Origin of the sequence: Trichocoleus sp. FACHB-6, from assembly GCF_014695815.1 — a bacterium.
GTDB lineage: Bacteria > Cyanobacteriota > Cyanobacteriia > Cyanobacteriales > FACHB-T130 > Funiculus > Funiculus sociatus.
The window spans coordinates 1-57,671 of the sequence record NZ_JACJOY010000088.1 but is presented as its reverse complement, the minus strand read 5'-3'; the positions used below and the strand labels follow the sequence as shown (position 1 = coordinate 57,671).

At 43.6% G+C, this 57,671-nt stretch carries 36 protein-coding genes (1 of these 36 running past the window's edge); 26 read left to right on the top strand and 10 right to left on the bottom strand.

The window, feature by feature from the left end:
• The 9 genes from H6F66_RS16825 to H6F66_RS16785 all read left to right on the top strand — a co-directional run.
• A protein-coding gene (locus tag H6F66_RS16825; protein WP_190423370.1) for an acyl carrier protein crosses the window boundary here: on the top strand, positions 1 to 160 show its 3' portion. It extends 155 nt beyond the left edge of the window; the window shows 160 of its 315 coding nt (coding positions 156-315); its start codon lies off the left edge, out of view; its stop codon occupies positions 158 to 160.
• Between the two features lie 102 nt (positions 161 to 262).
• Positions 263 to 1,639 (top strand): hypothetical protein, encoded by a 1,377-nt coding sequence (locus H6F66_RS16820; RefSeq protein WP_190423368.1) that lies wholly within the window; start codon positions 263 to 265, stop codon positions 1,637 to 1,639.
• A 117-nt stretch (positions 1,640 to 1,756) separates the two neighbouring features.
• Entirely contained in the window at positions 1,757 to 7,714 is a 5,958-nt protein-coding gene (locus H6F66_RS16815; protein WP_190423366.1) for a type I polyketide synthase, read from the top strand.
• Between the two features lie 107 nt (positions 7,715 to 7,821).
• Positions 7,822 to 10,116, top strand: coding sequence for an SBBP repeat-containing protein (locus H6F66_RS29400; protein ID WP_190423364.1), 2,295 nt, complete (start codon positions 7,822 to 7,824; stop codon positions 10,114 to 10,116).
• Positions 10,117 to 10,305: 189 nt separating this feature from the next.
• Positions 10,306 to 11,559: a glycosyltransferase gene (locus tag H6F66_RS16805; protein WP_190423362.1), complete on the top strand. Its 1,254-nt coding sequence runs from the start codon at positions 10,306 to 10,308 to the stop codon at positions 11,557 to 11,559.
• Between the two features lie 260 nt (positions 11,560 to 11,819).
• Positions 11,820 to 12,593: a class I SAM-dependent methyltransferase gene (locus H6F66_RS16800; RefSeq protein ID WP_199295455.1), complete on the top strand. Its 774-nt coding sequence runs from the start codon at positions 11,820 to 11,822 to the stop codon at positions 12,591 to 12,593.
• Positions 12,583 to 12,867, top strand: coding sequence for a hypothetical protein (locus H6F66_RS16795; RefSeq protein ID WP_190423416.1), 285 nt, complete (start codon positions 12,583 to 12,585; stop codon positions 12,865 to 12,867). The genes H6F66_RS16800 and H6F66_RS16795 overlap by 11 nt, the downstream gene beginning before the upstream one ends.
• A 146-nt stretch (positions 12,868 to 13,013) precedes the next feature.
• Complete coding sequence (fabZ, locus tag H6F66_RS16790; RefSeq protein ID WP_190423358.1) at positions 13,014 to 13,514, top strand: 3-hydroxyacyl-ACP dehydratase FabZ; 501 nt, start codon at positions 13,014 to 13,016, stop codon at positions 13,512 to 13,514.
• A gap of 182 nt (positions 13,515 to 13,696) precedes the next feature.
• Complete coding sequence (locus tag H6F66_RS16785; RefSeq protein ID WP_190423356.1) at positions 13,697 to 13,852, top strand: hypothetical protein; 156 nt, start codon at positions 13,697 to 13,699, stop codon at positions 13,850 to 13,852.
• Positions 13,853 to 13,953: 101 nt separating this feature from the next.
• Here H6F66_RS16785 and H6F66_RS16780 read toward each other — a convergent pair whose 3' ends face one another.
• Positions 13,954 to 15,966: an SBBP repeat-containing protein gene (locus H6F66_RS16780; RefSeq protein WP_190423354.1), complete on the bottom strand. Its 2,013-nt coding sequence runs from the start codon at positions 15,964 to 15,966 to the stop codon at positions 13,954 to 13,956.
• Positions 15,967 to 17,142: 1,176 nt separating this feature from the next.
• Here H6F66_RS16780 and H6F66_RS16775 point away from each other — a divergent pair.
• Together H6F66_RS16775 and H6F66_RS16770 are read left to right on the top strand one after the other, a co-directional pair.
• On the top strand, positions 17,143 to 18,420 hold the full coding sequence (locus H6F66_RS16775; RefSeq protein ID WP_190423353.1) for a class I SAM-dependent methyltransferase: 1,278 nt from the start codon (positions 17,143 to 17,145) through the stop codon (positions 18,418 to 18,420).
• Between the two features lie 73 nt (positions 18,421 to 18,493).
• Positions 18,494 to 25,708 (top strand): ATP-binding protein, encoded by a 7,215-nt coding sequence (locus tag H6F66_RS16770; protein ID WP_190423351.1) that lies wholly within the window; start codon positions 18,494 to 18,496, stop codon positions 25,706 to 25,708.
• Between the two features lie 164 nt (positions 25,709 to 25,872).
• Here H6F66_RS16770 and H6F66_RS16765 read toward each other — a convergent pair whose 3' ends face one another.
• Both H6F66_RS16765 and H6F66_RS16760 read right to left on the bottom strand, forming a co-directional pair.
• Positions 25,873 to 27,795 carry an AAA-like domain-containing protein gene (locus H6F66_RS16765; RefSeq protein WP_190423349.1) on the bottom strand — a complete coding sequence of 641 codons (1,923 nt, stop codon included), beginning with the start codon at positions 27,793 to 27,795 and terminating at the stop codon, positions 25,873 to 25,875.
• Positions 27,782 to 29,152 carry an AAA-like domain-containing protein gene (locus tag H6F66_RS16760; protein WP_190423347.1) on the bottom strand — a complete coding sequence of 457 codons (1,371 nt, stop codon included), beginning with the start codon at positions 29,150 to 29,152 and terminating at the stop codon, positions 27,782 to 27,784. The genes H6F66_RS16765 and H6F66_RS16760 overlap by 14 nt, the downstream gene beginning before the upstream one ends.
• A 235-nt stretch (positions 29,153 to 29,387) precedes the next feature.
• Between H6F66_RS16760 and H6F66_RS16755 the strand changes: the two genes are divergently transcribed.
• The 4 genes from H6F66_RS16755 (at position 29,388) to H6F66_RS16740 (ending at position 32,574) form a co-directional block, all read left to right on the top strand.
• Positions 29,388 to 29,579, top strand: coding sequence for a hypothetical protein (locus H6F66_RS16755; protein ID WP_190423345.1), 192 nt, complete (start codon positions 29,388 to 29,390; stop codon positions 29,577 to 29,579).
• A gap of 141 nt (positions 29,580 to 29,720) precedes the next feature.
• A complete protein-coding gene (locus tag H6F66_RS16750; RefSeq protein ID WP_199295454.1) occupies positions 29,721 to 30,173 on the top strand; it encodes a hypothetical protein in 453 nt (150 codons plus the stop codon).
• Between the two features lie 142 nt (positions 30,174 to 30,315).
• Positions 30,316 to 30,753: a hypothetical protein gene (locus tag H6F66_RS16745; RefSeq protein ID WP_190423343.1), complete on the top strand. Its 438-nt coding sequence runs from the start codon at positions 30,316 to 30,318 to the stop codon at positions 30,751 to 30,753.
• Positions 30,754 to 30,852: 99 nt separating this feature from the next.
• On the top strand, positions 30,853 to 32,574 hold the full coding sequence (locus H6F66_RS16740; RefSeq protein WP_190423341.1) for a M23 family metallopeptidase: 1,722 nt from the start codon (positions 30,853 to 30,855) through the stop codon (positions 32,572 to 32,574).
• Between the two features lie 252 nt (positions 32,575 to 32,826).
• Here the strand turns inward: H6F66_RS16740 and H6F66_RS16730 are convergent, their stop codons facing one another.
• Entirely contained in the window at positions 32,827 to 36,633 is a 3,807-nt protein-coding gene (locus H6F66_RS16730; protein WP_190423339.1) for an NB-ARC domain-containing protein, read from the bottom strand.
• A gap of 399 nt (positions 36,634 to 37,032) precedes the next feature.
• Between H6F66_RS16730 and H6F66_RS16725 the strand changes: the two genes are divergently transcribed.
• The 9 genes from H6F66_RS16725 to H6F66_RS16685 all read left to right on the top strand — a co-directional run bounded on the left by H6F66_RS16725 (position 37,033) and on the right by H6F66_RS16685 (position 46,970).
• Positions 37,033 to 38,217 (top strand): BMP family ABC transporter substrate-binding protein, encoded by a 1,185-nt coding sequence (locus tag H6F66_RS16725; RefSeq protein ID WP_190423337.1) that lies wholly within the window; start codon positions 37,033 to 37,035, stop codon positions 38,215 to 38,217.
• 167 nt (positions 38,218 to 38,384) lie between these two features.
• Positions 38,385 to 39,494: an ABC transporter permease gene (locus tag H6F66_RS16720; protein WP_190423335.1), complete on the top strand. Its 1,110-nt coding sequence runs from the start codon at positions 38,385 to 38,387 to the stop codon at positions 39,492 to 39,494.
• A gap of 57 nt (positions 39,495 to 39,551) precedes the next feature.
• Complete coding sequence (locus H6F66_RS16715) at positions 39,552 to 40,472, top strand: ABC transporter permease (RefSeq protein ID WP_190423333.1); 921 nt, start codon at positions 39,552 to 39,554, stop codon at positions 40,470 to 40,472.
• Between the two features lie 64 nt (positions 40,473 to 40,536).
• A complete protein-coding gene (locus H6F66_RS16710) occupies positions 40,537 to 40,917 on the top strand; it encodes a glutamyl-tRNA amidotransferase (protein ID WP_190423332.1) in 381 nt (126 codons plus the stop codon).
• 163 nt (positions 40,918 to 41,080) lie between these two features.
• Positions 41,081 to 41,764, top strand: a complete 684-nt coding sequence (locus H6F66_RS16705) for an isochorismatase family cysteine hydrolase (RefSeq protein ID WP_190423329.1) — start codon at positions 41,081 to 41,083, stop codon at positions 41,762 to 41,764.
• A 52-nt stretch (positions 41,765 to 41,816) separates the two neighbouring features.
• Positions 41,817 to 43,385, top strand: a complete 1,569-nt coding sequence (locus H6F66_RS16700; protein ID WP_190423319.1) for an ABC transporter ATP-binding protein — start codon at positions 41,817 to 41,819, stop codon at positions 43,383 to 43,385.
• Positions 43,386 to 43,456: 71 nt separating this feature from the next.
• Positions 43,457 to 43,816: a cupin domain-containing protein gene (locus H6F66_RS16695; protein WP_190423317.1), complete on the top strand. Its 360-nt coding sequence runs from the start codon at positions 43,457 to 43,459 to the stop codon at positions 43,814 to 43,816.
• A 188-nt stretch (positions 43,817 to 44,004) separates the two neighbouring features.
• Positions 44,005 to 44,706 (top strand): isochorismatase family cysteine hydrolase, encoded by a 702-nt coding sequence (locus tag H6F66_RS16690; protein ID WP_190423315.1) that lies wholly within the window; start codon positions 44,005 to 44,007, stop codon positions 44,704 to 44,706.
• Positions 44,707 to 44,975: 269 nt separating this feature from the next.
• Entirely contained in the window at positions 44,976 to 46,970 is a 1,995-nt protein-coding gene (locus H6F66_RS16685; RefSeq protein ID WP_190423313.1) for an iron uptake porin, read from the top strand.
• 100 nt (positions 46,971 to 47,070) lie between these two features.
• Here the strand turns inward: H6F66_RS16685 and H6F66_RS16680 are convergent, their stop codons facing one another.
• The 6 genes from H6F66_RS16680 to codB all read right to left on the bottom strand — a co-directional run bounded on the left by H6F66_RS16680 (position 47,071) and on the right by codB (position 54,443).
• Positions 47,071 to 48,039 carry an ABC transporter permease gene (locus H6F66_RS16680; RefSeq protein WP_190423311.1) on the bottom strand — a complete coding sequence of 323 codons (969 nt, stop codon included), beginning with the start codon at positions 48,037 to 48,039 and terminating at the stop codon, positions 47,071 to 47,073.
• Positions 48,040 to 48,080: 41 nt separating this feature from the next.
• Complete coding sequence (locus H6F66_RS16675; protein ID WP_347269396.1) at positions 48,081 to 49,157, bottom strand: ABC transporter permease; 1,077 nt, start codon at positions 49,155 to 49,157, stop codon at positions 48,081 to 48,083.
• A gap of 19 nt (positions 49,158 to 49,176) precedes the next feature.
• On the bottom strand, positions 49,177 to 50,667 hold the full coding sequence (locus tag H6F66_RS16670) for an ABC transporter ATP-binding protein (protein ID WP_242019318.1): 1,491 nt from the start codon (positions 50,665 to 50,667) through the stop codon (positions 49,177 to 49,179).
• Between the two features lie 102 nt (positions 50,668 to 50,769).
• The gene (locus H6F66_RS16665) at positions 50,770 to 51,882 is read right to left on the bottom strand and encodes a BMP family protein (protein WP_242019317.1); all 1,113 of its coding nucleotides are present in this window, start codon (positions 51,880 to 51,882) and stop codon (positions 50,770 to 50,772) included.
• A gap of 202 nt (positions 51,883 to 52,084) precedes the next feature.
• Positions 52,085 to 53,044, bottom strand: coding sequence for an isopenicillin N synthase family oxygenase (locus tag H6F66_RS16660; RefSeq protein WP_199295453.1), 960 nt, complete (start codon positions 53,042 to 53,044; stop codon positions 52,085 to 52,087).
• A gap of 109 nt (positions 53,045 to 53,153) precedes the next feature.
• On the bottom strand, positions 53,154 to 54,443 hold the full coding sequence (codB, locus tag H6F66_RS16655; RefSeq protein ID WP_190423310.1) for a cytosine permease: 1,290 nt from the start codon (positions 54,441 to 54,443) through the stop codon (positions 53,154 to 53,156).
• Positions 54,444 to 54,710: 267 nt separating this feature from the next.
• On the opposite strand from codB, the gene H6F66_RS16650 reads away from it, so the two are divergent.
• Both H6F66_RS16650 and H6F66_RS16645 read left to right on the top strand, forming a co-directional pair.
• Positions 54,711 to 55,778, top strand: coding sequence for a BMP family protein (locus H6F66_RS16650; protein ID WP_190423308.1), 1,068 nt, complete (start codon positions 54,711 to 54,713; stop codon positions 55,776 to 55,778).
• A 159-nt stretch (positions 55,779 to 55,937) separates the two neighbouring features.
• A complete protein-coding gene (locus tag H6F66_RS16645; RefSeq protein WP_190423306.1) occupies positions 55,938 to 57,449 on the top strand; it encodes an ABC transporter ATP-binding protein in 1,512 nt (503 codons plus the stop codon).
• The last annotated feature ends 222 nt before the right edge of the window (positions 57,450 to 57,671 follow it).

Here is a 57,671-nt window from a genome sequence, read left to right as displayed (position 1 = left end):
CTTTGACCAATACGGTCTAGACTCCTCAGCAGCAGTTGGTATGACCGGGGACATGGAAGATTGGATGGGAAGAAAACTCGATCCAACCCTACTGTACGATTACCCCACCATTCAGGGTTTGGCTAGGCATTTGGCTGAGGAATTAAAAATCAAAGTGTAAGGCTGGGGACTGGGGGCTGGAAACTGGGAACTGGAAATAAGAAATTCCTAGTGGAAGAAGAATCAACATTTGCACTCTTACGCTTTCAGGAAAAGGTTAATTATGGTAGATACAGCAACACCAGCTTTAAAATTTGAATCTTCGACTCTATCGGAGGAAAAGGTAAAGAAGCATATCAAAATCACCGAAATCAACTATCGTCGGAACACTGATTCCGACTACACTGAGAAAATCGAGGAATTAGACAAAAACTTTAACTACAGCAGCAACAGCGATTATTATTGGAGTCAGCCGGAGCTTTCAATGCTTTACGGCACCCCACTTTATGAACAAGCCTCCGACTCCCAAAAGAAAGCTCTAAATCACGTTTATTGGGCAACGCAGTATAACCAAACTGCTGCTACCGAAGCTAATGCCGTACTTTACAATCAGGTGACTGCTGGGGTTTTTGCTCAGATGAGTGATTACAAAACACTCTGCCAAGAACTAGACCTAGAGACAGAACAGGAACGTCATCACATTCATGCCTTTCACACAATTGGTTATAAAACGAAAAAAGCCCTGCTAGGGAAGACAGCATTTAGTGCGCCTAAGCAAGGAAAGTCAAACCAATTGAACAAAAATCAACCACAACTTTTCAGCTTTAACTTGCAAAGTTCGCCGATGTCGGCGTTTCAGGACACCGCCTTTCGCTTTATCACCAATAAGGTGATGCTCAAGAACCAAGCACAGTATTATTCCCACTATTTGAGAGAATTGGAGCAAAAAGGCGAGTTTATTCCAGCACAAACGACTGGCTTGTTGGGGCAAATAGCACCAAAACCGATGTTACAGTTTTTTACCTTAAACTGTGGCAGTTCGCCCTTCTTGGCTTGCGTGTTCTACGTCACGCGGTTTTTAGCCAATATGTTGCTCAAGAACTATGAATACCGCTATGTCCAATACTACAGAGACTTAGAGAGGCAAGGCGAGTTTATCCCAGCCCCGACAGCTGTCTCCTATAACCATCTGATGGATGAATCTTTCCACACTACAACGAGCGAACTAATCGCTCAAGATTTGTATAAGGATTTCTCGAAGCCAACAGCATATGAGAAATTCATCGCTAATGTAACCATCTATCGGGCGCAAAGTGTCGGTTTGAGCGGTCTTTCTGGTGGACTACCGGGGATATTTAGAACTGATGCTTCTTTCATGCTCTCGTTTTACAAGCTGCTTCAGTCTCCTGTATTTAATATGTCCTCCCAAGAAGCACTCCAGTGGGTTGAGAAGTGTTTGTGTCAAGAACACGAGGGTTTCTATATAAATCTCAAGTATCACCAACGCCTGCTGATAGATTTGCGTAGGTTTTTTGAGGAGATGGATTACCTTTGGCCTGTCAACCGTGAAATGCGCCTGATGGCTACAGGAGGCTCGATTGAGCGGGCTATCAAAACTAATATTAAGGCTTTTGACGAGTTATCCCGATCTGTCGCCTAAGTCTGTCGCCTAAGAAAGTGCGGTGTAGGTTGGGTGTTCGGTACTCAACCATTCGTGTCCTGTCAACTGGATAAATGGTTGGGTTTCCCGACAGTAATTCCAACCTAAAAATTGACCATGAGAGGCTTTGCAGTGGAACCTATAGCAATTATTGGTCTTGGTTGCCGTTTTCCGGGAGCTAACGATCCGGAAGCTTTCTGGCAACTATTGAGTAACGGTGTGGATGCGATCGCGCAAGTGCCAAAAGAGCGATGGGATATTGACGCATTCTATGACCCAGAACCAGGTAAGCCGGGAAAAATGAGTACCCGCTGGGGTGGCTTCTTGGAACAAGTGGATCAATTTGAACCCAGCTTCTTCGGGATTGCTCCCCGCGAGGTGGAGCGAATGGACCCCCAGCAAAGGCTGGCGTTGGAAGTAGCTTGGGAAGCCCTGGAAAATGCCGCAATCGTGCCATCAAAGCTCAGTGGCACTCAAACAGGGGTTTTCATGGCAATCGGCAACTATGACTATTGCAGATTGCTAACCAAAGATTTAAACCTGGTCAACGCTTACGATGGCACTGGCAACACCCTCTCTATTACCGCCAATCGCCTATCGTACATTCTGAATCTGCGCGGGCCAAGTGTGGTAATTGAAACTGCCTGTTCTTCTTCTCTGGTTGCATTACATTATGCTTGCCGAAGTTTGGAGAGTGGAGAGTCTAATTTGTGCTTGGTAGGTGGAGTCAGTTTGATGCTGTCTCCGGAGCCATTTATTACCTACTCCCATGCGCGGATGATGGCGGCGGACGGTCGCTGTAAAACTTTTGATGCCAGTGCGGATGGTTATGTCCGGGGAGAAGGATGCGGTGTTGTAGTCCTCAAGCGTCTTTCGGATGCTCTCCGAGATGGAGACAACATTAAAGCAGTTATCAAAGGTTCAGCTGTTAACCAAGATGGCCTAAGCAATGGACTCACAGCACCGAATGGCCCTTCTCAGCAAGCGGTGATCCGTCAAGCTTTGGAAAATGCTCATGTGCAAGCAACGCAGATTAGCTATGTTGAAGCTCATGGTACTGGCACATCTTTAGGAGATCCCATCGAATTTAAATCTCTCAAAGCTGTGCTAATGCAGAATCGCGAGCCAGATCAACCTTGTTGGATTGGCTCGGTTAAAACTAATATTGGTCATTTGGAAGCTGCTTCTGGGATGGCTAGTGTCATCAAGGTGGTACTTTCGCTGCAACATAAAGAAATTCCACCGCACTTGCATCTCAAGCAGCTGAATCCTTATATTTCTTTGGAAGGGACGACCTTTGCTATTCCTGCTGAGTCTCAAGCTTGGGATGTTGGTACACAGAGACGCTTAGCTGGGATTAGTGCGTTTGGTTTCGGTGGGACGAATTGCCATGCAATTTTGGAGGAAGCACCGCAGAACCTTACCCCGCCTCCTGCTACGGCTCCCATCTGGGCAAGTTTAGAGGGGTTGGGGGTGACGTGCGATCAGCTAACGGATGATATTACAACTCTCGAACGTCCTCTGCATCTTCTTACCCTTTCGGCAAAGACTGAGAACGCTTTGGGGGAATTGGCACAACGTTATGCAAATTTCTTCGCGACGCATCCTGAAGCATCGTTGGAGGATGTTTGCTTTACTGCAAATACAGCGCGATCGCATTTTGACCATCGTTTTGTTGTCACAGCTGAATCTACTGTGCAGTTGCAAGAGCAGTTAACAGCTTTTGCAACTGGTAAAGAAACTGTCGGACTGGTCAGCAACCCGGTAAAAAGCAATAAGCGCCCGAAAATAGCATTTTTATTTACAGGTCAAGGTTCGCAGTATGTGGGGATGGGACGCGAACTCTACGCAACGCAACCTATTTTCCGCCAAGCACTTGATTGTTGCGATCGCATTCTGCGTCCTGATTTAGAACAACCCTTACTATCAGTTCTATATCCCGAATCAGGGATGAATTCCCCTCTAAATGAAACCGCATACACGCAACCTGCATTATTTGCACTGGAATATGCACTCTTCCAGTTATGGAAATCTTGGGGTCTAACTCCGGATGTTGTCATGGGTCATAGTGTAGGGGAATATGTCGCCGCCTGTGTTGCGGGGGTATTCAGCCTGGAAGATGGTCTAAAATTGATTGCCGAACGCGCCCGTTTGATGCAGGCTTTGCCCGCAGGTGGTGAGATGGTGGCGGTGTTTGCTTCGGAAACCAAAGTGCAAGCAGTCATCCAACCATATATCCAAGAGGTAGCGATCGCTGCCATTAATGGCCCAAAGAGTATTGTTATTTCTGGTCAGGCTGAAGCTGTCGGACAAGCGATCGCATCTTTGCAAGCTGAAGGCATCAAGACGAAAAAGTTGACTGTTTCCCATGCCTTCCACTCTCCCTTGATGTCGCCAATGCTGGCAGATTTTGAGCGAGTTGCCGCAGAGATCGCATATTCTTCGCCCAAAATCAAGTTAGTTTCCAATGTTACTGGGGAACTAGCAACAGATGCGATCGCCACCCCTGAGTATTGGTGTCGTCATGTGCTTGAGCCAGTCCGATTTGGCAAGAGCATGGAAACCCTTTATCACAAGGGTTATAAGGTATTTGTCGAGATCGGGCCGAAGCCGATTTTGTTGGGGATGGGACGCTACTGCTTGCCAGATGCAGAGACATTTGCATCTTTACCAAGTTTGCGTCCAGAGCGTTCAGATTGGGAGCAAATCCTCCAGAGTTTAGCAGAACTATATGTGCGTGGAGTAGCTGTAGACTGGTCTGGCTTTGACCAAGATTACCCCCGTCGCCGTCTGCAACTACCAACGTATCCATTCCAGCGACAGCGGTATTGGGTAGAGTTCTCTGAAAATGGTCACTCAAACGAAAAGCCTCTCACCCCAATGGTTAAGCTTCTGAACCAGGGGGATACTCAACAGCTAATTCAGCAGTTAGAAACCATAGGGAAACTTTCAGAAGATGAGTTGAAATTATTGCCGAAGCTGCTGGAATTATTAGTTAAGCAAAATAAACAGCCGCTAACAGCAGCATCCATCAAAGATGGGCTTTATGAGATAGAGTGGCAACTTAAACCACGTCAGTTGACGGAAAACCAAACGATTCAGCCCGCTGAGTCCAGCTCCCCTCCCCTCGCAGGGGAGAGGTCTAGCCGTTGGCTGATTTTTGCAGACTTGGGGGGTGTAGGGGGAAATTTAGCGATTTTGCGCGATCGCTGCAACTGTATTCTGGTCTATCCGGGAGACACCTATCAAACCACAGAACCCGGAACCTACACGATCAACCCTTCCAATCCAGCCGACTTTGAGCGATTATTCCAAGAAATAGGAAATCTACCTTTACAGGGAATCCTCCACCTGTGGAGTTTAGAGGCGGGATTGGCAGATAAGTTAACAATTCCCTCTCTAGAGAATGCACAAACTCTAGGCGTTGCTAGTGTACTAAATTTACTGCAAACTCTGACTGGGAAAGAAAATCAATTCTCAATTTCCAATTCCCAACCCAAGTTGTGGTTAGTAACGCGGGGTGCAGTACCAGTTGGTGGTTCGCTTTCGGGAGTTGCTCAAGCACCCTTATGGGGATTGGGCAAAGTCGTGGCTCTGGAACACCGGGAATTGTGGGGTGGAATGCTCGATTTAGCCCCTAAAGCAACTGAAGATGAAGCAGCGAAACTGTTAGCAGAAATTGAGAATGCACAAGGGGAAGACCATCTCGCCTTCCGGGATGGACAGCGTTATGTCGCCCGTTTGGTGCAAAAGCAACTACCAGAATCTCAAGGCGTGGCGTTAAATGCTGATAGCACTTATCTGATTACTGGGGGTTTGGGAGCCTTGGGGCTGAAAGTTGCCCAGTGGATGCTGGAACAGGGCGCTAAACACCTGGTACTAACTGGACGCAGTGCAGTTTCCAGTCAGGCGCGGGAAGTTATTACCCAGATGGAGCAAGCAGGAGCCAAGATTTTAGTTGCTCAGGCAGATGTCTGCAATGGGGGGGATATGCTCAGAGTGCTTGAGGAAGTTAAAACCTCAATGCCACCCCTACGCGGGGTTATTCATGCTGCTGGGGTTTCTCGATATGAAGCGATCGCAGACATGGATTTAAACGCCCTTAACTCTGTGTTGCGTCCGAAGTTAGTAGGAACTTGGATTCTGCATCAACTTACCCAAAAAATCAAGCTGGACTTTTTCGTTAGCTTCTCCTCAATATCTGCGGTGTGGGGTTCTAAAGGACAAGCCCACTATGCAGCGGCGAACCATTTCCTAGATATGTTGGCACATTATCGTCTTGGACTTGGGCTACCAGCTTTAAGTGTAAATTGGGGCCCTTGGGCTGGCGGCGGTATGGCGCTAGAAGAATTCCAGACATTCTTGACGCGGATGGGAGTGGAAGCATTGCAACCACAGCAAGCACTTTCCGCCTTGGGATATCTTCTAGGAGCAGGTTGCGTTCAGACAACAGTGGCGAATGTCGATTGGACTTTATTCAAAGACCTTTATGAAGCCAGAGGGAAGCGATCGCTATTAGAACTGCTTGAGGTGCGATCGCCCGAAACGCCACAACAGTCAGTGCAACGATCGGAGATTCTACAACGATTGGAGACAACTCCTGTAAGCGATCGCCACTCTCTGTTAATAACTCACCTCCAAAGTGAAGTTGCAAAAGTGCTGCGCTTACCTCAATTGCCAGATCCGCAGCAAGGTCTATTTGATCTAGGAATGGACTCTCTCATGGCAGTTGAGGTTGTCAGTTTGATTCGCTCTCAATTACAAATCGAATTACCTGTCAGGGAGTTTCTAGAAGCATCAAACATTACCCTGCTGGCAGCGCTATTGCTGAAGCAACTGACACCAGATATTTCTACAGTAGATGTGACAGTAAATGTCTTAAATCTCTACGATGAAGCTGTCTTAGATGAGGCAATTAATCCCAACACAGCAAATGAGCAGACGGAAGCAGCTTCGATTCTCTTAACTGGTGCCAGTGGATTTTTAGGAGCCTTTTTGCTTAAAGAACTCCTCGAACAGACTAACGCAAACATCTATTGCTTAGTACGGGCTGCCGATGCTGAAGTAGGCAAGCTGAAAATCCAAAACAATCTGAAATCTTACGACCTATGGAAGGAGAAGTACAATTCGAGAATTATTTCAATCGCCGGAAATTTATCTCAGCCACGGTTGGGGCTTTCAACAGAACAATTTGAAAATCTTGCCCGCACAATTGATATTATTTATCACAATGCGGCAACTTTGAATTTTGTTTATCCTTATTCAGCATTAAAGCCAACTAATGTTTTGGGTACGCAAGAAATCCTCAGGTTAGCTTGTCAATTTAAAGTCAAGCCCCTGCATTATGTTTCGACTGATGCCGTTTTTGATTCATCTGGTTATTACGGAAAGGAGGTGCAAGAGTCAGAGCCAACTATTCATATTGAGGGAATAGACCTTGGTTATACCCAAACAAAATGGGTAGCGGAAAAGTTAGTTACCATAGCACGCGATCGCGGACTTCCAGTTTCTATCTACAGACCGCCTTTAATTGCCGGAGACAGCAAAACAGGAATTTGGAATACAGATGATTTTACCTGCCGATTTCTTAAAGGTTGTATCCAAATGGGTAGTATGCCAAATATGAACTGTGGCATAACTATTGTGCCTGTGGATTATGTCAGCCAAGCGGTTGTCTATCTATCAAGGCAGAAAGAATCACTCGGAAAAGCTTTTCACTTAAATAATCCTAACTTTTCGAGTTGGGATGAAGTAGCAAATTGGATCGATGATTTGGGCTATCCAGTGCGACAGATTTCCTATGAAGAATGGGAAGCAGAGTTAATAGAAACAGTTGGTTCTAAAGACAATGCTTTAAGCGGTCTTTTACCTTTCTTTCTGCGGAGGTGGTCTGATGAACAACTGACCTTTGCCGGGCTAGGACAACGAAGAGTCAAACTCAACTGTCAAGATACAGTAACCAAGCTTGCAGATTCTGCGATCGCTTGTCCTCGCGTAGACTCTAAACTGCTGAAAACCTATTTCTCATACTTCAGTCGTAGTGGATTCCTAAATGCACCGAAAGTGCGGGCATGAGTACCAGTTGATTGATAAGCTGTTCATTTAGTTTGAATGTTTGCTGTGAGGGGAATTACTAATCATTAGCAATTAATGATTAGAAACTAATATCGGAGGAGTAACTTGTGGACAAGCAGAAGTTTTACGATCAGATTTTAGCTGAAGGAATCAAACCAGGCGGGAGTATTAGCAAAAAGGTTAAAGACCTGTTTTCGGGTAAGTCTGGAGTGGATATCCCGGAGTCTAAGAAGAACCCTAAAAAGAACCTTCCCGAAGGATTCCGAGAAAGTGAAATCTCCAGGGTTAGCAATGAAGTCACTATCCCAGAATTTACGATTCAAGTTTACACACCTGGCAGCGACCTTGCCGCAGCGACCGCAAAAAATCAAGTCATTTATGCTCGCGATGGCAACGATACCCTGATTGGGCTTGACCCTTTTAATAATAAAGCCGGTCAAGTCCAAATTGATATTTTAATCGGCGACTTGCCAATAATACAGCCGCCCAATCCGCGTGATTGGACAGACAGATTTGTTCTTGGTGATTCAAAACAGCCTTACTACGTAGATGGCGGTTTCAAGGACTTTGCTCTAATTTTAGACTTCAACCCCAGCCAGGATATCATTCAACTACACGGTTCTCGACAAGACTACCTACTGGCAGAATCGGGTCTGGGAACAGAGATATACTATCAGCCGAAAAAAGGTACATCTGAATTTATTGGCTTTTTGCCTTTTGTTTACGATCTGAGTTTAAAGGGTGGCTATTTCCGGTATGAGGGAAAAGGGAACACCCCACCTAATAAGCCAGTAGTAAAGCAGGCTGAGCAATTGGGAACCTCCCGTTTTGACATCACTGCTAGTGTAGTTGCGGATGCCTTTGGTAATGTGTACACCGCAGGAGGAACCAGTGGTTCTTTGGGAGGAGCCAATGCTGGGGAGCGCGATGCCTTATTGGTCAAGTATGACAGCGATGGCAACCAGACGTTTATTAAACAGTTTGGTTCTTCCCGTGCTGACACTGTTTATGGTATGGCTACTGATAGCCAAGGCAATGTTTACTTAACAGGAATTACCGCAGGCAATTTGGCGGAACCCAAGCAAGGAACGTCTACTGATGCCTGGGTAGCCAAGTATGACCGCAGTGGCAAACGGTTATGGATTGACCAGTTCGGAACTGACATTATTAATCAGTCCTTTGATGTCGATGTTGACGACGATGGCAATGTCTATGTAGCGGGAATAACTGTTAAGTCAGGCGAACCAGGAGGAACGCTTCCGGCTACGGACGATTACTGGGTAACAAAGTATGACACCAATGGCAAGCGCCAGTGGTTTAAGGAGTTTGATAGTACTAGCGCTAATCCCAGCGATCTTGATTTTGACGAAGCTTACGGCGTTGCAGTCACTGGCGATGGCAATGTCTACGCTTCAGGATGGACTCTCGGCAACTTGGCGGGAAAGAATGCTGGGCTTTATGATGCCTGGGTAGGCAAATATGACACCAATGGGAACCAAGAGTGGGTTAAACAGTTTGGGACTTCGACTTATGAATTCTCCTGGGATGTGGATACCGATACTCAGGGCAATGCCTACGCTGTAGGATGGACCCTGGGAGACTTGGGGGGAAAGAATGCTGGGCTTTATGATGCTTGGTTAGTCAAGTATGACAGCGATGGAAACCAGAAGTGGCTTAAGCAGTTTGGTACGAGTGGTGATGATGAAGCCTTTGGCGTGGAGACTGACTTAGCTGGCAATATCTACGTTGTAGGATATACCGATAAGAGCTTGAAAGGAACCAATGCCGGGTCTTTTGATGCCTGGGTGGTCAAGTACGACACCAATGGAAACCGGAAGTGGACTCAACAGTTTGGCACTCCTAATCTCGATCAGGCTCTCGGTGTTAGCATTGACGACATTACTGGTAGCCTCTACGTTACAGGCGCTACTGAGAGTTCTTTTGGGGATAGCCCTGCTGGAAGTGTCGATAGCTGGGTAGCCAAACTGGATGCAAACTCCGGAAGCCTGCAAAGCTTTACAGGTACTGCTAACAATAAACCAAGTGGAAAGAATGTTACTGGCACTAATGGCGACGATCGGATTATTAGTGCCAAAGGTCGGGATATTATCACTGGTCTAGATGGCAGCGATATTTTTGTCTACAACAGCTACAAAGACGGGGGCGACACTATAACTGATTTTTCAGCCAATGAGGATTTCATCGACCTTAGTCCCATCTTCGCCAGCCCAAATTACAGAAGCACAGAGCCATTTGATGACTACGTGCAGCTGGTTCAACTGGGTTCTAGTACGGCGGTTCAAATCAACCCAGTCGGCGATGCTCGCGATACTTTCCGGACGCTAGTCACGCTGGAGAACTTTACTGCCAGTAACTTAAGCGCCGACAATTTTATTGTGTGACATCCGCCAGTGGTTTTTGTGCGATCGCACGAAAGCCACTGGCTCCTCTGAGAGGTTTACTTCCTGAATGTGTGACTAAAAACAATTATTGTACAAATGGATTTGATATAAGCTGTCTTCTCTGAATACAAAATTAATTCTCTTTTGTAGATTTCTGCTTGTTTTGAATAAACATGAGGATTGAATTTAATGGACTTCTCTAAAATGTACACTCTAGCTTTTCTTGTAACCGGCTTTCCTCCTGACGTGAGTGGTGTTTCTCACTTCAACTGGGAACGCGCTTTATGGTTCGCTAGGCAAGAGATGTATCGTGTGGTTGTATTTGCACCCGATTGGCAAAATGCGCCAGATACCCCATTAGCGCCATTAAATTTAAAAGGAAAGCTGATTATTGAACGTTATCCGTCAAAGCCTTGGCTACCTTATAAATTGACCCATGTTCCCAAGTTTAGCGCCGCACAGGAAATCAGAAAAAAGCTAGCTTACTACCAACCTGATTTGATTATAATAACGGATGTAGAACGCTTTTTCTTATTAAGCACATGGCAGTTACCAGGTAGACGCTATGCCAGAAAGTATCATATTCCGTACATAGCCGAATATCATACCGATCTGTACAATTTTTCAGCAGCTTATCCGCGTTGGCAATGGTTGCGAAATGCTGCACGAAGTTCTCAGTTAGCAAGTTATTTATATCGTCAAATCGATACGACAGTATGCGCTAGTACATCTGCAAGCAAAAGCTGTCAAGAATTGGGAATTCCCAAGGTTAATACAATTCCCTTTCTAGGAATTGATATTTCCACGTATAGCCCCAGTCGTCGGAACCGGAAATGGTTAGAACCGTGGTTAAGCGCTAAAGAGAAAGACAACAAAGTTTTGCTATTTCTGGGCCGTCTTGGCTTCGAGAAACGAGCCGATTTACTAATTGAAGCTTTTGCAAAATTAAAACGCCAATGCCCTAATTATTCTCTGATAATTGCTGGTGATGGGCCTGATAATGTCGTTAACCAATTAAAACGTCTTGCCCAACAAGTTCCCGATATCCACTTTACAGGGTTTCTGCTGGGAGAAACAAAGGCTAATGTATTAGCTTCATGTGATGTATTTTGCAGCCCTTCACCTTACGAAACTTTTGGGCGAACAATCGTGGAAGCAATGGCTTCAGGTATTCCCGTTGTCACTGTTAATAGCGGCGCAGTGTCAGAGTACATATTCGATGGTGTCAATGGGTATCTCGTCCCAGCTAATGATGTTGAAGGATTAGCTAATGGCATTCACCGAGTATTATCCATGAATAACACAGAAGTTATTCAACACGCCTCGCGAGATGCGAAGCAGTTTTCTCTCGACCAAGGATGTCAAAATCTTAGCAATTACTATCAGAAACTATTAGGGGTGAGTAAGGATTATAAAAATTTGAAAAGTCTAAGTAGGATGTGAGGGAACTTAAATACTTTTTCAACTTTTAAGAACATTTGTTAGGTGAAACTGACATGATTGAGTTTAACTCAAGTCCTAACTATCTTGAAAATTCTGCCTTGTCCGTATTTTATAAGCCAAGAAAAAACAAACAGCGCCTTGACTGTTTGATCTGCAATCATCGCATTGATCCGAATGACGAATCTGCGTTTGTAACGTTTTCTTGTAACGTCAAAGCTTTTGGAGATGAGATATTCAAGGTTTGGCGATGCCCAGGTTGCATGACGATTCATTGTTTAGATGTCGTTGATATCGCACACTACTATGCAAAGTACCCTTTTGCCCAAACCGTACTAAAATTACCATTGCGCTTATCCTATGGGAATCTATGCCGACAACTGACAAAGCAGGGGTTTTCTAAAGCTCATTCGCTGCTCGATTATGGCTGCGCCAACGGTATGTTTGTACAGTATCTGCGACAAAAGGGCTTTGCAAATTGCCACGGATATGACCCTTATGCGCCAAAGGAAGGATTTGGCGATCGCGCAACTCTCCAGCGAGGCCCTTTCGATTACATTTTGCTCCAAGATGTAATCGAACACGTTGAAGATCCCAAAGCACTATTGTGCGAGTTGGATGCCCTTCTCGCCCCTGGCGGTCATATTCTGATTGGCACGCCAAACGCAGCAAATATCGACCTAACCCAGCCCAATGTTTCCGATTACTATAATCCGGTTCATGTTCCCTATCACCTTCATCTTTATACTCGCAAATCTATTGAATCCTTGGGGTGTCACCAAGGGTGGGAGCCTGTAGATTTCTTTGACCAACCTTATCACGATACACGCTGGTTCGGCACAAACTCTCGTGCTTGGAATGAGTATCAACGCCTCTTTGACGGCACGATCAACGTTATTTTTGAACCAATAAAACTATGGAAAGCGCTGACTTCTTACAAATTCATGTTCTACGCAATTTTTGGCTATTGGCTTAGTTTCAAAACTGAGATGGCGATCGCGTTCCGCAAAACTGGAGGTGATACTAATGTCACTTGAATTAAAACAAGTAGTAGTCACAGGACTGGGAGCAATTACTCTTGTGGGAAACCCAGTAAAAGAATACTGGAAAAAACTGCCTGGGGGGTACAGCAGCATTGGTTTGATTACTTTGACAGATGCAATTCCTCCCACAATAAATCTAAATCTAAAGAATCCCTATTCATCTGGCGATATTGATTATCTTCCGCAGCTTTGCCCAACTCAACGGGTAGAAGTTTTTCTTTGTAATTCCTTTAGTTTCGCAGTTCACAATGTTACCTTAGCACTTTAGATTCTTTAATGCTAACAAGCATTAAAGAATCTAAAAAAAGTTTTGTAAGCATCTTGCTGATTACATTTTTAAAAATTAAATCCGTTACTTAGCTTATCGACTGATTTATAACTCATTCCAATCAAATTCCCAATCAAAATTTACTCATGACAACTGTACTCGACGTTAATTCAACCAATTCTTCTGCCCCTAATCCAGTTGCTTTGACGACTAACCCAATTCTCACAGTCGAAGAACTTCAGAAAATATTGCCCCACCGCTACCCCTTTTTACTTGTAGACAAAATTATTGAATATGTTCCAGGGGAACGAATTGTGGGAATTAAAAACGTCACCTTCAACGAACCTCATTTTCAAGGACATTTTCCAGGTAAACCGATTATGCCTGGGGTACTGATTGTAGAAGCGATGGCCCAAGTTGGCGGCGTGGTGCTGACCCAGATGCTAGAGTCGAAAAGCGGACTATTTGTATTTGCTGGTATTGATAAAGTCCGGTTCCGCCGTCAAGTTATACCAGGCGATCAGCTGGTAATGACAGTCGAATTGTTGTGGATAAAACAGCGACGTTTCGGTAAGATGCAAGCGCGTGCTGAAGTTGATGGCAAGTTGGCTACTGAAGGCGAACTGACATTTTCTCTAGTGGATTAACAACAGTGGAAACACAACCCCTCAGAGCTTTCCTAAGTAGTATTAAGTTACTAGCCAGCTCGTTTCCATCTTTGGGAGTTGTGTATGAACGACCAGATAATTAACGAACAAACTAACATCCTTCCTGAGTCTTCATTATGGGAGGAAATTCCCGATGAAACTGCCGCCACCTATACCTGGGTATGGTATTTCCATTGCTGATAAAAGCTGCGGTTAATACCATGATGGATTATTTCACCACTGGTGTGATGACTAACTTTTTTGGGAGCCTGGTTGATAATTTGTTTGGTATTGGGAATTCAGAACGCGATCGCTCTCCTACCCCTGCTGTCGAGTAACAAATTGTTTGTCGTCATTGCCATAATTAATGTCGCTTTTACGGCTTAGCCATGATATATGGGAAGACGACAAGTATGTTACTCGACAACCTTGCTGGTAATTACTCAATCGATATTCTAGACTTGCTCGGACTTATTTTACGCCCTCGCAGCATAGCACCGACACATGAGACAGCAGCAAACATCAATAAACCAATTCCAGAAGATGCTTCAGGCACAGGGGTAGGTTCCATAACGTAAGGGTTACGAATAAGATTTTCTAACCCAGATCCATCCCTCCCGATACCTGTGGAAGAAAGAAACTCCTCAAAAAAGTTTGTCAGATAGTCTATCTGCTGCCGAGTGATTTGGGGTGAACCTGCGTTACTAGCAAGCAAGTTTAGCGATGGAAAGGCATTAACAGGCTGTGGAGTACCGTTAAAGTTTTGCAGGTTTCCCGACGTTTTGTCGATCTTAGCCACCCAACCATCAAAAGATCCAGCATTAGTACCCCCAAAAGAACCCTGAGTAATACCTGTAGCGTAGAGGTTCCCAGCGTTATCAGTGCTAATACCGTAGCCTTGATCAAATTCGGGGGTTCCATACTGTTGAATCCACACTTGATTACCATCAGTGTCAAACCGAGACACCCAGGCATCAAAAGACCCAGCATTGGTTCCTCCCAAGTTGCCGTTGGTATATCCTGTCAGGAAGATATTGTCGTCATTGTCGATGTTTAGGCGGAAAGTTTGATCGTCACCAGCAGAGCCAAATTGTTTAATCCACAGCTGGTTTCCGTCGCTGTCATACTTAGCTAAGAAGGGATCGTAAGACCCGGCACTCTCTGCCGCTAAGTCACCCAGAGTCCATCCACCAGCGTAAACATTGCCCTGAGAGTCGGTGTCTACACCCCAAATCCAGTCAAAATCAGCAGTCCCAAACTGTTTAGTCCACTCAACGTTACCATCATTGTCTAGCTTGGCTAAGGCCGCATCATAAAGTCCGGCATTGGTTCCCCCAAAATCGCCTAGAGTCCATCCACCAGCGTAAACACTGCCATCGTTGCTGACAGCAACGGCGTAAGGTTCGTCAAAAGCGAGACTTCCAAACTCTGTAAACCACTGGCGACTGCCATTGGTGTCATACTTAGTCACCCAGAAATCATCTGTAACAAAATCTGGAGATGACCTAACAGTTATTCCCGATAGGTAGACATTGCTATCTTCGTCAATATCGAGGCTAAAGACGGAATTAATTAGCTCACGTCCAAACTGCTGAATCCACTGCTGGTTTCCATTGCTGTCAAACTTAGCTACGAAGGCATCAGCACCTTCTGCTTGCTTGGGTCCCCCCAAATTACCTTCAGTCGTTCCGCCTACGTATATGTTGCCTTCAGCGTCAACTTTGATACCATAAATTGTATCAAAATTGGCAGAGCCAAACTGTATAGTCTGCAATTGATTACCATTGCTGTCATACTTCACTATTACCGGATCGCGAGACTCTCCGTTATTGGCTCCTCCTAGAGAACCAGTGGTTCCTCCCGCTACATACACATTGCCGGAAGTATCGGTGGCTGTGACAGGAGTTACATCAAAACCCGGAGTCCCCAATTGCTTACCCTGTGGAAGGACTGGTCCTGGTGGTGGGGTGGAACCTCGGAATTGGAAATAGTTACCTCCTAGATTCAAATTAGAACTACCAAGCAAAAAGCCGACGACATCAAGTCCAGTTTGCTGTTGCTTGAGTAGCGCCGACCCAATCCCCAGATCTACCAGCTGGTAGTCGTTTGCGGTGCCGAATAACTGAACGAAATCCTGCCCAGAGTTGAAGTCAATAACTAAACCAAAGTCGTTTACACCTAAGGGGACATCTGGGTCGCCGTTGGCATAGTAGGGCCGGCTCCAATCCCCAAGAATAAATGTGTCGCTCCACGAACGAAAAGTGGGATCTTCTATTGCTAGATCGCCAATAAAAAAATCAATCTGTGGTTGATTGAGATTAGGTGTAAGAGGTTGATAACCAAGTAGAGTATCGTTTCCAGCGCGGCTATAGATGAGTTGGTTTAGTTTAAAACCTACGGCAACGTCGCTGTTAGGTGTGTATGTTTGAAGGGTAAAGAACGATTCAGCCACTTTATTTGATCTCCTCAAACGCAATTGAATAGGACTTCAACGAATCGAAACAGGCGCTTTTGTGCTGAAGTTGAGGTTTACTAGCAACTGCAAGAGTCTTCGTAAAAACTCCAACTGCCTGCTAATTGACACTAAAAGCTGCTGCAAGTCGGTTTTGGCTTGCATCACTCTGCTTTCAGGGCGCATGGAGATGTCAGGAACGCACAGTACGTTCCCCAACTCCAGCGCAGCTGAAAGAGAATTGTAATTTTGTAAATAAAATACCAAGCAACCTAGTAAGATTACTTAGGTGCTTAATCTTGTAAGCCGCTGTAACTCTTTATCTCAGCGCATCTTGGCATTACCACTATGAATATGTCCATAGTTCCCCGGTATCTTTACCGAAAAAACATATTCAGAACTTCCGTGCCATTAGTGTAAATATCTATCCTAATCGGCTGTAAACCAGATCACATCTAATAACTTTTACGAATACTACTTAAGATAGAGGTAATTTTCTATTTACAAAAACTTTATCGAAATGGCAGGCAATGGGGGACTAGGGGCTGGGGAGTGCCTACGGATCGATCCTCATGGTTGAAATAAGGAAAAAATCTGTTGGCTTTAGAGGAATTTTGGGAAAATATTTGCCAGCGAATTTGTTAAAGGCTTGATGGGATTGACTTTCAGGGTTTGAGGCTCTAAACATCCCTTCCGATAGGCTAAAGCGTTCTAGCGTCAATACTTCTGGGATAAGGCAAACCTAACCCAATACGGTTCACGAAGAAGTTAAAAATCCAAAACCTACAATTGTCAATTGGGGTGCCCAGGGTATCCAGCCTGAGCTCACCCCAATTTCCCAGTTTGTCTTCACGATAATCGCGATAATATGCGGAACTTGAGGGAGCAGAAACCAGACGGGAAATTTTGGATTTGTATCACCCGCGCCATAATCTCTAACAAGTTGGGGTTATGAAAACGATTAAACCAAGCTGAACAGCGGACACCACGTTATGCGATCGCTTTGACAAGCTCACTCAACGACTAACACCTTACTCTCGTAACCTGGATCTGGAAGACACAGGGTATCCGCGCCCGATAAATTATATATAAGTGTGCATTGTAAGTAATACCATTCCTAAATCATGGCTATAATCGCTCAATAGCTGCAATATAATTACGAATTACTCAATATCAATGCCTTACCCTACTCTTCCTTCCAGTATCCGCGAAATCTTGCTTGAAGTGTTGTCTACACTACCCCTGCAATTGTGCATTGATTGCTGGGGTACAGAGCAACTATCATCCACAGGCACTAATAACCATCTTTCTAAATTCACATTGCAGATTCATCATCCTGGCGTAATCAGGATTCTCATTCTCACTCAAGATATTTTGGTGTTAGGTGAAGCCTATCTTCAGGGCTTTGTAGACTTTTCAGGTGACATCAATGACCTACTGCGATTAGAGAATATTTCCTACTCCCACATCAAACGCAGCAAATTAATAAAGTCTTGGACTGAAGCCCTGACTTTACCCCAGTTACCTGTATCGCTTCAAGAAAATTCACCTTGGCAAAAACTAAAATTTGGCACTAAGGAACGTGACCAAGCAGTTGTTCAACACCACTATGATGTCGGCAATGATTTTTACCGCCTCTGGCTCGATCCTTTGCTTATTTACTCATGTGCTTATTTTGAAAGCGAACAGATGAGCCTCAAAGAAGCTCAGGAAGCTAAACTTGATAGAATTTGTCGTAAGCTGCGGCTGAAATCAGGAGAGTATTTACTAGATATTGGCTGTGGCTGGGGTGCTTTGCTACGCTGGGCTATAAGCCATTACGGAGTGAAAGGTTATGGCATTACTCTAAGCAAAGAACAACTGGATTTTAATCAGAAAATAATTGAAAAAGAAGGTTTGGGCGAACAGATGCAAGTTGAGCTTTTAGACTATCGGGACTTACCCAAGAAGCCAACTTTCGACAAAATTGTTTCTATTGGTATGGTTGAACACGTAGGAGTTAATAACTATCCAATATATTTTCAGAATACTTTATCTGCTTTGAAGCCTGGAGGTTTGTTTCTCAACCACGGCATGACAGCGATGGAACAATCGGATGGTTCTAGTCTTAACGATCGTTTTATTGCACGTTACATTTTTCCGGATGGAAAATTGTCCAATCTGTCTACTAATTTAGCAGCCGCAGAGGAGAGGGGATGGGAAATTGTCGATGTTGAAACTTGGCGATCGCACTACGGCAAAACTTTCAGATGTTGGGCTGCTAACCTAGAGGTAGCAATGGAGCAAGCGATCGCTTTAATCGGAGAACCGAAAGCGCGATTATGGCGGCTTTATCTGACTGGTTTTGCCCAATCCTTTGAACAGAACTATCTGGCAGTCTATCAAATGTTACTGCGACGGCAGGCTGATAAAGAATGGAATCTGCCTCTTACTCGTAAGGATTGGTTATGTTAAGTGCTTTGATAAAGCTACGGGGTTGCATCTAACCTAAATATTGGTTAATTTAAGCTTCTATAAATTTAAGATTATGCTTACCATTCCTGGCTACAAAGATTTAATAAAAATTCACGAAAGTTCAAAAACAGTTGTATACCGGGGATATAGCGATCGCGATCAACAACCGATTATCGCTAAATTTCTTCGGAAAGAGTATCCCGATTTAACGGATGTTGCCAAATTCACACATCAATATGAAATTACAAAAAATCTGAATTTACCAGGAATAGTTCAACCAATAAAATTACAAAAGCACAAAAATTTTTTGGTCTTAATATTTGAAGATTTTGGCGGAGAAAGCCTAAAAGATAATATTACATCTCAGAGAATAGAACTACTGGATTTCCTGCAAATAGCTATTCAACTTTCAGAAACAATTGGCCAAATCCATAAACATAAAATTATACACAAAGATATTAAACCTCAAAATATTATAATTAACCCTAAAACTGGGCTAGTAAAAATTACTGACTTTAGCATCTCATCGCTCTTGTCTGTCGAAAACCAAACAATTAGTAATCCCAATTTGCTCGAAGGGACTCTTGCCTATATGTCACCAGAGCAAACTGGGAGAATGAATCGCTCAATTGATTACCGCACAGACTTTTATTCTTTAGGTGTCACCTTTTATGAAATGCTGACGGGTCAGTTACCTTTCCAATCTAGCGACCCGATGGAATTGATCCACTGCCACATTGCTAAACAACCAGAAATACCCCATGCTCGGAATCAAGACATTCCGCAAGCACTATCAGCGCTGGTAATGAAGCTATTATCTAAAACTGCTGAAGACCGCTATCAAAGTGCTTTTGGAATAAAAGCTGACCTGGAATGTTGTCTAAATCAGCTAAATAATACTGGAAGAATTGAAAATTTTTCGCTAAGTAAATATGATATTTCAGATAAATTTCAAATTTCCCAAAAACTCTACGGTCGGGAAGCTGAAATTGCGGTGCTAATGAATGCTTTTGAAAGAGTTAGTCTAGGCACAACTGAAATTGTGCTAGTTTCCGGCTTTTCTGGTATTGGTAAATCCGCATTGGTGAATGAAATTCATAAACCAATCGTGCGGCAAAGAGGTTACTTTATTAGTGGCAAATTTGACCAGTTTAAGCGAAACGTTCCTTATGATTCTTTAATTCAAGCTTTCCAGAAATTAATGAGGCAGCTATTAACAGAAACTGAGGAACAGATATTTGTCTGGAAAAGGAAACTTTTAACAGCTCTCAGCTCCAACGGACAGGTAATCATTGAAGTTATTCCCGAAGTGGAACTTATTATTGGCAAACAGCCTCCTGTTCCCGAACTAGAACCCGCAGAATCACGGAATCGATTTAACTTAGTTTTTCAAAAATTTATTAGTGTCTTTACCACTAAAGAACATCCGCTAGTTCTATTTCTGGATGATTTACAATGGGCTGATTCTGCTTCTTTGAAGTTGCTTCAGCTACTGATGACTACTCCGAATAGCCAATATCTATTAATGATTGGTGCTTATCGAGATAATGAAGTCAATGCAACTCATCCTTTGATGCTGGCTTTGAATGAAATCAAGGCTTACGGAACTGTTATAAATAATATTGCCCTTGAACCTTTAAGTATAAAAGATGTCAATCAATTAGTTGCTGATACTCTTCATTGCCCAATAGAAAAAACACCACTTTTAGCAGAATTAATATTTCATAAAACTCACGGTAATCCCTTTTTCTTAACCCAGTTTTTAAAGTCCCTTTATGAAGAAAACTTAGTAACTTTTAACTCAGAGAGTAGTTGTTGGCAGTGGAATCTAGAGCAGATTCAGACAATGCAGATCACAGATAATGTGGTCGAATTAATGGTTAAGAAAATTCAAAAACTTGACCCGAATACACAAAATGTGATGAAGCTGGCAGCTTGTATCGGTAATGAGTTTAATTTAAAAATACTTTCTATTGTCAATGAAAAGCCACAGATAGAAACCTCCGATACTCTCGAAGAAGCGGTAAAAGAAGGACTAATTTTACCAATAGGTGATGCCTATAAATATATTCAATCTTATGTAGATGATGCTGATGGTACTAATACTAATCAGGAGATAGTAGTTTCCTACAGATTTTTACACGATCGCGTACAGCAAGCCGTTTATTCTTTAATACCAGAAGCAGATAAACAACAAGTTCATCTCAAAGTTGGACAGTTGATTATTATAAATGCTAGTGCTTCAGAGTTAGAAGACAAAATTTTTGATATTGTTAATCAATTAAATCTAGGTAAAAACTTAATTACTTCTCAAGAAGAAAAATATTTTTTAGCAAAATTAAATCTCACTGCTGGTACTAAAGCAAAATTATCTAGTGCATTTGAACCAGCTTTAAAATACATTACTGCTGGTATGGAGCTGCTAGTAGAACATAGCTGGGAAACCCAATATGAGCTAGCTCTATCTCTTCACATGGAGCGTGCCGACTGTGAATATCTGAATGGAAATATTGAAGATTCTGAAAAGTTTTTTGAAGTAATTCTAAATAAAGCAACGTCAAAAATAGAAAAAGCTAACGTATATATTAGTAAAGTTATTATTAAAACCGCGCTGGTCAAGCCGCAAGAAGCTGTTAAAATTAGCAAAGAAGGTTTGAGACTATTTGGCATTGACATTCCCGATGATGAAACAGAATTAAAAAGTTTAATAGATCGGGAAAACCGAATTTTACAACTAAATATTGAAGACAAAAAAGTTACGGAATTAATTAACGCCCCGGAGATGACTGAACCAGAGCAAATCATTTTAACAAAATTGCTCACAAACACGATTATGCCTGCTCGCTTTGTAAATAAAGATTTAGCGTATGCAGTAATCTTAAAAACCGTAAATATATCTTTAACCTATGGCAATTCAAATGTAACATCTTTTGCCTATATGTCTTATGGATTAGCACTGGCAGGGATTGATGAATTTGAAACTGCTTATGAATTTGGCTCTCTAGCTTTAAAGCTTAACGATAAGTTTAATAACTTAGCTTTGAAGCCACGGCTTTATTCAGTATTTAGTAACTATATTAATCATTGGAAAAATCATTTAAAAACTGATTATAAATATCTGAAGTATGGGTTTGAGACTGCAATTGAAGTAGGCGATTTTCAATGGGCTACTTATCTGGTTTTTTACTTAGTAGTAAAGCTTTTCATGAAAGGAGACGCTTTAGATAGTTTATATCAAGAATATCAAAAATATAATGAATTCTTAAAGCAGAAATCTGGAGCTTTTTATGATTTTTTGAAGTTGACGCAAGAAATTATATGTATATTACAGGGTGAGACGATAGAGGATGAGAGTTTTGAACGCGAGAAGCATATAAACGAAATAAAAAAGCTTGCCGGAATTCAGATTACTTATTGTATTTTTGAGTCCCAGAGACTCTATTTATCTGAAAATTATGCCGATGCCGTGGTAATGGCAAGAGAAGCTGAAAAATTGGTGCCAACTGTGTTTGCATCAATTTTAGTGCCAGAACATTATTTTTACTACACTTTAATTCAAGCAAATCTCTATCCGGCTTTGTCGGATACGGACAAAGAGCCAGCAATGGAAAATATGTTGGCTAATACAGAAACGATGAGAAAGTGGGCTGAGTCGTGTCCGCAAAACTTTCTTCATAAATACTTACTGATGTCAGCTGAGTTGGCTCGAATTACTGACAAACCTCAAGAGGCTATGAATTTATATGAAAGGGCAATCAAATCAGCACAAGAAAATGACTACATTCAAAATGAAGCTATTGCTAATGAATTAGCGGCGAAGTTCTATTTGGCGAAAGGATTTGATTTGATTGCCAAAGCCTACTTTACAGAAACACGTTATGGATATCTAAAATGGGGCGCGATCGCTAAAGCAAAAGCTTTAGAAGAAAAGTATTCCCAGTTCTATTCTGCCACTTCTATAACAAACACCAAAGAAGCTAAAACTAGCAGTGTAGCCTCTACTAGCGGGGAAGCGGGAGCGTTAGATTTAACAACGATTGTTAAAGCTTCTCAAGCCTTGGCTGGTGAGATTGTTCTGAGCAAGTTGCTAGAAAAATTAATGAAAATTGTCATAGAAAATGCAGGAGCGCAGAAAGGCTTTCTCATTTTAGAAGAATCTGGCAATTTAGTTATTGCTGCTGAAGGAGCAGTTGATCAAAGTGAGATAAGTGTTCTGCAATATACTCCCATAGAATCTAGCCAAAAAGTTTCAACCGCGATTGCTAATTATGTCAAGAGAACCAAAGAAAATTTGGTCTTAAACGATGCCGTTAATGAAGGTTTATTTAAGTCAGATATTTATGTATTACAACATCAACCTAAATCTATATTATGTACTCCGATTATTAAACAAACGCAACTGCTCGGTCTGCTTTATCTAGAAAACAATTTAACGACAAATGCCTTCACTCCAAAAAGGCTGGAAGTTTTAGAAATTTTGTCTTCTCAAATCGCGATTTCTTTGGAAAATGCCAAATTATATGATGAGATGACCGCATTAAATGCGGATCTCAAGCAAGAAATCAGCGAACGCAAGCAAGCAGAAGCGCAGTTAAGCGATAGTGAAGAACGGTTTCGGATTATTGCCGAAACAACTCCAATCCCGTTAATCATCACCCGCATAACCGATGGTTTAGTTCTTTACGCAAACGATGTTTGTAGTTCCAGTTTGGGTGTATCAACTAAAGAGTTAATTGGTCGCAAGGCTCCTGACTTTCAATATTACCCCACCGAGCGACAAAAAATTGTAAAAATGCTTGCTCAGAATGGCTACGTTCACAACTACGAATTACTCGCAAAGAAGCTAGACGGAACGCTGTTTTGGATTAATCTATCTATTCAACCAATTACATTTAATGGCGAACGAGCGATGCTCAGTGCGTTCTTTGACATTAACGAGCGCAAGCGGATGGAAGAACTTAAAGACGAATTTTTAGCTAATACTTCTCATGAACTTCGTACCCCACTTAATGGCATTATTGGTATTGCCGAGTCTCTGATTGATGGTGCAACTGGAAAACTACCTGAAAAAACCATTTCCAACTTAGCAATGGTGGTATCAAGTGGTAGAAGATTGTCTAACTTAGTCAACGACATCCTCGATTTTGCCAAACTGAAACACGGGAATTTAGCGCTGCAAATCAAGCCAGTAGCAATGCACGCGATCGCTAACGTCGTGCTTACCCTCAGCCAGCCTCTCATCGGCACAAAACCTTTGCAACTGCGAAACTCAATCGATTCCTTAACTCCCCCCGTTGATGCTGATGAAGATCGCTTGCAACAGATACTCTCCAATTTGGTTGGAAATGCGATTAAATTTACAGATACTGGTGTAGTCGAAGTGTCGGCTAAGTTAATAGAATCTAGCATAGAAAGTGAAGAGTTAAATCTAAACTCTTCAACTCAAAAATCTCTTACCCCTTGCTTAGAGATTTCAGTGTCTGATACTGGCATTGGTATCCCCGCAGATTCATTAGACAGAATTTTTGAATCTTTTGAACAAGCTGATGGCACAACCGCCAGAGTTTACGGAGGAACTGGTCTTGGTCTTGCCATCACTAAACAACTGGTAGAATTGCATGGCAGTAAAATTTGCGTTGAGTCCACCGTTGGTAAAGGCTCCCGGTTTAGCTTTACTCTGCCACTTTCGCAAAATGTAGAGATACCAACAACATCCTTACAGAAAACTTCCTCACTCACAAAATTTAAAGAGTTACCGGAAATCTCTAAGTCGAAACTTAATATTCAAGGCAATACCACCCAGCAAAGTTTAACAGAAATCAAGACGAATGAAGGAGATTTTAAAATATTAATAGTAGATGATGAGCCTATAAATATACAAGTTTTAGTTAACTACCTTTCCGAGCAAAACTACACAATTAGCCAAGCCTCAAATGGCATAGAAGCCTTATCAATAATTGAGAACGGCTTAAGACCCGACATGATATTACTAGATGTAATGATGCCGCGAATGACAGGCTATGAAGTTTGTCAAAAAATCCGCGAACAGTTTTCGCCATCAGAACTGCCCATATTAATGTTGACCGCCAAAAATCAAGTATCAGATTTAGTGGAAGGATTCAACTCAGGGGCTAATGATTATTTAACTAAACCTATCTCAAAAAATGAACTTTTAGCGCGAATTAACATTCATCTTCAACTGGCTAATTTGGAGGCACTGCAACAATCTGAAGAGAGAGAGCGGGAGAAAGCGCAACAGTTAGAACTTACTTTACGGGAATTACAACGCACTCAATCTCAACTGATTCAAGCAGAAAAAATGTCTGCTCTTGGGCAGCTGGTAGCAGGAGTAGCTCACGAAATTAACAATCCTGTAAACTTCATTTACGGAAATCTCAGCCATGCAAATAGCTACGCTCAAGACTTGCTTAAACTCTTAGAACTCTATCAGCAACATTATCCCAATCCTGTGCCAGAAATTGTTTCCCAGGTGGAGGAGATTGAGCTGGAATATCTGAAAGAAGATTTGCCAAAAATTATCAACTCGATGGAGATGGGAGCCGAGCGTATTAATCAGATTGTGCTATCTTTGCGAAATTTCTCCAGGCTAGATCAAGCCGAAATGAAGGCAGTTGATATTCATTCTGGGATTGATAGTAGTTTGGTTATTTTGCAAAGTCGCCTGAAAGAAAGGCCCGGACAGCCTGAGATTCAAATTATCAAAGAGTATGGTGATTTGCCCCCTGTGTATTGCTACGCCGGACAATTAAATCAGGTGTTTATGAATCTGCTTACTAATGCGATTGATGCTTTGGAAATGGTGGGTGAGGGCTGGGAAATGAGCAATGGGGAATTTCCAATCCACAATCAGACGATGTTTTGCGAAAAACCGGAGGTTGGAGGAAGAACCAGTCATCCCTCAAATCTCTCGTCAATCTCCCCCAAAATTGCTTCAAAATCAGGCGATGTTTTGGGAATAATTAATCTCCCCAAAAATCGAGCCGAAATTCAAAATCGAGAGATTCGGATTTGTACCGAAGTTTTAGAAGGCGACCAAATAGCGATCCGTATTGCCGACAATGGGTTAGGAATTCCTCCGGAAGTACAGCAGCGAATATTTGACCCCTTCTTTACGACTAAACCTGTAGGGAAAGGTACAGGGCTAGGGTTGTCTATCAGTTATCAAATTGTGGTGGACAAGCACGGCGGTCAAATAGAGTGTCTGTCTACACCAGGGATAGGAACAGAGTTTGTCATTATCGTTCCTATTCGACAAAACTGCCTCTAATAAAATGAATTCCTCGCAGTGGTGTAAAGGTTGAAAACTACTAATTTGTTTCTTGTTTCTGAATGCTTGTACTGCCAGCAATGCTAATGCAGTAATACTAGCGCTCGTGTGTTTAGTTCAGTCCAATTTTATCTTATTAAAAAAAGCTACAGCACCCGGCAGACTTACAGACTAAAACCCTTTCTCATTTTGGAAGAATCTCTAAGTTGCCGCTGCATCAATTCAATGATGCCTTCATCTAAATCTTCAGCTAAATCGAAAACAACAATATTACAATCATCGCCTTTAGCATCTTTGTATCTCCGCGTATCGAGATTATCAAAGTATTTGACATTAACGCCTTTACCTAACCCAATAATTAGGATTTTTATAATGCGGTGATCCTCAACTTTCAGCGTGGTTTCTGTTATAAACTGCTCAAAAGCAAGAGGATCGTCAAATTGTCCATCGGTGTAGATGATAAAGAAAGCTCCTTTTTCATTCCCGTCTTTAATGTCTTTAAGGGTAACTTTCTCCCGTCCATTGAGCCACATATCAAAACAGTGCCGGAGAGTAGGCACTACAAAACTATTAGCATCCGGGCGATTTTCCAAGAATATATCTTCCACATTGTCTACATCTGAAATCATATAGAAATTGCCTCTATATTTATTCAGATTAAACGTAGTTGCATAAACTTGTTCGCAAATTTTAACCTGCGCGTCGCTGCCATCATCTCTTTCTAAAATCGTTGCCACATGGCCTGTGATCAACTCTTCCAAAAGCTTCCAACGTGTCTTTTCGCCTCCATCTTTTTTTAGAGTCGATGCACTCTGGTCAATTAACATGAATACATCTCTGTTATAAATTCGACTTAGTGGATCTGCCATCATGCCCTCCTGTAAAGCTTCTTCTTTTTCGTTAACCCAATTTAAAGTAAATACTTGCTCGTAAATCCGATTACTAACTTTCAGAAAATCATCATTATTTCTAGCCACTAATCCTGATATTAGCAAATCCCAATGCTTAGGATCGTTTTGTTCAAACCTAATTTTGTCTTTGTTTAGAATTTTTCTATAAAGACTCAAAGCTGCTAGCTTTTCTAACTTCTGGCTAGAATCAACTCGGATAAACCAATTTTCAATTTCTTCTAGGTGGGATAATCTATAGAGTCTATCTTGCCGCCTCCAATCTTTGATAACATTACTTATTACTAGCTTTTCAATGTACTCTTCTATATCAGTGCTGTCTTGTATTTTACGTCCCACGGCAACTAAGTGACAAAGAGCCTGAGTAAGAAATGGTTGCCCTCCCGTCCAATCTAAGATGTAAGAGAGGACTGTTTGCGGGTCGTCGGTAATGTCTTCGAGTCCTTGCCAAAGCGGGTTACAATTGCTTTCTTGCAGTCCTCCTAGTTCAATGCGCTCTCCCAAATTCAAAGCAACCTTATAATCAGTTACCAGGTCTGTAGGTCTGGCAACGCCAAGTAGAACAAACGCCAGTCTCCGGAGAGCAACTGGGCGATCGCTTTGGGAAAGAGACTTAATAAACCCGATAAAACTGTTCTGCTGTTTGTAACCAATTATGTTTTGAATTTCGTCAATAAAAATAATTAGCTTTTTGTCATCTTTCTTTTTGAGGATATGTTCAATTAGAAAATTTTTAAATCTTAGTTTTGGATCGAGGTCTGGGGTTTCATTCCAAGTAGCATTGAGTAATTTAACCCAATAGTTATCTGCGTCTATATCAGATATTTGGCGGCAGATTTGATTAAGAAGGCTGTAATAAAGGGTTTCGTCAGATTCTGCACTACTACTGAACTCTTGAAAGTCAAGTTGGATACAGATAAATTCCTCATCAGGCAACTGTCCAATTGTCTTTACCATCAAGCTAGTCTTCCCGGTTTGGCGGGGAGCTAGGATAAAACACATTCGGCTGCTTACGCGATTTAGTTGGGTAAATTGACGCAGTTTCTCATCTGCATCTCTCTCCACATAAGTCTGTTCTGTTAGCGGGATACCACCTGCCTCAATCCGATAAAAGCTGTCTATTCCATTAATGCCCATTAGCCACCTAAAGATTGTTGGTAAAGTTTCAAATATGTCCATTATTAAAGTATTTTTGATATAGTTCAATAACCTTTACAGCATCCTCATCAATTTTAAGCAATCCTGCTTTGGTTAGTTGATATTTAGCGAGGTCGTCATTACAGTTATCGCCCTTGAGAATCTTTTGAAAGCAATGGAAAAGATTTTTATTATTTTCCAAAAGTTCTGATGCTCTAGATAAGTAATCCCAAAAAGGGCCATCTGTTTGAGTTGCTTTGTTTTCTAGTTGTGTAAAAGTCATTCCTTGACTAATTTGATAAAGTGCTTGATTGATTAAAGCCGGATGTCCTCCCGTCAGCTTCATCAGGAACTCAACTTCCGGTTTTGTTAAAGGAGTGGATAAGTTGTATTTTGTAGAAAGGTCTACTATTTGCTCTTGGCTAAATTCTTTTAACTCTACTACTGTGCCTACATTTTGAAGAACTGAGCCTCTGATTCCCAGGATAGAGTATGGTTCTGTGGAGTAGGCAATCACAATACTAGGCCAAATAATTGGGGCTTGACTTACGACTTTCATCCTTTTTTCATTCCAAGAGCGCAGAAATTTTAGGAATGGGTCTTGAGTAGGTTTGCCTAAAACTTCATCTATGCCATCTATTAGTAAAGTTTTCGGCTGTTTTATGGGTAAAAAAATATGGTCGTGCAAATAGTTAGCACAGTTTAGTTGTGGGGTTAAATTTGCGTTCCAATGCTCTTTTAAATCGGGCAAATTTTTTAAATCGTTGAGTCCGCGTCTTTGCAGTGCATCGCTAAAGGTTTTGATGAGCGCACTTGTGAACTGATACAAGAGTGTATCTAGGTCGTTGAATACATCTGTATAAAAATATTCGTCTCCTCCTAAATCTACAAAGCCAACTATATGATTTTGTTGCTTTTCTAAAAAGTATTGGATTCGCCGCAGTAGGGAGGATTTTCCCATCTGCTTAGGCGCTCTAATTCTGATAAAGGGCCTAGAGCCTTCTCTACTTGCACCGAGTTTCAAATTTTGGATACAAATTTCATCTGCTTCTCGTTTCAAATATAGTGGGGAATCAAGAGGGACAATTCCTGTCAGGGGAGCAATTTGCTTTGTTTCATCAACTTTTTTGTAATGACTGTATTCTAACCAAGTAATTTTATAGGGATTGTTACCTTTACCTTGACGCTCCATAGAAATGCGCCCGACTTCCTGAAGTCTCAGGAGTTTTCTTCGAGCTGTGGCAGTGGAACAATTAAGGGCATTTTTTTGGCAAAGTTGGGCAAAGTCATTTTGACTTAGATAGGCACTTCCTTTGCCATCTATTAATTCATTTTCCAAAATTTTCCAATATTCTTCTTCTTCAGTGGTTAAGGGTTTTATGGCTTTCGGGGTGGGCATAAGCTTTGAGCAGATATTTCACTTAAACTATTGTAAATGGCTTAAATTAAAATTTTTTATACTAATGCTTCAGGTAATGCTTCAGGTTTTAAAAATTATGCTTTATTAATGCCTCTGATTGCTTCAATGATTGCTTTAATGCGTCGCCAAAATGAAGTAATGAACTAAGGTAATTTTCCCGGATTTTGTTTATGAATAGAGTTATCAACTCCACGATAGTTTCACAGAGGAAACGATGGATTTTTTGTTCTGCACCATGAAAGCGTCTTGTAGGTATGGTTGGGTTCGTAATGCCGAAAGCAACACTCTGCAAGAGGGAACTATTAAACAGTCTAACGAGATTGAAGGGGTGCCGTTGAGAAAGCCAACCTCCACGTTTAAAGGGATTGGAAGGGGTTGGGTTCCGGAAACTGGAAATGGTGCGTAAGTTTTATATTTTGCAGCATTGGGAAGAATGGGAGGCTTCTCTCAGCTTTCATTCCCAGAGCCAGCTTGGGAACGAGGATAAATGGTTGGTCTTTAAAAGCTTAGTTTGCTGTGTTTTGGGCGTGATTTTCGCCTTTTTGGAATGAAAACCTTCCCTAATATGCCACTTCAAGGCGCGTCGGGTCGCCAGCCGCTTCAAGCGCCATCATTCAAACCAATATATGTGGTGGTCGGTGGTAGTCTGCTGGCCGGTGGCTATCTGTTAGCTGCTTTCGGTTTGCCGTTCAGTTTACCGTCTTCTGTGCCAAAACCTAGCACCAAGGAGCGCAGCCTCTTATGTTCTGAGATTGTACAGCCGAAGGTGGTGCTATCGCGGGAGCAGTTGGCGCAATTGATGACTGTGCCTGAACGCAGTCAACGCAGTAAGGTGCAGGAGATTGTCAAGCAGCCTTATTGCAGGTTGCCGGGTTTGAGTATTCGTGTGGGGGCGACGACTGAACGGGAGCTTTATCCGTTGTCGTTTGACCCGCAGACATCGCTACTTGTTCTCTATGAGGGACAAACTTACGTAGGCTATGGATTTAAACGTTTTTAGGGTGGCGATTCAATACTTCTGGGCTAGTAATGTTCAGTCTCAGGAGATCCCCCCAACCCCCCTGAAAAACGGGGGAGAAAAGCGCCCCTTTTTTAGGGGGGATAAAGCTTTAACCCAGAGGTGTTGGGTAGCGATACTGCTAATGCAGTCGCTTCGCTACGCATCAATATTACTTTTGATTGTCGGTTGCACGAAAAAGCCGCCTACGGAAGCGCCTAGGGAAATCAAGCTTTACCAAAACTGGGAACTGCAACCGGGTCAAGTTGTGGGGGGGCATGCGGTGGTTAGCGGTTTGGGTGATTTATCCATTGCTTTGAAGGGGGATGCGGTGTATGCGCCGTTTGATGGTCGGGTGCAACCCCACAACTCAAGTTGCGTGATTTTTTCCAGTGAGGAAATTCCAGTTTATTTGTTGCGCTTGTGTGGGTTGCGATCGCTTAATTTTGGTTTCCTCAGTGCAGGTGACACTATCGGTAGTGGTAAAGAGTTGCAGATTGCGGTGCTAACACGGCAACCGGATGGTCGCTGGGCTTTGGTTGAGCCTTCTAAGAAGATTATCGAGCAAATGTTGTTGCGGTAAGTCAATGTCAGTAACGTTTGATTCCCCGAACTCCCCATAAATTGGGGGCTTTGTTCAAGTTGCATATTGACTCATTTCGCTAATTAATTACACAGGGCTATGAAATTTCATTTTGCTAAATTGATGGGCAGTTTCTTAATGTTGCTGCTGGGAAGTCAAGCTGCTGTAGGTTTAAAGGTGCTATCTGAGGAGATGTCAGAAAGTGTTGCTTTTAACCCAACGCTTGTCACGCTAGATTTTGGGGTTGAGGCTACTGAACCTACAGCTAAGACTGATACGACGAGTGATGATGCAGAGAACTTAAATGCGATCGCTTCCAAAACTGCATCAAAGCTATTTGCTACTAAAAAATCTCCTGGTAGCATCGCTATAGGAGCCGCAGAGGGCAACTTCACTCTGACTGGCGAAACCACATCCTTGTATTTTGGTCACACAGATCCGGGCAACCATGTTGTAAATAGGGGATTTTGCAGCTGGAATCGCGCCAAAAATCTAACTTTGCAAGAGGCAAATCAGCGTTGTCTCAAGGCACTGCAACGTCAAGGAGCATCCACAGAACGAAGACTCAAAGCACTCTCAATTGACGCATCAGCCCACACTGAAGCTTTGGTAAATGGAACTGATTTGTGGAACCAATCTAACTCTGCTGGCCCCAAGTTTGCTTCGGCATACCAGAAAGCTTTGAATAAAGGACTCAAGGGAAGGCGTGCGTATACATACGCACGAGTCGAAGCGTTCCGTAGGAAAAATGGAGTTCTTGATGCTAGTGGACTATTTGGTATCTGCACTAGAGAACCTTACTATCGAAGCCGACTTATCGGGTATCCTCCTTACTCAGAATCATGGCGATGGAATTGCATTGCTCTAGATCAAGAACGGCGAGTCAAAATAGTTAGCAAAGCTTTAAGGCAGAACATTCAGAAGGCTACAATACGATCGCCCCAACCTCCTTCAAAAGGGGAGGCGGTAAAAGGCAAAAGTGAAGAAAGACAGAAAAGTGGTGTAGCGGCGAGTTCTTCCGATAATATCAGTCGCCAAAAGATATCTTCAGTAAACCTGCCTTCTTTACAACAGCCTAGCGATCCAAATTCTGTAGCCTTAAGCTTTGAACCTGCTGTGGAAGCGGTTCCCATTGCATCGACGATGGTATCTAGTGAAGATGCGATCGCTACCGATGAAAACCAGATAGATTTAAACGTCACAGAGCAAAACGCAGCAAATAACTCGCCTGTACTTCTATTTGACCCTTTCGTAGAACAAGTTCCCATCTCGCCCGCCCAACAATCGAACGCCCAAAAAGTTACGGATGGGACGGCTTTTTCCAGCATTGATCAGTGGACACCAAACCTGAAAAAGACACCCAAAAGAGGCGATTATCTTGCAGGTTATGGAGTAACATCTTCTTATGGCAGACGGGTTCACCCGGTCACGGGAAAAGTACATTTTCATGGCGGAGTAGACTTGGGAACTCCCATGAATACACCGGTCTACGCCATTGGTAGACCTGGAACAAAGACAGGTTTGTGGTGTTGGATAGATGCTAATGGTGGGGGGCTGGTGGCAACGATGACCTCTCCATCTTTTCCGTCTTTGAAGTTTGATGCTCTCCATCTATCTTGGTGCAAATCTATTACCAATGGCCCCAAGATTAAGGTAGATGCTGGGTCAATTATCGGCGGTACTGGTAACTCAGGGCGCAGCACTGGCCCGCATCTACATTTCCAGGTGCGCGACTTGAAAACGGGCAGGAAAATCTCTCCCAACAAAGGACAATTATCGTGGGTGTTAACTGGAAAGTCGCCTAAACCATCTAATAAATAACCAGAGTTTATCAAGAACCCTTAGAAGAGGGTCGCCAGGAGGGTTTTGAGCAAGGTCAGCTACAAGCTAAGTTAGAAATTATGCTTCGGCTACTACAAAAAGGATTAAGTATGGAGCAAGTACCAGAGATTTTAGAGCTAGATGTTGAAACGGTGAGACAATCAGCGCAGGAACAACCCTAAGCAGTATATTGCTGTCTAATTTATTAATAAGTAGCGACACAGAGGGCAACTATCTACACTGCTTTTAAAGTTAGCTAAGTGTGGCAAGCTGTGGAATATCAACAAAAAGGCTTTCATCAATAGCCCCTAACATTTTAAGTGTAGATTTCTGCGCTTCTGTTAAACCAGTAACGCCAGTTATGTTCAGTGCCTCGTAGGGTCTAGGAACTTGTAGCGTTTGAATGCACTTACTGTTAGTTGCCCGTTGTCCGTTGTTAATTGTTTTTGACCAGCGATCGCTAACATCCCAAAGTTTAATTGTTTCATCTTGGCTACAGCTGGCGAGGATTTGCCCATCAGGATTATAGGCGAGAAACCGAACCCATTTAGTATGTCCTTGGAGATGGCAGCACTGCAAAGTCGAAACATCCCAGAGTTTCACTACTGCATCAGCACCAGTACTGGCGAAGGTTTTCCCATTAGGATCGAAAGCAACTGACAAAACTGGGCCAGTGTGTGCTGAAATTTGGCGACATTTCCCTGTATTGACGTGCCAAAGTTTGACAATTCCATCAGCACTACCGCTGGCGATGGTTTGCCCATCCGGACTGATGGCACAAGAACGAATCCAACTATTATGTCCCGACAAAGTGCTGATGCAGCGACTTGTGCGGACATCCCAAAGTCTGAGGGTTTGATCTTGACTGCCACTAACGAGGATTTGCCCATCTAAACTTAGGGAAATTGACCAAACGCCGCCATTGTGTCCCTGTAATGTTTGGCGACAGAAACCTTGGGGGATATGCCAGATTTTGATGGTTCCGTCGAGACTACCACTCAAAAGGGTTTGTCCGTCGGGACTAAAGATGACGGAAAATACTGCATCTGTATGTCCTTTGAGAGTTCGCAGATGTTCTCCTGTCCGGGTGTCCCAGAGTTTAATTGTCCGGTCTTCACTACCACTGGCGAGAATTGAACCTTGAGGGTTGAAAGCTAAAGACCAGATCCAGCTGGTGTGTCTTTGTGTAGAGATGTTACTTGTAACGTCTCTACATTTACCAGTTTTAACGTCCCAAAACCGAATCCCCCGATCCTGGCTACCACTGGCAATGATCCCCCCTAACTCCCCTTGGTAAGGAGAGTTAGGATTGAAAGCTACAGACCAAATTCCATTGCTATGTCCCTGCAAAGTCTTGAGACAGAGATTGGTGCGACTATCCCACAATCGCACAGACCGATCTTCGCTGCCACTCGCCAAAAGACCGCCATCGGGACTGAAGGCGACAGATGAAATCCAGCTAGTGTGGCCTTTGAGAACTCGCAAGACTTCACCTGTACGCTGATTCCAGAGTCGTACAGATTGGTCATCGCTACCACTAGCGAGAAATTGTCCATCAGCACTAAAAGCTACGGTTCGGATTTGTTTGGAGTGTCCTACTAAGGATTTTAGAAGGTTTCCGTTGCTGACATTCCAAAGTTTGATAGCGCGATCGCTACTTCCACTCGCTAAGACACAACCATCGGGACTGAAAGCAACTGACCAAACTCTTTGAGTGTGTCCCTGCAAAATTCTCACACACTCACCTGTACTCACATCCCACAATCGCACGGTACAATCGTAACTTCCACTGGCAAGTAAGAGTTTTGAATTGTAGAGACGCGATGTATCGCCTCTTGAGTTTTGACTTGAAGCGGGAGTATTTGAGTATGCTTGTGGAGAAAAGGCAACAGAACGAACTTCATCGGCGTGTCCTGACAAAGTGCTGACGAGTTCACCCTTTTTCACATCCCATACTCGCACTAAGTGGTCTTCGCTGCCACTGGCGAGAAGACGACCATCGGGGCTGAATGCCAAAGAAAACACCCGGTCGGTATATCCTTCTAGTGTATATAGACATTCCCCGGTTTTCACATCCCACAGCTGGACAATTCGATTGGCGCTGCTTGCCAAAAGACGACCGTTGGGACTAAATGCAACGCACCAAATCCAGCCAGAATCTACTTTACAGGTTAGCAATTGTTTGCTGTTCTCTACTTGCCAAACGTGAATTTCATGATTGACATCGCCAGTCGCTAATAACTTGCCATCTGGACTGAAAGCTACAGATAAGATTTGGCTGAAGGTTTCTGTGAAAACTGATTTAGACACATCCGCACCAGCAAAGTTAACTTGATGCAGATTGACGTGACATAGATATGCCTGCCAAACTGTCAGATGAGAAAAATCCCAATCTTTCAAGTCTGAGGAAATTTGGCAAAGTAGGTTTAGGATATTCCCGCTGACATAACCTGTTTCTTTGGGAGATTTGCCGCGTAAGTTAGATAAAAGTTGTCTAAATTTGTCTTCCAAGTTTCCAGTGTTGTTGACATTTAGCAGCTTATCTACAACTGGCTTGAGAATTAGGCGAATTTGAGTTTCCCGAATATAGTCTTTTGCCGTAGCTTTGATTAAAGCATGGCTTTTGAAAAGGCCAAGGGGTAATTGGGGATTGGGGAAGAGGGATTGGGTAGACTTCGGAAAAGCTTCTTTGTCCTCCTTGTCCTCCTTGTCCCCAGTCCCCAGTCCCCAGTCCTCACCCCCAATTTCTTGGCAAATTTGTTCGATTAAGCGATCGCTCATGTACTCCATTACCACTGGTTGCAGGGTAAACTGGGTGCGGTATTTTTCAATAAGCGATCGCCTTTCCAGAGATGTTAGCGCCTCCAGCAAGTTACCCAGCGATACTTGGGGAACAAAATTCGCCCGTAATTCTGATAAAGTAACTGGTTCCCGGTCAATTGCCAGCCAATACATCACCTGTTGCTCTAATTCTGACAGGCGTTCGATCTGACGTGCTAACAAATCCCGAATATCGCCAAAAACTGAGCTTCCCTGGCCCAGAACTTCGAGAAAATCGCCAATACTGCCATCAAAGAAATCCTTGATGACGGGTGCTACCATTTTTAAAGCTAAAGGGTTGCCTGCATAGTGTTCGATTAAGATTTTCCATTGGGACTCTGAACCTGAAAAATTACCCTTGACATTAAATATATTTTGTGCTGCAAAAGTCGATAAACCAGTTAATCGTAGCGATCGCATCTGGCTTATTTCCCCAACTTTTGCAGCGATTCCTCTAGGTTCTTCCCGACTCGTCAACACCAGAACGCTTTGATGGTTGGTTTCCCCAACGCATCGCAACAGCTGACCGTAACCTTCATACCCAGGTTGGTAGCCACTATTGCGATCGCCTGGTTGCATAATCGTCTCGCCGTTATCCAAGACGAGAAGACAACGACTTAAGCGTAAGTAATCCAAAAGACGCAAGATGCGACCATCCAGAGTTTCTGGCAAATCAGGTTCCTGATGATTTGAAAGAAACTGGATCAAATCTGCCAACAAATCTAAAATTGGTGGCGCATTACGGAGACTGCGCCAGATAACATACTCAAACTGGTGCTGAATTTGTTTGGCTAACTTCACCGATAAAGAGGTTTTGCCAATTCCACCCATACCAAACAAACCAATAAAGCGGACGCTTTCGCTTAAAATCCAGCGTTCCAGCGTCACCAGTTCCTGAGTGCGATCGCTCAAAACTGATACATCCGTCGCATCACCCCAGTCAGTTTTGGGGATTGGCAATTGGGAATTGGTTTTCTCTTTCTCTCCCACTCGCGCCTTTCGCTTCAAAACTAACTGCACATTACTTTTAGTCACCTTTTCCCCAAACGCCTTAGAAAGCAATTGCCATAACTGGGAACCCGTCTGCTTGAGATAACCAACCTCATAGCCAAGTTTCCTCGAAATGTCCTGATATGATTGTTCTTCCCAGGCATACCGAAATACCGTTACTTGCAGCTTGCTTAAACGTTCTTCGCTTAAGGCTTTTTCAACAAATAGCAGTGCTTCTTCAGTATTCATAAAATTTAAAAAAGCAAAAAAGTAATTTTTGATTCAGTTTTTATTTCACAAAGGTGAATTTATATCTTGCACCTGTCTTAAATTGAGGCACCTCAATATTTTCCTTATCTGTCCGCAGCCTGCTTGATTATTTAGCACTATCCCTGGAAATGCTTTGTTTTTTTGCTTAGATGCAGATATTAGAGTTTTCTTAACCTGCCCTTTGTTACTTTGATTACATTTTTCGCAGATGGATGTAACCTTTAACGAACTTTTTCCGAACCTTTAAAATTGACGAACACTGCTAAACTCTTTTTTAAAGCAAGACTAAACAAAAATAACCTATTAGTCAGCAGCCATTAGTAAGCGACGCAAGCAACAACGGACAACTGACAACAGACATTCGCGCAGGAGAGAACAGTGAACGCTAAAAAGTCTTTCCACCTACCCCGCCGTCAAGTCATTCGCGGAATATTAGCCACCACAGCATTTGGTATCACAGCGAAATTTGGGACTGGATGCAGTTCTTCTGCACCGGAAACTCAAGCCACCTCAAGTGGAGAAGCCAAGCCAATAGTCATGGGATTTATTTATGTGGGGCCAAAAGATGACTATGGCTACAACCAAGCTCATGCTGAAGGGAGAACAGGCGTTGCTAAATTAAATTGGGTAAAAACCGTTGAAGAAGCCAGCGTTCCGGAAACTACATCAGTAGAAGAAACGATGCGGAACATGATTGAACAGGATGGCGCAACGGTGCTGTTTCCAACATCTTTTGGCTACTACGATCCGCATATTTTGAAACTTGCCAAAGAGTATCCAGAAGTTCAATTTTTCCACTGCGGCGGACGTTATGAAGAAGGGAAACATCCCAAGAACGTTGGCAGCTATTATGGCTACATTGATGAAGCTGAATATGTAGCAGGTATCGTGGCTGCTCATACTTCCAAATCTGGCAAATTAGGCTTTATTGCTGCTAAGCCAATTCCCCAGGTACTCCGCAATATTAACAGCTTTGCATTAGGCGCACGCAGCGTCAATCCGAAGATTACGACCCAGGTACTTTTCACCGGAGATTGGGCGGTTCCCGTTAAAGAAGCGGAAGCTGCTAATAGTATGGCAGACCAGGGTATTGATGTACTCACCTGTCACGTAGATAGCCCGAAAGTCGTCATGGAAACGGCTGAAAAACGCAGTATTTTCTGTACTGGCTACCACGCGAATCAAGCCACGTTAGCACCTAAAGGATATTTGACGGGTGCGGAGTGGGACTGGGCGAAACTTTATTCAGATTATGCCCAAATGATCAAGGCTGGCAAAACTTTGATGAATGGGGGAATTCCGCATTTAGTGCGCGGTGGTTTGAAGGAAGGCTTTTTAAAATTGTCGCCTTACGGTTCTGTCGTCTCTGCGGATGCAAAAAAGGATGCTGATGCGGCTAAAGAGAAGTTTATGGAGGGCAGCATGGTGGTTTACAAGGGTGGAATTAAAGACAATACAGGCAAAGTTGTCATTCCCGCAGGTAAAGATTTAAAACAGCAGGACGGGGAACTAGAAAAGATGAATTGGTTGGCGGAAGGAGTTCTCGGTAGTGTCAGCAGTTAACTGGTTAGGTCAAGATGGTTAATTGTAATAGCATTTCCTATTTGTGAGTGTACGGATGAAATCCCCCTAACCTCTGTTTAAGGGGGAAATAAACAGCTAAAGCGTAGCAGTAAAAAAGTGAATTGGTGTAAGCAGCAATTAGCAATTAGCAATTAGCGAAGGAGTTTATGATTAACCGTCGCAATTGGCGTGGGATAGAAGCAATTTGCATTCCGATCGCCGCCTTATTTTTCTCATTGTTACTGTTTGGAATTTTTTGTGCATTGGCGGGGGCTAATCCCTTCGCCGTCTATGCTTCAATTTACAAAGCAGCTTTTGGCAGTTGGCGTTCTTTTCAGAATTCTCTGCTACGGGCGGCTCCTTTGATGCTAAGTTCCCTTTGTACGGCGCTTCCGGCTCGTTTGGGACTGGTAATTATTGGTAATGAGGGGGCGCTGGTAGTTGGGGGACTGGGGGCTGTAGCTGCTGGTTTAGCCTTGTCTACTGCACCGCCAACAATTGTGCAAATTGCGATGGCGCTGGCTGGGATAATTTGCGGTGGTTTGTGGATTGGGGCGGTGGGAGCTTTACGCCACTACCGAGCTGTGAATGAAACGATTAGTAGTTTGCTGTTGAATTATATAGCGATCGCTCTCCTCAATCATCTAGTCGGCGGCCCGATGCGCGATCCTAGTTCGTTAAATAAGCCTTCCAGCTACCCGATTGCTGACATCAACATGATTGGGAGTATCCCCGGAACGCGAGTTCACTACGGTTTGATTTATGGGTTGATTGCGTGTGCGATCGCATATTTCCTGATTCAGCGTACCACTTTCGGTTTTGCCGCCCGCACCGCCGGAGGTAATATCCGCGCCGCTAGAATTGCTGGACTTCCGGTAGGTAAGCTGACTATGGCAATTTGTTTTTTGGCTGGTTCGTGTGCTGGGTTAGCTGGGATGGTGGAAGTAGCTGCTGTGCATGGTAGAGCTAACGAATCCCTAAATGCAAACTATGGTTACGGTGGGATTTTGGTAGCATTTATTGCTCGACATAACCCGTTAGCTGCAAGTTTAGTGGCAATTTTACTCGGCGGTATTCTTGCCAGTGGGGGCATTTTGCAACGAGCCCATAATTTACCAGATGCAACTGTTTTAGTTTTTCAAGGGTTAGTTTTTTTGGTAGTTCTGTATAGCGAATCGCTTTATGGACGGTTGCCAATGTTCAAAGAAAGGGAACCTGGGAAAGGAACAGATTCTTTACCTCCAATTCCGAATCCGCAAGCACCAATTCCTAGTTAAAGAGATTTTTTAACGCTCTCGTAACGCCAAGGTTTAGTAGGTAGGAGGAATCTAGAAATGACTACAGAAGCATTAGGCTGGTGGGGTGTACCGTTAGCGATCGCAGCAGGAACTTTGCGGGGAAGCGCTCCGTTTCTGTTTGTATCTTTGGGCGAATGTTTGACGGAAAAAAGCGGGAAAATTAATTTGGGACTTGAGGGAACGCTACTTACAGGCGCGATGAGTGCTTATGCTATTTCTTATCTGACTGGTTCGCCTTGGTTAGGGGTTTTAGTAGCAGGATTAGCGGGAATGGTACTCGGTTTTATTCATGCTTGGCTTTCTCAACAGCCAAGGGTAAATGATGTTGCTGTTGGCATTGCGATGATTATTTTTGGTAGTGGTATTGCCTTTTTCTTCGGTAAATCGTTTATTCAACCTTCCGCACCACAATTACCGACTATGGATTTAGGAACTTGGAGCAGTATTTCAGCGATACAATCAGCTTTAAAAATCAGTCCTTTGTTTTTGTTTGGGGTAGCGATCGCGCCTTTGATGCAATGGTTTTTTAAATCAACTCGTTGGGGTTTATTCATCCGCGCAGTTGGCGATAGCCCTGATGCGGCTAAAGCGATGGGAATTTCTATCAACAAAGTGCGAATGATCTGCATTATTGCCGGGAGTTGTTTAGCAGGGATTGGTGGCGCTTACCTATCACTTTACTACCCTGGTAGTTGGAACGAGCGTATTTCTAGCGGTCAAGGTTTAATGGCCGTAGCACTGGTAATCTTTGCCCGTTGGAACCCAGTTCAATGTTTGTATGCTTCTTTATTGTTTGGAGGAGCGCAAGCGATTGGCCCGGCTTTGCAATCAGTTGGGATAAATTCTTACTACTACTTATTCAATGCTTCTCCCTACATTCTGACGCTGCTAATTATGATCATAACCTGTTCGCCAAAACGAACTTTGACGGGTGCGCCAGGAGCATTAGGACAATAAATTCTAAGAGCTAAATGCTAATAGAATAACCCTTGATTATTCTATTAGCATTTAGGAAAACAGGATGCAACAAGCTATACCTTTGGCAGTCAATGGAACATTGATGAGGGGATTAGAGTTAAATGGGAATCTCCTAGCAGTTGGAGCAACATTTGTGAGAGAGTCCATCACAGAACCAACATATAGGCTTTGGTCAATTGATGACAGCTATCCAGCAATGCTGCGAGTGACGACTGGAGGGAACGCGATCGCGCTCGAAATTTGGGAAGTTCCTATCCCTAGCCTGTCCACAATCTTATTACAAGAACCTCCCGGATTGTGCATCGGTAAAATCCACCTTTGGGATGGTGAAATAGTTCTCGGAGTCTTAGCAGAACCTTACCTATGCGAAAACAGACAAGAAATTACTAAATGGGGTGGTTGGCGGGAATACAAAAAAACGTAAAAAGCAAAAACATTAAATTGCTTATCCGGCTTCTGTCAAAACTTGTCTTCTCTCTGCGTCCGGGAGAATCTGTGCGGTTCGTTTTTCTTCTTCCTCTTTTCTAAGCGCTATCGCTAACGCGCATGGCGAGAGCTAATGCAGTTTATTCCTTCTTATATATACTATGGGCAAATTTGTTGAAGCAGACCCCTATCCCTATCCCTACAACGGCGAATTGCGCCCAGAAAACACCGTTCTGCTAATCATCGATATGCAGAGTGATTTCTGTGGACATGGCGGCTATGTAGACAAGATGGGCTACGATTTATCCCTGACTCGCGCACCAATTGAGCCGATAAAACGAGTCTTAAAAACGGTGCGTGCAAAAGGTTTTCACGTAATGCACACCCGCGAGGGACATCGACCCGACTTGTCAGATTTGCCAGAAAATAAACAGTGGCGCAGTCGCCAAATTGGAGCCGGAATTGGCGACCCCGGCCCCTGTGGAAAAATTTTAGTAAGAGGTGAACCAGGTTGGGAAATTATTCCCGAACTCGCGCCAATTCCCGGAGAAGCTGTTATCGATAAACCGGGAAAAGGGTCATTTTATGCCACAGATTTAGACCTACTACTAAAACGCCGAAACATCCAAAATATTGTCTTAGCAGGAATTACCACAGATGTTTGCGTTCATACTACGATGCGCGACGCTAACGACCGAGGTTATGAATGCCTCATGTTATCTGATTGTACAGGTGCCACCGACTACGGCAACCATCTAGCAGCGCTGAAGATGATTAAAATGCAAGGCGGCGTTTTTGGAGCGGTTGCAGATTCATGGGCATTTATCGAGGCAATTGAGGAATAGTTATTAGTTATTAATTAACAAGTCTAAAACCCAACTTTAAGGCGTACCCGCAATGACAGAAGCAACAGATTCTTTAATCCAAAATTTAAAATCTAAACTTCAATATTCTGAGCCGCCACCCGAACTAGAAGTGGTGAGTATGACCAAACAATTTGGTACTTTTACCGCTTTAGATAACGTCTCGCTGCACCTAAAACCGGGAACTTTTCATGCCTTGCTGGGGGAAAATGGGGCGGGGAAAAGTACCCTAGTTAAGTGCATCATGGGTTTCTACACTCCTACTTCTGGCGAGGTGTTAATTGATAAAAAAACTCGCACCATCGACAGCCCCCGCGATGCTCACAAATATGGCATAGGTATGGTCTACCAACACTTTACCTCTGTACCTGCTATGACTGTAGCTGAAAATTTAGTTTTATCTCGCTTCGATAATTCCAACCTAATTAAGTGGAAACAAGAACGCGATCGCTTAAATGCGTTTATGCAAAAAGCTCCTTTTCAGGTTCCTTTAGACATCCCCATTACTCAATTAGCCGCCGGACAGAAACAGAAATTAGAAATACTCAAACAAATTTATCTTCAGAGTCGCATCTTGATTTTAGACGAACCTACTTCTGTGCTGACTCCGCAAGAAGCTGATGAAGTTTTGGGGTTATTGCGGGAGGAAGTGACGGCGAAACGGTTAAGCGTATTGATGATCAGCCACAAATTCCGCGAAGTGATGGCTTTTGCGGATGAAATAACTGTACTGCGTAAAGGTAAACTTGTGGGTTCTGGAGGAGTGAAGGATTTAACTGTCTCAGAGATGTCTGAGATGATGATGGGTGAAAAGCGGGAAACGCAACAGGTTGAAAAGATAGTATTCCCCTCTATAACTCCAGTTCTGGAAATTAAAGATATCCATGCTAATAAAGATAATGGACTGGAGGCAGTTGCAGGGGTAAATCTGACAGTCCACAGTGGGGAAATTGTGGGTATTGCTGGTATTTCTGGTAATGGTCAGCGGGAACTGGTGGAGGTGCTGGCGGGACAGCGGGAGGCTACCGGAGGAAAAGTTTTGGTGAATGGGGAAGTTTATACCGCAACGCGATCGCAAATGTATCGTCATCGAGTTTTCGCGTTACCGGAAGAACCATTACGCAATGCCTGCGTGCCTCACATGAGCGTAGCAGAAAATATGGCTCTGCGGACGTTTGACCGTGCGCCGCAAGCTAAAGGGGGTGTGTTGCTTGTCCTTAACGCTATTCGAGATGCGGCTAAGGGTTTAATTAGTCAATTTTCAGTGAAAACACCCTCGCCAGAAACGCCTGTTGGCAATCTTTCGGGGGGAAACGTGCAGCGCACTGTTTTAGCAAGGGAACTTTCTGCTGAACATATTAAGTTGCTAATTGCTGCTAATCCCTGCTTTGGACTGGATTTTGCGGCTGTGGAGTTCATTCACGGTCAAATTATTGAGGCGAGAAATCGCGGCGTAGCGGTGTTGTTGGTGAGCGAAGATTTGGATGAATTGCTGAAATTAACTGACCGAATTGTGGTAGTCAGTGAAGGAAAATTTGTTTATGAAAGTGAGACAAAAGATGCTGACTTTAGCGAACTAGGTAAGCGGATGGCAGGACATTGAATAGTTATTAATCTTTGGCTAAGGTCTGGATGGCTAATAGCTTTTGAACAATCCCTAATCCCCGATTTCCAATGACCAATGACAACCAATTGCTCCTCAAGGATTTACTCAATATCGCCACGCGACAGGATGATTTGCTTTGGGAACCCTTCCACCCTGGTGTTGATATTTACCGACTTTATGGAGATGGTAAAGGCGCTGCTGCTGCTTTGCTTCGATATCAGCCGGGAGCAAGTGTTCCAAAACACGATCACACGGGGTTTGAACACATCTTCGTCTTATCTGGTTCGCAAACTGACCAAAATGGCGAATATCAGGCGGGAACTCTGGTGATTAATCCACCTAGCAGTAATCACAGTGTTATTAGCGTGTCTGGTTGCATTGTTTTGGCAATTTGGGAGAAGCCTGTCTCTTTAGTAGCTAATGGGTAATGGGATTTTTCTACTATAGCAATTCAAGGGTTGGGTGCGATACATCTGTAGGGACATGGCAATGCCATGTCCCTACCGCAATGCCATGTTCCTACCAAGGTGGTCCGAACGTCAGAATCGCGATATATTCCACCCAACTGAGAAACGCTATACCTATTAGCAATCATTCAATTAGCAATCCTTCAATTATGGTATTAATTTCTGCTTTACCTTACGATTATGAATTGCCTACCTCTGATGGTTTGGCGCTGTTAATTATTGATATGCAGCGAGATTTTTTGGAACCGGGGGGCTTTGGGGATGCTTTGGGAAATGATGTCAGCCGTCTACAGGCAATTGTCCCGATTTTAAGAGAATTATTGTCCGCGTTTCGGGCGCGAAACCTGCCGATTTTTTACACGGTTGAAGGTCATAAACCTGATTTATCTGATTGTCCGCCATCGAAGTTGCATCGAGGACAAGGTAAGTTAAGAATTGGCGATGTTGCTTCTATGGGGCGCATTTTAATTTTGGGAGAACCGGGAAATGAAATTATTCCAGAATTGTCGCCTTTACCTGGTGAAACGGTGATTCCAAAACCAGGGAAGGGTGCTTTTTATCATACTAATTTGGAGTCATTACTGCGGGAAAAGAAGATTACTCATCTGTTGGTGACTGGGGTAACTACTGAAGTTTGCGTTCAGACGACGATGCGCGAGGCGAATGACCGAGGTTATGAGTGTTTGCTGGTAGAAGATGCGACGGAAAGCTACTTTCCTGATTTTCAACAATCCACTTTGGAAATGATTCGCGCTCAAGGTGGAATTGTTGGTTGGACTGCACCTGCTGCGAATATTTTCCAAGCTTTGGAAAAGTGGAAACCGCGTGAAAAGTTAGGCATCAGGAGTTAGCGTATTTATCTACAATGATTTGGAATTTGTTAAGAGTTAGGAGTTATGAATTAATAACTCCTAACTTTGCTATAGCAGTCCTAAATGATTCGTGAAAGCAAGATACCCGACTTCTTTAAGAAGTCGGGTATCTGAACTCTACCGAGGATTGCAATATTCTCTGAACTATATGCGATCGCTTATTATTTTTACGCATTGTTACTTAGGTTACATAATTAAGCTTGTAAAATTGATAACAATATATGGAGGTTGAATTGGTGTGAGGAACTATGGTTAAGGCTGCAACTACCTGCGACTACCTGCGATCGCTTGCAAGTAATTTCTGGTTGGGTTTGTTACTTTCTAGCGCTGTAATGCCTTTCGTGCCATCGCCAGCGATCGCAAGTGAAGTTCAACAGGCTGGCGCGTCACCGGAAGCATCAACAACTGATGAAGTTACCTCGGTTGCCGACGTTACGGTAAATGAAGTAAAAATTGATACAGATATTCCAGAAAGTTTAATATCGCAGTCCGCATTAGAAGAGGTTACTCCTGCTGGTAATGTAGCCCAACCATTGCCAATTGATGATGTAAATTCCCCTACCAATTTTAATTTGGAGTCGGAAGAGGAAAACATCGATCCAGCGATGGAACAAGTTACCAATGTTTCACAATTGCGAGACGTGCAACCGACAGATTGGGCGTATGAAGCATTGCGGAGTCTTGTAGAACGTTACGGTTGTATAGCAGGATATCCTGATGGTACCTTTCGCGGCAATAGAGCTTTAAGTCGCTATGAATTTGCTGCTGGTGTAAATGCTTGTTTGCAGCAAATTGAGAAATTAATTGCCGTTAGTACGGCTGATTTTGTCACCAAAGAAGATTTAACGACACTGCAACGATTAATTAGTGAATTTGATACAGAATTAGCAACGCTACGCACTCGCGTGGATAATTTGGAAGGTCGCACCAAATTCTTAGAAGAAAATCAGTTTTCTACTACTACTAAACTCAGCGGTCTTGCCTGGTTTAATGTTACTGGAGCCTCTGCTAGTGACGATATTACAGTTGAAGCAGCAGGTTCGCTTACACCTTTGGTACTCAGAAGTCCCGGAAGAGATGCGAATTTCAGACCAATTCAGCAAAAAATAAAAGACGATCCTAATATCACTCTTAGCAATTTGGTGTGGCTAACGCTGGAAACATCTTTTACTGGTAGAGATAGCTTGGTTACTCAGTTAGCTGCGGGTAATGGAGATTCACCAGCTAACGTCTTTGCTTCTGCGGGACTTTACAACACATTTGGAACACCATTTCTTGACCAGACGGCGGGACTTCAAGGAAACAACAATGATGTCATCTTGCGGGAATTGTTTTACAGCTTCCCTCTCAGGGAGAATATTCAGGTAGTGGTAGGGCCTCGGATTAACTGGTATCGCTACTTTGACAACAATGCTTTCAGCTTTTTCTTAACGGGTGCAACTAGCTTTAACTCTAACGGCAGCACTTTATTAAATACCATTGACCGGGGTGCAGGTGCAGCTGTTTTGTGGGATATTAATCGGCAGTTCAAGCTGCGCGTTGCTTATTTAGGTGAGAGTGATGAATTTTTACCCAGTGGGATATTTAACACCGCATCCGACCCGCGCAAAGGTGTATTTAGTCCTACTAACACCGCTACTGCTGAGTTAACTTTCTCGCCTACTGAGAGAATTAATCTCAGGTTGATTTACAACTATTCCAATATTGACCCGTCTTTCCCGATTTTCGACCAAAATGGCAACATCACTGGATTTGGAATTGGTGGTGCGCCGGGAGAACCAATTTATGGAGTAGCTGATGATGGTTTTGGTGGTTCGATTAATAATGCGATCGCGCACACCTTTGGACTAAACTTTGATTGGTTAATTACCCGTGGTATTGGTGTCTTTGGACGGTATAGCTACGGGAGTACCAACATTGACCCCAAAACCCCAGGTCGTGGCGGTGGAGATGTTAACGCCCAGTCTTTGCAATTAGGGCTTGCTTTCCCCGATTTAGGTAGAAGAGGTGCATTGGCAACAATATCTTACCTGATACCGTTCTCCGTATTGGATGGTCGTAGATTCTTGGCTGCTGGTGGCGGTGATGGTGGCGTTCAGTATGAGGTTGAAGCCGCATATTTCTTCCCCATAACTCAGAATATAGCGATTGTTCCCGCCTTTTATTTCATTGGCAACCCGAACAACTTCAGTGACAACCCCAATATCTATGTGGGTAACTTGCGAACGCAATTTAGCTTCTAGTTTTGTTTAGTCCTTATTGCCTTTGACAAAAGCATCCTACCCCGCAAGCAAGTAGGTTGGGTTTCGCGATCGCAAAACCCCATCTACAATTTTTCTAGTGTCAACGTTTCCCCTTAAAATACGGCACGCCCAAAGCAGCGGGAACATCACTGCGAGGGGTACGTTGCAACAACACCACTAATGTAAGAACATAAGGCAGCATCAGCAAAAACTCATAAGGCAACTCCTTTGAACCTAATGCTTGTATGCGAAACTGTAAGGCATCGGCAATGCCAAATAGCAACGCCCCCCAAAGGGCCCGCGCAGGTCGCCAACGGGCAAAGAATACTAAAGCAACAGCTATCCAACCGCGTCCGGCGGTAATTCCCTCCCGGAATATGTGCAGCTGGGCAACTGTCAGGACTGCGCCACCCAAACCTGTTAGCGCTGAACCCAGCAATAAGCTTGCATAGCGGGTGCGTTCTACATTAATTCCGGAGGTGTCGGCGGCGGCGGGATTTTCCCCGACGGCGCGAATTTGTAAGCCCCAGCGAGTCCGAAATAGGAGAAACCAGCAACAGAAAACCAATGCCACGCTGATATAAACCATGACATTGTGGGTAAACAGCAACTCACCGATGATGGGAATCTGCGATAAAACTGGCAACGGCAAATCTACTAAACCTGTAACTCGCGCCGTCAGGGAACCAAACTGCTGTCGGTAGAGATAGGTTGTTAATCCCTGACCAAACAGTACCATTGTGACTCCTGCTACTACTTGGTCGGCTTTGAATGTCACCGTCATTACTGCCATTAGCAACCCCATCAACATTCCTGCTAGCAGTCCTGCACCCAAACCCGCCCAAGCGCCGATAAGCGGTAGTTTTGCAGTGTTCTCCAGTCCGTAGGCAACTGTAAAGCCTGCCAGTCCTCCGACTAGCATCACGCCTTCCAATCCCAGGTTTAACACTCCCGCACGTTCGGTAATAATTTCTCCTAATACGGCGAGTAATATGGGGACAGCGAGGCGAATACCTGCTGCTATTAAGGCAATTAGGAAACTCCAGGTGAGAATTTGTTCCCAAGGCATAAAGGTAAAAAATAAAAGAATTCTCTGTTTCTTGGGCCTTTTTACTTGTTGCGAGCGATCGCATCCCCGACAATTACAAATAGCACCACTAGCGCTTGTATCACTTGGGAAACGGCAGCTGGCACTTGCAAGGAAACTTGCAACCCTTCTGCCCCAATTGTCAAAGCAGAAAACAACACAGCTGCAATTAACACGCCGACTGGATGCAACTGTCCCAGTAAGGCTACCAGAATCCCGCTAAACCCATAACCTCCAGAAATGTTCCCCTTCAGGCGCGTGTAGGTGTAACTTACCTCGATAATCCCAGCAATGCCAGCCAGTGCGCCACTCAGCATCAAGGCGGTGAGAATGCTACCCGTGACATTCATTCCAGCTGTACGGGCGACGCTGGCGCGAGAACCAACTGCCCGCAACTTAAATCCCAGAGGTGTGCGCCAAAGCAAAATGTATATTACCAGTACCAGCACTAGCGCCAGCACTACGCCCAGATGCAGCCGTCCGCCAAACAAGGTTGGAATTTGTGCTGCTGCACTAAATTGCGTTGACTCTGGCAAAAAACCATTCGGATCTCTTAAGGGACTGCGGGCGACATACTGAACTAGCAAGATGGCAATATAATTCAACATCAGGGTGCAGATGATCACATTCATGCCCCGCTTGATGTGCAGCAATCCGGCGATTCCACTCCACAGCATTCCGCCAATTCCCCCTGCAATTAGCATTAGGGGAATTAGTAACCAAGGAGATAAGTTGGGCAGTGTTAGGGCGACAATGCTGCCACATAATGCGCCGATATAATACTGTCCTTCTGCGCCGATATTCCAAACTTTGCTGCGGAAGGCAACTGTTAGCCCTAAGCCAATAATTAATAAGGGTGTGGCTTTGAGAATTGTTTCTGTAAGTTGGCGAGTTCCCCCAAATGCCTCAAACACCATCACTTGATAGGCTTTTAAGGGATTAACTCCAGTTAGGGCAATTAATATTCCTCCCAAGGCGAGGGCTAGGATTGCGCCGAAGAAAGGCTTCAGGCGATTTGCCCAACCAGCAAGAGGCAAAAAAGAAGATGGTTTTTCTTTGTGTTTCTTTTTAGTGTTTTCTTTTAATTTTTCAATTACCACTCTTGCTCCTGTTTAATTTTTAATGTTTTCCTGCCATCATTAATCCTAAGTGGCGCACATCGGCATTAGCATCAACGATACCCGCGATCGCGCCTTCGTAAAGTACCGCAATGCGATCGCTTAAATTCAATATCTCTTCGAGTTCTGTGGAAATTAGTAACACTGCTGCACCTGCATCTCTTTGGGCAATTAGTTGTTGATGTACGTACTCAATGGCGCTAATGTCTAATCCCCGCGTTGGTTGGGCGGCTAAGACAATTTGAGGACTGCGCGAAAGTTCTCTAGCGATCGCTACTTTCTGCGCGTTTCCACCGGAGAGTTTCCCGACGTGGGTGTGAGGGCTGGGGGTGCGAATCAGGTAGCGTTCTACTAGCTGGGTGCAGTGGCGAATAATTGCAGCTGGACGCAGTAAGCCTTTTTTGTTGAATGGTGGCTTTTGAATATCCCGCAACACTAAGTTATCAGCAACACTAAAATCTGGAATTAACCCCATTGTGTAACGGTCTGAGGGAATGTGGGCGAGGGTGCCATTTAGATTTATTTCGCCACGTATTGGGCGTAAAGATGCGATCGCTTCCTCTAATTCTCGCTGTCCGTTACCATCGACTCCAGCAATTCCCACAATTTCTCCGGCATTAACTGCGAGATTTATTCCCTTTAATGCTGGCAATCCTCGGTCATTTTCTACCCACAAATCACGCATTATTAATCGGGGATTGGGGATTGGGGATTGGGGATTGGGGACTGGGGATTGGGCCTGTCTCTCAATTCTGATAACTTTATTAACTTCTCGTCCTACCATCAAATGAGCTAATTCCCGCTCATTTGATGCAGATGTTAACACTGTGGTAATTGTGCGTCCATCTCGCAGTACAGTTACGCGATCGCATATTGCCAAGACTTCATTTAATTTATGACTAATGAAAATTATTGATGTACCCCCAGCAGCCAAATTTCTTAATGTCTGCAAAAATCCCTCTACTTCCTGGGGAGCCAAAACTGCTGTAGGTTCATCTAATATTAATACTTTCGCGCCTCGATAGATAGCTTTGAGAATTTCTACCCGTTGCTGTTCTCCCAGCGATAGCTGCCAAACTTCGGCTGCTGGATCGATTTGTAAGCCATACTGTTCTGCTAAGTTTCGCAGACGCTGATGGAGTTTTTTCGGGTTTTCTCGGATTAGCGGCTGCCCAGATTGTCCCAAAACTAAATTGTCTGCAACCGTGAGACTTTCCACCAGCATAAAGTGTTGATGTACCATGCCGATACCGGATGCGATCGCTTCCCCCGGAAAGCGAAATTGCACCGATTTTCCCTCCAGCAAAATCTCCCCTTCATCTGGTTCATACAAGCCGCAGAGAATATTCATCAGCGTGGTTTTCCCTGCCCCATTCTCTCCCAAAAGAGCATGAATCTCCCCTAATTGCAAGTCAAAATTCACGCTATCGTTGGCAACGATACCAGGAAATTTTTTAGTAATGCCCCGCATTTCTACTACAGGAGTTTGCATAATTGCTAATGGTTATAGCAGTCCTATTTGCTCCGTGAATGTTGTTAAGGCAATTAACTACCCCAGACGCGACCGGGCGCAGAGGAAAGCGGGTGCATATCGCTATTTCGGCACAAACGGAACTTTGAGTTTACCTGAAGAAATTTCTTGGCGCGTCTCTTCTATTTTTTTCAAAGTTTCGTCTCCCAACTTATCTTTGACGGTGGAATTAGTATTCACCTGAACCACATCTTCAGCAACGGAAAGCCGATAATACTTGTTAGCAAATTGCCCAGATGTTGTGTCATTTAACATCTGCTTAAAGATAGGTTCCATATTCCACAGCACATTAGCAGCAACCACATTTTGACCCAAAGCAGTCATATCTCCCACATAACCTGTAGCATAGCCTCCCTTTGCTTTGGCTGCTTCAATTGTTCCCAAAGTTGGCGCTTGACCGCAACCAATCCAGTAATCTACTCCCGTTTCTGCCTGTGCGGTTCCTGCCTCTTTGGCCTTAGCAATATCGTACCAGTCTCCCACCGCCGTAGCTGTCAGCGTAGCATCGGGACGGACTGTTTTGGCACCTGCTAACATCGCTTGTCCCATTGCGTGACAAGCTGGAATATCAAAGCCGTAAAGCGCTCCTAATTTACCGCTTTTACTGAGTTTTCCTGCTACTAAACCAACCATATAAGCACCTTGATAAAAAGGTTGGTCGTAGTCGGCGACATTTTCCGATGTTTTGCCTACAGCGCCTGCCCATGCGAAATTAGTTTTAGGAAATTCTTTGGCTACTTGAAATACTGCATCTCCGTGATTATAGGAATGCCCGATAATCACGTTGTAGCCTTTTTCAGCGTACTGGCGCAAAACTCTCGCTATATCAGCATCAGCAACAGACTCAGAGATAGCGACATCATAGCCTTGAGCTTTGAGTTTTTCAGCTGCATTGTAGGCTGCTTCATTCCAAGAATCATCGTTAGCAGGGCCACCCAAAACAATTGCTAACCGAGGCTTTGTGCTGTCGGCGGTAGGACTCGCCTGTGTTTCTGTTGTGGGTGCTGGGGATTGAGAGGTTTGCTGTTGAGTACAACTAGCTATCAGCGTCAGGGGAATTATTAAAGATAAACTGCCAAGAATTTGTCTAATTTGTTTTAGTTGCATTAAAGGTATCATTGATTGCCCGATTGTACTGCCCAAATCCACTGGTGTTAGCTTGACAAAGTGCAGCATTTATAATTGTATGCCAGGTTACAAAAATTGCGATTGCTAGCATCTATAGCAATTCAACGGTTGGGTGCAATACATCTGTAGGGAAATGGCAATGCAGGTGCTAACCCTTCAGATCCCCGGCTTCTTAAAGAAGTTGGGGATCTCGCCTTCACAAATCATTTAGGACTGCTAAATATCGCCTCTCTACAACTTTTCACTTTCTTTAGTAGGTTGCTTGTAATCTACTCAGGAGATAGTCTCCTGCTGAAATGGGTGGATAAAGTGGGGGACGATTTTCTCCTTGACAACTCTCAATACAGGCAATTTCCGCGTCGTTGTTGGGATGGCAGAAAAAAGCAACGGAATAACGCGATCGCTTGACTCTATCATCGCTGGGAACCATTACCCGATGCTTGGTGGAGCAAAATTCGTGATTCGTCCACTGTTGCATCAAATCCCCTGTATTCACGACAACAGTACCCGGAATGTAGGGTGCAGCGATCCATTCGCCATCAGCAGTGCGAACTTCTAAACCGCCGACTTCATCTTGAAATAGTAAGGTGAAACTGCCATAGTCGGAATGTTCGCCAGCACGCACTTGTCCGGGTTTGACTACTTGCTCCAGTGGGGGATAATGAAGTAGCCTTAGAGTATAATTTTGCTCTTCGTGCTTGTCAGCGAAGAAGGACTCTGGTAATTCGAGAGCGATCGCAAATGCTTGGCATATTTTATCAGCAGCTTCAGCACAAGCTTGATAAAATTCCAAAACCGTCTGGCGAAACTTGTCTTCTCCAACAGGCCACTGATTCATAATTAAAGAAGACTTATCCTGCTTTGAAATTTCTTCAGGATTAACTTCTTTCCCTACATTAAATGCTTCTTTCAAATCTCCTGGCTTATCCGGATTGAGGCGTTCTCGCTCTACACCAACATAACCGCGGTTGCTGAATTTATCAACCCACGCCAGTTTATTTTTTACATCAAATGGTAAATCAAAAAACAATTTAGTTTGAGCAAACAAATTGTTTATTAACGTTGCTGGTATTCCCGGATTTAGGTACATAAATCCGATTTCATGGCAAGCATGATAAATCTGTCTAGCAACAGCTTGCCGCGCTTCGGCATCACCGCTGAGAAAAGGTTCAAAATCAATGATAGGAATATCAACCAATGTTTTCGTCATCGTTTTATTGTCTTGCAGATATGATAATATACGTCTAGCGCAGGCGAATTAGAGATTATACAGCCGCGTCCAATCGCAATAATGGTTGCAAAAACTCTAACTTCAAAAATCAATAAATTGCCTTTTTTGACGAAGATTGGGGAATAATCTTGCTCAGAACAAAGTAGAGAATTACCGCCGTAATAATGCCGTTAACAGGCTTAACTCCCGGCGCAATGTATGCGATCGCACTGGCTAACACATAAGCAATAATCCCAGCCCAATTAAACGCGGGTTGCCGTTCTTCTAAAGATGGAAACTCACCCTGATGACGCAACCAATAATCTGCCATCACCACACCGCCAATTGGAGGAATGAAGGTTCCGAGTAGAATTAGGTAAGGAATTAGCATATTATAAATACCACCCCAAGCCAAAACTAGCGCCACTGTCGCACCACCCAATACGAAAGCAGTCCGCTTGTTGGTGCGAAACATATGAGCGCCTGCTACTGAAAAAGCATAAATAGTATTATCTTGAGTTGTCCACATATTCAAAAACAACAGCACTAAACCCCAAAATAATAATCCTTGCAGTGCCATTACTTGTACAATATCTTCGTTGCCGTAAACCAATGCGCCGAAGGCACCACAAAAGATTAAAAAGCCATTAGCAAAGAAGAAAGCTGCTAGAGTGCTAATTGCGGCTGTTTTACCATTTTTAGCGAAGCGACTCCAGTTAGTTGCTTGAGTTCCGCCTGAGACAAAGGTGCCGACAATAATTGTTAAAGCTTCGCCAATTCCTAGCTGTTTTGATGGCACAATAGCTTGCAAACCATCATAACCGCCGGCTTTACCGAGTGCGATCACTAAACTCCAAAACATCAAAATCAGCATCGCGGGAACAGCTATGCGTGAAAGCCAATCCATCGCCCGATAACCAATATAAGCGGTGGAACAGAAAAAATAGGTGAAAAATAGGATAATTAACCAGTTCCATCCTGTCGGAATTCCTAACAGCTTATTTGCTAACTCCGCCATTAGCGCCGAACCCCACGCATACCAGCCAATTTGCGTAAATCCTAAGATAAAATCTACCCAGCGGGAACCAATGCTACCAAAACTAAAACGTGCCATCAGAACTGTAGAAAGTCCCGTATTGGCAGCAATGTAACTGAGTGCGGCGGCGTAGACACCAAGAATTAAGTTACCGATGATAATCAAGCCTACTAAATCGGGAAAAAAGCGGTAGGCGGGGCCAACTAAACCCCCGGCGAATAAAGTCCCCGAATATAGTGTAAAACCCATCAGCAGGGGAGCCAACGACCAAAAAGATTTACGCGCCTCTAGGGGAACGGCGCTTAGGGGATAATCTTCATTGGCTTGCGATTGTACTAACTCTGGTTCTGAGGTGGTACTCATACAACTAATAGGTAATGCTTAATTAAGTTATTTTGAAGGCGATCGCGCAGCCGATCCGTATCCTAGTTAACTTCAGCAGTCTCTGACACGGTTAAATGTATATCAGAATACCATCTGTAACTACAGAAGTATTAATTTAACTACATCAATGCTTATTTTGTCTTAACTCAGTTAAATAATGGTGACATACACGATTTTGTTTTAGTGCAATACTCAAGTTCCTAAATCTTAGACGCGATCGCTACCAGCTCAGTAGGAGGAAAAAACATGGCTTTCAGGTATAATCGGCGTGACTTTCTCATTTATGGTTCAGCTACTTTTGGCACCAGCTTACTGCTGAAAGCTTGTAGCGCTAATCAAAATTCCACAACACCGACAGCAGAAAATTCTGCCGTTGTGGATAATGTTAAAAATTTCAAGACAGCTATTGTACTGCCAGGAATTATCACTGATAAAGCTTGGAACCAAACAGGTTATCAAGGTGTGACAACTGCTAAGGAGAAACTAGGAGTTGAAACCGCTTATGTTGAGAAAGTAGAACAAGCAGATCAGGCAGAAGCTTTATCAGATTTTGCGCGACGCGGCTACAACTTAGTATATGCTCATGGCGGACAATTTGATGCGGCAATTCAACAGGTAGCACCACAATTTCCCAAGACCTTTTTTGTGGGTGTCAATGGTGCGGTGACAGGGGCAAATATGGCATCTTTGCGGATAGATCACCTGCAAGCAAGTTATTTGTGCGGCATCCTGGGAGCCTCGATGTCAAAATCAAATAAAATGGCTTATCTTGCTGCCCAATCTTTTCAAGCAACTGATGAAGAATTGCGGGGATTTGAGTTAGGTGCAAAGTCGGTTAAGCCTGATATTAAAGTAGCTGCAAGTTATACAGGTGACTGGAACGATGCTGCTAAGGCGAAGGAAGCAACGTTGGCGTTAATTTCTTCTGGGGTGGATGTAATTTATCAGTGGTTGGATAATGCTTCGCCAGCGGTGTTGCAAACTGCTGCTGAGAAGGGAGTTTACACCTTTGGCAATACAGCGGATCAGTTGGAGGTTGCGCCGAAGTCGGTGTTAACCAGTGCGGTGAAGCGAATTGATTTAGCGATCGCATACTTAGCCGATCTCGCTGTAAAAGGTAATCTCAAAGGGGAAATTTACACTCTTGGTTTGGAAAAACCGGATATTCTTTATATTGGGAAATACAATGAGGCAGTATCAACAGATTTGCAGCAGAAAGTAGTCCAAACAAAAGATGCAATTTTAACTAAAAAAGTTACGTTTGAAGCTTGCAAAAATGGGGGGAAAGATACTCGTTGCGTGAAACAAGCGTAATATAGATGTCAGGGCGAATATAACTCGCGGCTAAACATTTTCTCGTTCCCAGATGGCGGACTGGGAACGCATATATAAGAGGCTCTGCCTTTCGTTCTATACTGAAGGCTGGAGTCTGCTGAAAGCATTACTAGGCGGCAGCCCAGTGACGAGGAAAAAATGACTTATTTACGCCTTGATGGCATTACAAAACGTTTTGGCAATTTTATTGCTAATGATAACATTAGCGTGAATGTTAATCGCGGTTCTATTCATGCGTTACTGGGGGAAAACGGCGCAGGTAAAACTACTTTGATGAATATCCTTTGCGGACTTTATCAGCCTGATTCCGGGGATATTTACCTGCAAGACAAGTTAGTAAAGATTGACTCTGCAAGCGCTGCAATCGCGCACGGTATTGGGATGATTCACCAGCATTTTATGTTAGTGCCGCAGTTGACAGTAACAGAAAATATTATACTGGGAACCAAGTTTGATTGGCGGTTGGATTTAAAGAAAAAAAGTCAAGCGATCGCGCAAATGTCTCGCTTTTACAATCTTGATGTAAATCCCTCAGCCAAAGTCGGAGATTTACCTGTAGGAGTTCAGCAGCGGGTTGAAATTCTTAAAGCACTTTACCGCCAAGCAAAACTGCTGATTTTAGATGAACCAACTGCGGTACTAACGCCGCCAGAGGTGAGAGTTTTAGCTGCTATTTTGCGTCAGTTGGCAACCGATGGACGCACGATTATTTTTATCAGTCACAAATTAGAAGAGGTAATTAATCTTTGCGATACTGTCACCGTGTTGCGGCGGGGTGCGGTGGTGGCGACAACAACAACCTCAGATACCAACAGTCAGGAATTAGCCCGATTGATGGTAGGTAGAGAGGTCTTATTTAAAGTTGATAAATCCGCGCGTGATTCTGGCGAAGTGGTGTTAGAAGTTGAAAATTTACAGGTGCAGGATGAGCGGAATTTTCCGGTTGTAAAAGATGTATCTTTTCAACTTCGTGCGGGCGAAATTCTGGGAGTTGCTGGCGTTGATGGGAATGGACAGAGGGAATTGGCGGATGCGATCGCTTCTTTGCGTGCTATTACTTCGGGTAGAATAACGAACTACTCTTTAGACGCAAAGAACGCCAAGGAAAGACGGGGAAAAAGAATTACAGCTTATATTCCAGAGGATAGGCAGAAAATGGGCTTGGTGATGGGGTTTAGTATTGCCAAAAATCTCATTCTTAAGACTTTTAAATTTCTGCCGTTTTGTCGTCGCTGGTTTCTCCAGTATGAGGCGATTAATCATCGTGCTATGGAGGCGATGCAAAATTTTGATATCCGGGGCGAAAATTACTCTATTAAAGTTAGTCAATTGTCGGGAGGAAATCAACAAAAAGTAGTTTTGGCACGAGAACTTTCTGGTAAACCAAGTTTAATTGTGGCCATGCAACCTACACGCGGGTTGGATGTGGGCGCGACTGAATATGTGCAGCAACGCTTGTTAGCTGAACGAGAACGAGGTGCGGCAATTCTCTATATTTCAACAGAGTTAGAAGAAATTATGGCGATGAGCGATCGCATTGCTATTATGTATGAAGGCCAATTTGTTGATATCTTAGATGCTGCTACTTGCACGATTGAACAAGTTGGTTACTTAATGACTGGTGGTAATTTAAAAGGTATTTCTAGATAAATTTTTCAATAGATTAGTGGATATGCAAATTATGAGCTTTCTATCTTACGTTCCTCATCGGCGTTTGCCGAGTGCCGAAAATTTTTAGGCGGGTTTTCTCGGTTGGATATATAGAACCCATTTGACATCTAAGTTTGATATCTAAGAAGGTGCTGCAAGCCTCTTAATCATCAAGCGAATAAAACAAAGATTAACCTTGGCAGTCGCATTAGTTAAAGTTCT

What these genes read in the sequence shown, in the direction of transcription:
- H6F66_RS16665 (WP_242019317.1), bottom strand. Translation starts at nt 51,882, where the DNA reads ATGCTGCACTTTGTCAAGCTAACACCAGTGGATTTGGGCAGTACAATC.
- H6F66_RS16685 (WP_190423313.1), top strand. Translation starts at nt 44,976, where the DNA reads ATGGTTAAGGCTGCAACTACCTGCGACTACCTGCGATCGCTTGCAAGT.
- H6F66_RS16775 (WP_190423353.1), top strand. Translation starts at nt 17,143, where the DNA reads ATGCCTTACCCTACTCTTCCTTCCAGTATCCGCGAAATCTTGCTTGAA.
- H6F66_RS16805 (WP_190423362.1), top strand. Translation starts at nt 10,306, where the DNA reads ATGGACTTCTCTAAAATGTACACTCTAGCTTTTCTTGTAACCGGCTTT.
- H6F66_RS16705 (WP_190423329.1), top strand. Translation starts at nt 41,081, where the DNA reads ATGGGCAAATTTGTTGAAGCAGACCCCTATCCCTATCCCTACAACGGC.
- H6F66_RS16660 (WP_199295453.1), bottom strand. Translation starts at nt 53,044, where the DNA reads ATGACGAAAACATTGGTTGATATTCCTATCATTGATTTTGAACCTTTT.
- H6F66_RS16800 (WP_199295455.1), top strand. Translation starts at nt 11,820, where the DNA reads ATGACGATTCATTGTTTAGATGTCGTTGATATCGCACACTACTATGCA.
- H6F66_RS16750 (WP_199295454.1), top strand. Translation starts at nt 29,721, where the DNA reads ATGAAAACCTTCCCTAATATGCCACTTCAAGGCGCGTCGGGTCGCCAG.
- H6F66_RS16770 (WP_190423351.1), top strand. Translation starts at nt 18,494, where the DNA reads ATGCTTACCATTCCTGGCTACAAAGATTTAATAAAAATTCACGAAAGT.
- H6F66_RS16760 (WP_190423347.1), bottom strand. Translation starts at nt 29,152, where the DNA reads ATGCCCACCCCGAAAGCCATAAAACCCTTAACCACTGAAGAAGAAGAA.
- H6F66_RS16765 (WP_190423349.1), bottom strand. Translation starts at nt 27,795, where the DNA reads ATGGACATATTTGAAACTTTACCAACAATCTTTAGGTGGCTAATGGGC.
- codB (WP_190423310.1), bottom strand. Translation starts at nt 54,443, where the DNA reads ATGAGTACCACCTCAGAACCAGAGTTAGTACAATCGCAAGCCAATGAA.
- H6F66_RS16700 (WP_190423319.1), top strand. Translation starts at nt 41,817, where the DNA reads ATGACAGAAGCAACAGATTCTTTAATCCAAAATTTAAAATCTAAACTT.
- H6F66_RS16785 (WP_190423356.1), top strand. Translation starts at nt 13,697, where the DNA reads ATGGTATTTCCATTGCTGATAAAAGCTGCGGTTAATACCATGATGGAT.
- H6F66_RS16715 (WP_190423333.1), top strand. Translation starts at nt 39,552, where the DNA reads ATGACTACAGAAGCATTAGGCTGGTGGGGTGTACCGTTAGCGATCGCA.
- H6F66_RS16645 (WP_190423306.1), top strand. Translation starts at nt 55,938, where the DNA reads ATGACTTATTTACGCCTTGATGGCATTACAAAACGTTTTGGCAATTTT.
- H6F66_RS16680 (WP_190423311.1), bottom strand. Translation starts at nt 48,039, where the DNA reads ATGCCTTGGGAACAAATTCTCACCTGGAGTTTCCTAATTGCCTTAATA.
- H6F66_RS16795 (WP_190423416.1), top strand. Translation starts at nt 12,583, where the DNA reads ATGTCACTTGAATTAAAACAAGTAGTAGTCACAGGACTGGGAGCAATT.
- H6F66_RS16730 (WP_190423339.1), bottom strand. Translation starts at nt 36,633, where the DNA reads ATGAATACTGAAGAAGCACTGCTATTTGTTGAAAAAGCCTTAAGCGAA.
- H6F66_RS16650 (WP_190423308.1), top strand. Translation starts at nt 54,711, where the DNA reads ATGGCTTTCAGGTATAATCGGCGTGACTTTCTCATTTATGGTTCAGCT.
- H6F66_RS16710 (WP_190423332.1), top strand. Translation starts at nt 40,537, where the DNA reads ATGCAACAAGCTATACCTTTGGCAGTCAATGGAACATTGATGAGGGGA.
- H6F66_RS16720 (WP_190423335.1), top strand. Translation starts at nt 38,385, where the DNA reads ATGATTAACCGTCGCAATTGGCGTGGGATAGAAGCAATTTGCATTCCG.
- H6F66_RS16690 (WP_190423315.1), top strand. Translation starts at nt 44,005, where the DNA reads ATGGTATTAATTTCTGCTTTACCTTACGATTATGAATTGCCTACCTCT.
- H6F66_RS16695 (WP_190423317.1), top strand. Translation starts at nt 43,457, where the DNA reads ATGACCAATGACAACCAATTGCTCCTCAAGGATTTACTCAATATCGCC.
- fabZ (WP_190423358.1), top strand. Translation starts at nt 13,014, where the DNA reads ATGACAACTGTACTCGACGTTAATTCAACCAATTCTTCTGCCCCTAAT.
- H6F66_RS16745 (WP_190423343.1), top strand. Translation starts at nt 30,316, where the DNA reads ATGCAGTCGCTTCGCTACGCATCAATATTACTTTTGATTGTCGGTTGC.
- H6F66_RS16755 (WP_190423345.1), top strand. Translation starts at nt 29,388, where the DNA reads ATGGATTTTTTGTTCTGCACCATGAAAGCGTCTTGTAGGTATGGTTGG.
- H6F66_RS16815 (WP_190423366.1), top strand. Translation starts at nt 1,757, where the DNA reads ATGAGAGGCTTTGCAGTGGAACCTATAGCAATTATTGGTCTTGGTTGC.
- H6F66_RS16740 (WP_190423341.1), top strand. Translation starts at nt 30,853, where the DNA reads ATGAAATTTCATTTTGCTAAATTGATGGGCAGTTTCTTAATGTTGCTG.
- H6F66_RS16820 (WP_190423368.1), top strand. Translation starts at nt 263, where the DNA reads ATGGTAGATACAGCAACACCAGCTTTAAAATTTGAATCTTCGACTCTA.
- H6F66_RS16670 (WP_242019318.1), bottom strand. Translation starts at nt 50,667, where the DNA reads ATGCAAACTCCTGTAGTAGAAATGCGGGGCATTACTAAAAAATTTCCT.